35 protein-coding genes (1 of these 35 running past the window's edge) are annotated in these 57,671 nt (G+C 71.9%); 17 read left to right on the forward strand and 18 right to left on the reverse strand.

What is annotated here, in order from left to right; genetic code table 11:
- Both ACFY3J_RS33050 and ACFY3J_RS33055 read left to right on the forward strand, forming a co-directional pair.
- On the forward strand, positions 1-9,867 hold a 9,867-nt coding region (locus ACFY3J_RS33050), incomplete at its 5' end, for a type I polyketide synthase (protein WP_390842367.1).
- A gap of 120 nt (positions 9,868-9,987) precedes the next feature.
- A complete protein-coding gene (locus tag ACFY3J_RS33055; protein WP_384185582.1) occupies positions 9,988-10,749 on the forward strand; it encodes a thioesterase II family protein in 762 nt (253 codons plus the stop codon).
- A 144-nt stretch (positions 10,750-10,893) separates the two neighbouring features.
- Here the strand turns inward: ACFY3J_RS33055 and ACFY3J_RS33060 are convergent, their stop codons facing one another.
- The 8 genes from ACFY3J_RS33060 to ACFY3J_RS33095 form a co-directional block, all read right to left on the reverse strand.
- Entirely contained in the window at positions 10,894-11,808 is a 915-nt protein-coding gene (locus ACFY3J_RS33060; protein ID WP_384185578.1) for an RNA repair domain-containing protein, read from the reverse strand.
- 19 nt (positions 11,809-11,827) lie between these two features.
- A complete protein-coding gene (locus ACFY3J_RS33065) occupies positions 11,828-12,919 on the reverse strand; it encodes an aldose epimerase family protein (protein ID WP_390842368.1) in 1,092 nt (363 codons plus the stop codon).
- Between the two features lie 33 nt (positions 12,920-12,952).
- Positions 12,953-13,969, reverse strand: coding sequence for a LacI family DNA-binding transcriptional regulator (locus tag ACFY3J_RS33070; RefSeq protein WP_390842369.1), 1,017 nt, complete (start codon positions 13,967-13,969; stop codon positions 12,953-12,955).
- Positions 13,970-14,032: 63 nt separating this feature from the next.
- Positions 14,033-15,058 (reverse strand): ABC transporter permease, encoded by a 1,026-nt coding sequence (locus ACFY3J_RS33075; protein ID WP_384185570.1) that lies wholly within the window; start codon positions 15,056-15,058, stop codon positions 14,033-14,035.
- Positions 15,055-16,023 carry an ABC transporter permease gene (locus tag ACFY3J_RS33080; protein ID WP_390842370.1) on the reverse strand — a complete coding sequence of 323 codons (969 nt, stop codon included), beginning with the start codon at positions 16,021-16,023 and terminating at the stop codon, positions 15,055-15,057. The genes ACFY3J_RS33075 and ACFY3J_RS33080 overlap by 4 nt, the downstream gene beginning before the upstream one ends.
- Positions 16,020-17,654 (reverse strand): sugar ABC transporter ATP-binding protein, encoded by a 1,635-nt coding sequence (locus ACFY3J_RS33085; protein WP_384185565.1) that lies wholly within the window; start codon positions 17,652-17,654, stop codon positions 16,020-16,022. The genes ACFY3J_RS33080 and ACFY3J_RS33085 overlap by 4 nt, the downstream gene beginning before the upstream one ends.
- Before the next feature lie 78 nt (positions 17,655-17,732).
- Complete coding sequence (locus tag ACFY3J_RS33090; protein WP_390842371.1) at positions 17,733-18,815, reverse strand: ABC transporter substrate-binding protein; 1,083 nt, start codon at positions 18,813-18,815, stop codon at positions 17,733-17,735.
- 232 nt (positions 18,816-19,047) lie between these two features.
- Complete coding sequence (locus ACFY3J_RS33095) at positions 19,048-22,344, reverse strand: LamG-like jellyroll fold domain-containing protein (RefSeq protein ID WP_390842372.1); 3,297 nt, start codon at positions 22,342-22,344, stop codon at positions 19,048-19,050.
- Between the two features lie 459 nt (positions 22,345-22,803).
- Between ACFY3J_RS33095 and ACFY3J_RS33100 the strand changes: the two genes are divergently transcribed.
- Positions 22,804-25,266, forward strand: a complete 2,463-nt coding sequence (locus tag ACFY3J_RS33100) for a beta-L-arabinofuranosidase domain-containing protein (protein ID WP_390842373.1) — start codon at positions 22,804-22,806, stop codon at positions 25,264-25,266.
- A gap of 167 nt (positions 25,267-25,433) precedes the next feature.
- Here ACFY3J_RS33100 and ACFY3J_RS33105 read toward each other — a convergent pair whose 3' ends face one another.
- The gene (locus ACFY3J_RS33105) at positions 25,434-26,285 is read right to left on the reverse strand and encodes an NmrA/HSCARG family protein (protein ID WP_390842374.1); all 852 of its coding nucleotides are present in this window, start codon (positions 26,283-26,285) and stop codon (positions 25,434-25,436) included.
- Between the two features lie 286 nt (positions 26,286-26,571).
- Here ACFY3J_RS33105 and ACFY3J_RS33110 point away from each other — a divergent pair, with 286 nt between their 5' ends.
- The 7 genes from ACFY3J_RS33110 to ACFY3J_RS33140 all read left to right on the forward strand — a co-directional run bounded on the left by ACFY3J_RS33110 (position 26,572) and on the right by ACFY3J_RS33140 (position 34,338).
- Positions 26,572-27,858 carry a flavin-containing monooxygenase gene (locus ACFY3J_RS33110; protein ID WP_390842375.1) on the forward strand — a complete coding sequence of 429 codons (1,287 nt, stop codon included), beginning with the start codon at positions 26,572-26,574 and terminating at the stop codon, positions 27,856-27,858.
- Positions 27,859-27,868: 10 nt separating this feature from the next.
- On the forward strand, positions 27,869-28,339 hold the full coding sequence (locus ACFY3J_RS33115; protein ID WP_384185549.1) for a RidA family protein: 471 nt from the start codon (positions 27,869-27,871) through the stop codon (positions 28,337-28,339).
- Positions 28,336-29,010: a DUF1028 domain-containing protein gene (locus ACFY3J_RS33120; protein ID WP_384185546.1), complete on the forward strand. Its 675-nt coding sequence runs from the start codon at positions 28,336-28,338 to the stop codon at positions 29,008-29,010. Before ACFY3J_RS33115 ends, ACFY3J_RS33120 begins: the two co-directional genes overlap by 4 nt.
- Positions 29,007-30,155 carry a M20 family metallopeptidase gene (locus tag ACFY3J_RS33125; protein WP_390842376.1) on the forward strand — a complete coding sequence of 383 codons (1,149 nt, stop codon included), beginning with the start codon at positions 29,007-29,009 and terminating at the stop codon, positions 30,153-30,155. The genes ACFY3J_RS33120 and ACFY3J_RS33125 overlap by 4 nt, the downstream gene beginning before the upstream one ends.
- 298 nt (positions 30,156-30,453) lie before the next feature.
- Complete coding sequence (locus ACFY3J_RS33130; protein WP_390842377.1) at positions 30,454-31,896, forward strand: aspartate ammonia-lyase; 1,443 nt, start codon at positions 30,454-30,456, stop codon at positions 31,894-31,896.
- Between the two features lie 57 nt (positions 31,897-31,953).
- Positions 31,954-33,357, forward strand: a complete 1,404-nt coding sequence (locus ACFY3J_RS33135) for an MFS transporter (RefSeq protein ID WP_390842378.1) — start codon at positions 31,954-31,956, stop codon at positions 33,355-33,357.
- Between the two features lie 54 nt (positions 33,358-33,411).
- On the forward strand, positions 33,412-34,338 hold the full coding sequence (locus ACFY3J_RS33140) for a LysR family transcriptional regulator (RefSeq protein WP_384185534.1): 927 nt from the start codon (positions 33,412-33,414) through the stop codon (positions 34,336-34,338).
- Positions 34,339-34,386: 48 nt separating this feature from the next.
- Here ACFY3J_RS33140 and ACFY3J_RS33145 read toward each other — a convergent pair whose 3' ends face one another.
- Entirely contained in the window at positions 34,387-35,004 is a 618-nt protein-coding gene (locus tag ACFY3J_RS33145) for a TetR/AcrR family transcriptional regulator (RefSeq protein ID WP_384185531.1), read from the reverse strand.
- 268 nt (positions 35,005-35,272) lie between these two features.
- Between ACFY3J_RS33145 and ACFY3J_RS33150 the strand changes: the two genes are divergently transcribed.
- From ACFY3J_RS33150 to ACFY3J_RS33160, 3 genes are all read left to right on the forward strand, one after another.
- Positions 35,273-36,745, forward strand: coding sequence for an aldehyde dehydrogenase (locus tag ACFY3J_RS33150; protein ID WP_390842379.1), 1,473 nt, complete (start codon positions 35,273-35,275; stop codon positions 36,743-36,745).
- Positions 36,746-36,815: 70 nt separating this feature from the next.
- Positions 36,816-38,183, forward strand: coding sequence for an aspartate aminotransferase family protein (locus ACFY3J_RS33155; protein WP_384185525.1), 1,368 nt, complete (start codon positions 36,816-36,818; stop codon positions 38,181-38,183).
- A 195-nt stretch (positions 38,184-38,378) separates the two neighbouring features.
- Positions 38,379-39,875 (forward strand): APC family permease, encoded by a 1,497-nt coding sequence (locus tag ACFY3J_RS33160; RefSeq protein WP_384185523.1) that lies wholly within the window; start codon positions 38,379-38,381, stop codon positions 39,873-39,875.
- A gap of 64 nt (positions 39,876-39,939) precedes the next feature.
- Here the strand turns inward: ACFY3J_RS33160 and ACFY3J_RS33165 are convergent, their stop codons facing one another.
- Positions 39,940-40,947: a hypothetical protein gene (locus ACFY3J_RS33165; protein ID WP_390842380.1), complete on the reverse strand. Its 1,008-nt coding sequence runs from the start codon at positions 40,945-40,947 to the stop codon at positions 39,940-39,942.
- Positions 40,948-41,148: 201 nt separating this feature from the next.
- On the reverse strand, positions 41,149-43,362 hold the full coding sequence (locus tag ACFY3J_RS33170; RefSeq protein ID WP_384185518.1) for a discoidin domain-containing protein: 2,214 nt from the start codon (positions 43,360-43,362) through the stop codon (positions 41,149-41,151).
- 395 nt (positions 43,363-43,757) lie between these two features.
- Between ACFY3J_RS33170 and ACFY3J_RS33175 the strand changes: the two genes are divergently transcribed.
- The 3 genes from ACFY3J_RS33175 (at position 43,758) to ACFY3J_RS33185 (ending at position 46,984) form a co-directional block, all read left to right on the forward strand.
- Positions 43,758-44,852, forward strand: coding sequence for a DUF1996 domain-containing protein (locus ACFY3J_RS33175; RefSeq protein WP_390842381.1), 1,095 nt, complete (start codon positions 43,758-43,760; stop codon positions 44,850-44,852).
- 202 nt (positions 44,853-45,054) lie between these two features.
- On the forward strand, positions 45,055-45,660 hold the full coding sequence (locus tag ACFY3J_RS33180) for a class I SAM-dependent methyltransferase (RefSeq protein ID WP_384185512.1): 606 nt from the start codon (positions 45,055-45,057) through the stop codon (positions 45,658-45,660).
- Between the two features lie 103 nt (positions 45,661-45,763).
- Complete coding sequence (locus ACFY3J_RS33185; protein ID WP_384185509.1) at positions 45,764-46,984, forward strand: permease; 1,221 nt, start codon at positions 45,764-45,766, stop codon at positions 46,982-46,984.
- A 17-nt stretch (positions 46,985-47,001) separates the two neighbouring features.
- On the opposite strand, the gene ACFY3J_RS33190 is transcribed toward ACFY3J_RS33185, so the two are convergent.
- The 4 genes from ACFY3J_RS33190 to ACFY3J_RS33205 form a co-directional block, all read right to left on the reverse strand.
- Positions 47,002-48,381, reverse strand: a complete 1,380-nt coding sequence (locus ACFY3J_RS33190) for an NAD(P)/FAD-dependent oxidoreductase (RefSeq protein WP_390842382.1) — start codon at positions 48,379-48,381, stop codon at positions 47,002-47,004.
- A gap of 53 nt (positions 48,382-48,434) precedes the next feature.
- Positions 48,435-49,781, reverse strand: a complete 1,347-nt coding sequence (locus tag ACFY3J_RS33195) for an MFS transporter (RefSeq protein WP_390842383.1) — start codon at positions 49,779-49,781, stop codon at positions 48,435-48,437.
- A gap of 87 nt (positions 49,782-49,868) precedes the next feature.
- Positions 49,869-51,479 (reverse strand): hydantoinase B/oxoprolinase family protein, encoded by a 1,611-nt coding sequence (locus ACFY3J_RS33200; protein ID WP_384185501.1) that lies wholly within the window; start codon positions 51,477-51,479, stop codon positions 49,869-49,871.
- Between the two features lie 3 nt (positions 51,480-51,482).
- Positions 51,483-53,492, reverse strand: coding sequence for a hydantoinase/oxoprolinase family protein (locus ACFY3J_RS33205; RefSeq protein ID WP_384185499.1), 2,010 nt, complete (start codon positions 53,490-53,492; stop codon positions 51,483-51,485).
- A gap of 310 nt (positions 53,493-53,802) precedes the next feature.
- Between ACFY3J_RS33205 and ACFY3J_RS33210 the strand changes: the two genes are divergently transcribed.
- The gene (locus ACFY3J_RS33210; protein ID WP_384185598.1) at positions 53,803-55,500 is read left to right on the forward strand and encodes an ABC transporter substrate-binding protein; all 1,698 of its coding nucleotides are present in this window, start codon (positions 53,803-53,805) and stop codon (positions 55,498-55,500) included.
- A gap of 115 nt (positions 55,501-55,615) precedes the next feature.
- On the opposite strand, the gene ACFY3J_RS33215 is transcribed toward ACFY3J_RS33210, so the two are convergent.
- Together ACFY3J_RS33215 and ACFY3J_RS33220 are read right to left on the reverse strand one after the other, a co-directional pair.
- Complete coding sequence (locus ACFY3J_RS33215) at positions 55,616-56,395, reverse strand: D-Ala-D-Ala carboxypeptidase family metallohydrolase (protein ID WP_390842384.1); 780 nt, start codon at positions 56,393-56,395, stop codon at positions 55,616-55,618.
- 55 nt (positions 56,396-56,450) lie between these two features.
- Positions 56,451-57,671 carry the 3' portion of a GH25 family lysozyme gene (locus ACFY3J_RS33220; RefSeq protein ID WP_390842385.1) on the reverse strand. It continues 93 nt past the right edge of the window, so 1,221 of the gene's 1,314 nt are visible here — the last part of the coding sequence; its start codon lies off the right edge, out of view — the gene reads right to left on this strand; the stop codon is at positions 56,451-56,453.

Consider the following 57,671-nt stretch of genomic DNA (forward strand, 5'->3'; position numbering starts at 1 on the left):
GGTACGGGTACGACGCTGGGTGACCCGATCGAGGCGCAGGCGCTGCTGGCGACCTACGGCCGTGACCGTGACCCGGAGCAGCCGCTGCTGCTGGGGTCGGTGAAGTCCAACATCGGTCACACGCAGGCCGCGGCCGGTGTCGCCGGTGTCATCAAGATGGTCATGGCGATGCGGCACGGTGTGCTGCCGCGCACCCTGCACGTGGACGCCCCGTCCTCGCACGTCGACTGGACCGAAGGCGCGGTGGAACTGCTCACCGAGCAGACCGTGTGGCCGGAGACGGAGCGCGTGCGTCGTGCGGGTGTGTCGTCCTTCGGTATCAGCGGTACGAACGCCCATGTGATCCTGGAGCAGCCGGCGAAGGTGGTTCAGGGCACCGTGGTCGGTGCCTCGACAGCACCGGAGGCGGACGTGGTGGAGCCCGCGGTGGTGCCGTGGGTGCTGTCCGGCAAGACGCCGGAGGCGCTGCGCAGCCAGGCCGCGAAGCTGCTCGCCTCGGTGGAGGCACACCTCGACCGTCCGCTCGTGGACGTCGGTTCCTCCCTCGTCACCGCCCGGTCGCTGTTCGAGCACCGCGCGGTCGTCCTCGCCACCGACGTGGACACCGCGGCCCGCGCCCTGGCGGCCCTCGCGGTGGGCGAGCCCGACCCCGCTGCCGTGTCGGGCCCGGCCCGCACCGGCCGCTCGGCGGCGCTGTTCACGGGTCAGGGTTCCCAGCGGTTGGGGATGGGGCGCGAGCTGTATGGCCGGTTCCCGGTGTTCGCGGAGGCACTGGATGCCGTTCTCGCTGTCCTGGATGGTGAGTTGGGTGGTTCGCTGCGGGAGGTGATGTGGGGCGAGAACGCCGACCTGCTGAACGAGACCGGGTGGACTCAGCCCGCGCTGTTCGCCGTCGAAGTCGCCCTCTACCGCCTCGTCGAATCCTTCGGAGTCACGCCGGACTTCGTGTCCGGCCACTCCATCGGTGAGATCGCGGCCGCGCATGTCGCCGGGGTGTTCACCCTTCAGGACGCCGCCCGCTTGGTGGCTGCCCGCGGCCGTCTGATGCAGGCGCTGCCGGCCGGTGGCGCGATGGTCGCCGTCCAGGCCACCGAGGACGAGATCGCCCCGTACCTCAGCGAGGAAGTGTCGGTCGCCGCCGTCAACGGACCCACGTCGGTGGTCGTCTCGGGCGCCGAGGGTGCCGTACTGGAGGTCGCGGCGCGGTTCGAGTCGGAGGGTCGCAAGGCGACGATGCTGCGGGTGTCGCACGCGTTCCACTCGCCGCTGATGGATCCGATGCTGGACGAGTTCCGGGCGGTGGCCGAGGGACTGTCGTACGCCGCCCCGGTGATCCCGGTGGTGTCGAACCTGACCGGTTCCTTGGCCACGGCTGAGGAGTTGTGCTCACCCGAGTACTGGGTGCGCCACGTCCGTGAGGCGGTCCGCTTCGCCGACGGGGTGGCCACGCTCGAGGCGCAGGGTGTGACCACGTTCCTGGAGCTGGGCCCGGACGGGGTCCTCTCCGCGATGGCCCAGGAGTCGCTGACCGGCGACGAGACCGTCACCATCCCGCTGCTGCGCAAGAACACGGCCGAGGAGGCCACCGCGGTCGCCGCGCTCGCACGCCTGCACACCGGCGGGCTGCGGATCGACTGGTCCGCCCTGTTCGCCGGTACCGGCGCAGGCCGCGCGGAACTGCCGACGTACGCCTTCCAGCACCAGTGGTTCTGGCCCGCCGCCCCGCTCGGCGGCGGCGATGTCCGTGCCGCCGGTCTCGGCTCCGCCGAGCACCCGCTGCTCGGCGCCGCCGTCGAACTCGCCGCAGCCGAGGGCGTGCTGTTCACCGGCCGCCTGGCACTGCACTCTCACCCCTGGCTGGCCGACCACGCCGTCAACGGAACCGTCCTGCTGCCGGGCACGGCCCTGCTGGAGATGGCGGTCCGCGCCGGCGACGAGGTCGGCAGCGACCGGGTCGAGGAACTGACCATCACCGCGCCGCTGGTCCTGCCCGAGCGGGGCGCCGTCCAGGTCCAGGTCGCCGTCGAGGCACCCGACGCCGCCGGCCGCCGCGTCGTGGGCGTGTACGCACGTCCCGAGAGCACCGGCGACACCGCCTGGTCGCAGCACGCCGCCGGTGTGCTGGCCCCCGCCGGCAGCGGTCCGGCCCCCGCCGCCCTCGACACCACCGTGTGGCCGCCCGAGGGCGCCGAGGCCGTCGACGCCGACGGGTGCTACGAGGAGTTCGCCGAGGCCGGATTCGCGTACGGACCCCTCTTCCAGGGGCTGCGCGCGGCCTGGCGCCGTGGCGACGAGTGGTTCGCCGAGGTCGCTCTGCCGGAGGGCACCGAGAACACGACCGCGGGCTTCGGTCTGCACCCGGCCCTGTTCGACTCCGCGCTGCACGCCCTGCTGCTGACCCCGGCCGCCGACGGCGGCACGGCCGGACTGCCGTTCTCCTGGACGGACGTCTCGCTGCACGCCTCCGGCGCCACCGTGCTCCGCGTCCGGCTGACGCCGACCGGCGACCGGACGCTGTCCGTCAGCGCCGTGGACCCGTCCGGAACGCCGGTCGTCTCGGTGGGCTCCCTGGTCACCCGGAGCGTCACCGGACTCGACACCACGGGCACCGACACGCTGCTGCGTGACGCGCTCTTCGGTATCGAGTGGACCCCCGCCCAGGGATCCGAGGCGGCCCCCGCGACCGTCGCGCTCCTGGGCACGGACGGCGACCCGCTCGGGCTCGCCGCCGCGCTCACCGGCGCCGGCACGACCGTGCGGACATTCCCGGACGTCGCCGCCCTGGTGGCCGCGACGGTCGCCGTGGACCGGCCCGTGCCGGACGTGGTCGTCCTCGGCGTCGCCTCGCACGCCGACGAACCGGCCTCCGAGGCGGCACACCGGCTCACCGCCGCCGCGCTGGACACCGTCCAGAGCCGGCTGTCCGACGACCGGCTCGCCGGCGCCCGCCTCGTCCTCGTGACGCGCGGCGTGGTCGACTCCCGGGACGTCGGCGCCGCGGCCGTCCATGGTCTGGTCCGTTCGGCCCAGACCGAGAACCCCGGCGCCCTCGGCCTCGTCGACCTGGACGGGACCCCCGAGTCCGCCGCCGCCCTCGCCGCGGCGCTCGGCTCCGCCGAACCGCAGCTCGCGCTGCGCGCCGGCCGGCCGCACGCCGCCCGGCTCGCCCGGCTGGCCCGTCCCGCCGACACCACCGCGCCCACCGCGTGGCAGGCCGACGGCACGGTCCTGATCACCGGCGGCACCGGAGGCCTCGGCGCCCAGTTCGCCCGGCACCTCGTCGACGCCTACGGGGTCCGCAACCTGCTGCTGGTCAGCAGGCGCGGCGGTGACGCCCCCGGCACCACGGAACTCGTCGCCGAACTCATCGCGCACGGTGCCGATGTGACGGTCGAGGCCTGCGATGTCGCCGACCCGGACGCCGTGGCCGCCCTGTTCGCCGGGATCCCTGCGAAGCACCCGCTCACCGCGGTCGTGCACACGGCGGGCGTCCTCGACGACGGTGTCGTCGGCTCCCTCACCGGGGAGCGGCTCGCCCGGGTGCTGCGCCCGAAGGCGGACGCGGCCTGGAACCTGCACGAGGCCACCCGCGGCGTCGACCTGGACGCGTTCGTCGTGTTCTCGTCCGTGGCGGGCGTCCTCGGCGGCGCGGGACAGGCCAACTACGCGGCCGGCAACGCCTTCCTGGACGCGCTCATGGAGCACCGCCGGGCAGCCGGTCTGCCGGGCCTGTCGCTGGCCTGGGGCCCCTGGAACCAGGCGGGCGGCATGACGGAAACCCTCTCGGACACCGAGGCCGAACGGCTGGCGCGGGCCGGGATGCCGCCCCTCGCCGCCGAGCAGGGCTTCGCCCTCTTCGACGCGGCGCTCGCGACCGACGCCGAGGACACCACCGGCACCGCCCTGGTCGTCCCGGTCCGGCTCGACCTGGCGGCGCTCGCCGCGCAGGGCGAGGTTCCCGCGGTACTCCGCGGTCTCGTCCGGACCCGCACCCGGCGCACGGTCGCGGGCGGAACCGTCACCGCCGACGGGCTCGTGGCACGCCTGACCGCGCTCACGGCCGAGGAACGCCGGGAGGCGCTACTCGACCTGGTCCGCACGCAGGCGGCCCTGGTCCTCGGACACGCCGACGCCGCGTCCGTGGACGCCGCGGCCCAGTTCCGGGACGTCGGCTTCGACTCGCTCACCGCGGTCGAACTCCGTAACCGGCTGAGCACGGCCACCGGACTGCGCCTGACCGCGACGCTGGTCTTCGACTACCCGAACGCGGCCACGCTCGCGAACCATCTGCACGACGAACTCTTCGGCGCCGAGACCGAGTCGGCGCTCCCGGTGAAGCTGATGCCGTCCACGACCGACGACCCGATCGTCATCGTGGGCATGGCCTGCCGTTACCCGGGCGGGGTCGCCTCGCCCGAGGACCTGTGGCGACTGGTCCTCGAAGGCACGGACGCCATCACCGGGTTCCCGGCCAACCGCGGCTGGGACATCGAGTCGGTCTACGACCCGGACCCCGAGCACCTCGGCACGTCGTACACCCGCTCCGGCGGATTCCTGGAGAACGCCGGTGAGTTCGACGCCGACTTCTTCGGGATGAGCCCGCGTGAGGCGCTGGCGACGGACTCGCAGCAGCGCTTGCTGCTGGAGTCGTCGTGGGAGGCGATCGAGCGGGCCGGTATCGACCCGGTCGGCCTGCGGGGCAGTGCGACCGGTGTGTTCGCCGGTGTGATGTACAGCGACTACGGCTCCATCCTCGGTGGCAAGGAGTTCGAGGGTCTCCAGGGCCAGGGCAGCGCGGGCAGCGTGGCCTCCGGCCGTGTGTCGTACACCTTCGGCTTCGAGGGTCCGGCGGTCACGGTCGACACCGCGTGCTCGTCGTCGCTGGTGGCGATGCACCTCGCGGCGCAGGCGCTGCGGGCGGGCGAGTGCTCGCTCGCCCTGGCCGGCGGCGTGACGGTCATCTCCACCCCGGGCACCTTCGTCGAGTTCTCCCGCCAGCGGGGTCTGTCGCCCGACGGCCGGTGCAAGGCGTTCTCGGACTCGGCCGATGGTGTCGGCTGGTCCGAGGGTGTCGGCATGCTGGTGCTTGAGCGGCAGTCCGACGCGATCCGCAACGGCCATCAGATCCTCGCGGTCGTCCGCGGGTCCGCCGTCAACCAGGACGGTGCTTCCAACGGCCTCACCGCTCCCAACGGCCCGTCCCAGCAGCGCGTCATCCGCCAGGCCCTCGCCAGCGGCGGACTCTCCGCCCAGGAGGTCGACGCGGTCGAGGCGCACGGTACGGGTACGACGCTGGGTGACCCGATCGAGGCGCAGGCGCTGCTGGCGACCTACGGCCGTGACCGTGACCCGGAGCAGCCGCTGCTGCTGGGTTCGGTGAAGTCGAACATCGGTCACACGCAGGCGGCGGCCGGTGTCGCGGGTGTCATCAAGATGGTGATGGCGATGCGGCACGGTGTGCTGCCGCGCACCCTGCACGTGGACGCCCCGTCCTCGCACGTCGACTGGACCGAAGGCGCCGTCGAACTGCTCACCGAGCAGACCGCGTGGCCGGCGACGGAGCATGTGCGTCGTGCGGGTGTGTCGTCCTTCGGTATCAGCGGTACGAACGCCCACGTCATCCTGGAGCAGCCGGCGAAGGTGATTCAGGGCACCGTGGTCGGTGCCTCGACAGCACCGGAGGCGGACGTGGTGGAGCCCGCGGTGGTGCCGTGGGTGCTGTCCGGCAAGACGCCGGAGGCGCTGCGCGACCAGGCCGCCCGCCTGCTGGCCGCGGTCACCGAAGAGCCGGCACCGCGCCCGGCCGACGTGGCCCACTCCCTGCTCGTCACCCGCTCGCTGTTCGCCCACCGCGCGGTGGTGCTCGCCGGTGAGCCCGAGGAGACGGTCCGCGCCCTCACCGCCCTGGCGGCGGGCACGACCGATCCGACGGCGGTGTCGGGCACGGTGGCGTCCGGTCGCTCGGCGGCGCTGTTCTCGGGTCAGGGTTCGCAGCGGTTGGGGATGGGGCGTGGGTTGTATGGCCGGTTCCCGGTGTTCGCGGAGGCCCTCGATGCCGTACTGGCGGTGCTGGATGGTGAGTTGGGTGGTTCGCTGCGGGAGGTGATGTGGGGTGAGGACGCCGGTCTGCTGAACGAGACCGGGTGGACTCAGCCCGCGCTGTTCGCCGTCGAGGTGGCGCTGTACCGGCTGGTGGAGTCGTGGGGTGTGAGGCCGGACTTCGTGGCCGGTCATTCCATCGGTGAGATAGCCGCCGCGCATGTGGCCGGGGTGTTCACCCTTCAGGACGCCGCCCGCTTGGTGGCCGCTCGTGGTCGTCTGATGCAGGCGTTGCCGGCCGGTGGCGCGATGGTGGCGGTGCAGGCCACGGAGGACGAGGTCATCCCGTACCTCACCGAGGAAGTGTCGATCGCCGCACTCAACGGACCCACGTCGGTGGTCGTCTCGGGCGTCGAAGGTGCCGTACTGGAGCTGGCTGCGCGGTTCGAGGCGGACGGCCGCAAGACCACCCGGCTGCGGGTGTCCCACGCCTTCCACTCGCCCCTGATGGACCCGATGCTGGACGAGTTCCGGGCGGTGGCCGAGGAGTTGTCCTACGCCGCCCCGGTGATCCCGGTGGTGTCGAACCTGACCGGTTCCTTGGCCACGGCTGAGGAGTTGTGCTCACCCGAGTACTGGGTGCGCCACGTCCGTGAGGCGGTCCGCTTCGCCGACGGGGTGGCCACGCTCGAGGAGCAGGATGTGACCACGTTCCTGGAGCTGGGTCCGGACGGGGTCCTGTCCGCGATGGCCCAGGAGTCGCTGACCGGCGACGAGACCGTCACCATCCCGCTGCTGCGCAAGGACCGTGACGAGGAGATGACCGCCCTGCTGGGCCGGGCCGGGCTGTACACGCGGGGGATCGGGGGAGGCTGGCAGGACCTGCTGGCCGGTACCGGTGCCCGCCGGGTGAACCTGCCCACGTACGCCTTCCAGCACCGGTGGTTCTGGCCGACCGGCCGGGCCGCCGCCACCGGTGAGGTCCGCGCCGCCGGTCTCGGCTCCGCCGAGCACCCGCTGCTGGGCGCCGCCGTCGAACTCGCCGCAGGAAAGGGCGTGTTGTTCACCGGGCGCCTGTCGCTGACCTCGCACCCGTGGCTGGCCGACCACGCCGTCATGGGCACCGTCCTGCTGCCGGGCACGGCCCTGCTGGAGATGGCGGTCCGCGCGGGCGACGAGGTCGGCTGCGACCACGTCGAGGAACTGACCCTCGCCGCGCCGCTGGTCCTGCCCGAGCGGGGCGCGCTCCAGGTGCAGGTCGCCGTCGCCGTCCCGGACGACTCCGGCCGGCGCGTGGTCGGGGTGTACTCGCGCCCCGAAGGCGCCGACGAGTCGGCGTGGGCACAGCACGCGGCCGGTGTCCTGGCGCCCGGCGCCACCGCACCGGACCAGGGCTTCGACACCGAGGTCTGGCCGCCGCGGGATGCCGAACCGCTGGACACCGAGGACTGCTACCGGGCGTTCGCCGAGGCGGGATTCGCGTACGGACCGCTCTTCCAGGGCCTGCGCGCGGTGTGGCGCCGCGGCGATGAGCTCTTCGCCGAAGTCGCGCTGCCCGAGGAAGGCAACGGTGAGGCGGCCGAGTTCGGTCTGCACCCGGCGCTCCTCGACTCCGCGCTGCACGCCACCATGCTGGGCGCCGCCGGCGCCGAGGAGGGCGACGGAGGAGGTGCCCTGCCGTTCTCGTGGGAGGGCGTCGCGCTGCACGCCTCCGGCGCCTCGGCGCTGCGGGTGCGGCTGGCCCCCGCGGGCGACAACGCGCTGTCGGTGAACGCGGTGGATCCGGCCGGTGCGCCGGTGGTCACCGTCGACAGGCTCTTCACCCGCACGGTCACCGGTGACCAGCTGAAGTCCGCCGGTGAGGACCAGAACACGCTGTTCGGCGTCGACTGGATGCCGGTGGCCGACACCGGGGCCGCGCGGCCCACGTCGGTCGCGGTCGTCGGGGCCGACCCGTTCGGCCTGGCCGACGCGCTCACCGGCACCGGTCTCACGGTCGGCACGGCGGCCGACCTCACGGCGCTGCCGGCCTCGTCCGAGGCCGCCGTACCGGACACGGTGCTCGTCCCGGTCGCCGGAGCCCCGGCCGACGAGGCGGACCTGCCCGGTGCGGTCCGGGAGGTCACCGCGCGGGTGCTCGCGCTCCTGCAGCAGTGGCCCGGAGAGGAGGCTCTCGCGGCCTCGCGGCTGGTGTTCGTCACCCGCGGCGCGGTCGCCGTGGACGGCGGCGGGACCATGGACCTCGCGGCCTCCGCGGTCTGGGGCCTGGTGCGGTCGGCGCAGACGGAGAACCCCGGCTGCTTCGGCCTGCTCGACCTCGATCCGGCCGCGGCGGACCCGTCCGCCGGGCTCGTCGAGGCCCTGACGGCCGGCGCCGAGGAGCCGCAGCTCGCACTGCGCGGCGCCGAGGTCGTGGCCGCGCGCCTCGCCCGGTACGGCGCCGCACGGCCGGAGCCCGCCTCCGGCGCCACGGCGCAGGGCACGTCCGGCACCTTCCGGACCACCGGGACCGTCCTGGTCACCGGCGGCACCGGCGGCCTCGGCCGGCTCCTCGCCCGGCACCTGGTGGCCACGCACGGCGTACGGAGCCTGCTCCTCGCCAGCCGCAGCGGTCTCGAGGCGGACGGCGCGAGCAAGCTCGTCGCCGAACTGGAGGAACTGGGCGCCGAGGTCACCGTGCGGGCGTGCGACGTCGCCGACCGGGAGGCCGTGGCCGCCCTGGTCGCGGCGGCACCCCAGGACCGTCCGCTGTCTGCGGTCGTCCACACGGCCGGTGTCCTCGACGACGGTGTGGTCGGCTCGTTGACGCCGGACCGCCTCGCCACGGTGCTGCGGCCCAAGGCGGACGCGGTGTGGCACCTGCACGAGGCGACCCGCGGCCTGGACCTGGACGCGTTCGTCGTCTACTCGTCCGTGGCCGGCGTGTTCGGCGGCGCCGGGCAGGCCAACTACGCGGCGGCCAACACGTTCCTGGACGCCCTGATGGCGCGGCGCCGCGCCGACGGACTGCCCGGCGTGTCCCTCGCGTGGGGCCCGTGGGAGCAGGACAGCGGCATGACGGGCACCCTCTCGGACGTCGAGGCCGACCGCCTGGCGCGTTCCGGGATGCCGCCGCTGACGGTCGAGCAGGGCCACGCCCTGTTCGACGCGGTGGTCGCGGGCGACCGGGCGCTGGCGCTGCCGGTCCGGCTGGACCTCGCCGTACTGCGTGCCCGGGGCGATGTGTCCGCGCTGCTGCGCGGGCTGATCCGGGTGCCCGCGCGGCGGGCCGCGGCCCAGGGCGCGGTGCCGTCCGCGGACACGCTCACCCGGCAGCTCGCCGGGCTGGGCACGCAGGAGCAGGAGGAGGTGCTGCTCAAGCTGGTGCGCGGACAGGCGGCGGCGGTGCTCGGACACCGGGACGGCTCGGCGATCGGCGCGGAGCGTCAGTTCCAGGAACTGGGCTTCGACTCGCTGACCGCGGTCGAGTTCCGGAACCGGCTCAACGCGGCCACCGGTCTGCGGCTGCCCGCCACGCTGCTGTTCGACTACCCGACGACGGCCGATGTCGTCCGGCACCTGCGCGGACGGCTCGTCACCGACGACCAGGCGGGCGCCGGTTCGGTGCTCTCGGCGCTCGACGCGCTGGAGAAGGCGATCGCCGGACTCAGCCTCGACGACGCGGACGAGCACCGTCGGGTGACCGGCCGGATCGAGGTCCTCAGGACCAAGTGGGCCGAGCTGGGCCGTACGGACTCGTCCGGCGACGACTCCTCGAAGGACGACCTGGACGGGGCGTCGGACGAGGACATGTTCGCGCTCCTCGACGACGAACTCGGCCTGAACTGACCCGCCCCGCGGGCCGCCCCCGCGGCCCGCGGGACCCGCCGCGGCTCCGCCCCTACACGCCGACACACGCCGCATGCCACCCCGGCACCATGCCGACGCTCACGAAAGGTCCAAGAAAGCGTGACAACTCGCACATCCACCGAGGAGAGTCTGTGGGCCCGGTGCTTTCACCCGGCCCCGTCCCGCTCCGCCCAGCTCCACTGCTTCCCGCACGCGGGCGGCTCGGCGTCCTTCTACTTCCCCGTGTCCGCCCAACTGTCCTCCGTGGCCGAGGTCTTCGCGGTGCAGTACCCGGGACGACAGGACCGGCGCAAGGAAGTGTCACCCACGGACATCGCCACCCTCGCCGACCAGCTCTACGACGCCCTCGGCCCCGCCCTCAAGGCGCGGCCGACCACGTTCTTCGGGCACAGCATGGGCGCCACCCTGGCCTTCGAGGTGACCCGCCGGCTGGAGGCCGACGGCGGTGAGCTCGTCCGGTTGTTCGCGTCCGGGCGACGTGCGCCGTCGACCGTCCGCGACGAGCGGGTGCACCGCCTGTCCGACGAGGGCATCGTGCGGGAACTGAAACTCCTCGCCGGCACCGACACCGCGCTGCTCGGCGACGAGGAGATCCTGCGCATGATCCTCCCCGCCATCCGCAGCGACTACGAGGCGATCGAGACCTATCGATGCGCCCCGGACGTCACCGTCCGCGCCCCGATCACCGTCCTCACCGGCGACAGCGACCCCAAGACATCGATGGCCGAGGCCGAGGCGTGGCGCGGCCACACCACCGGCGACTTCGACCTCCAGGTCTACCCCGGCGGCCACTTCTACCTGACGGCGGAGGCCCCCGCGGTCATCGCCTCCCTCAGGAAGCACCTCACCGGGCAGGGTTAGCGTCTGCCGTTCCGTCCCTCGTCACGCGACGGGCGACGGGCGGAACGGACGGCCTCCAGAGGTGGGGCGAGGTGCTCTTGCCGGGTCGCGCTCGTCGGCCGGCGCTTGTCACGAGGTGTCGCCCGGGCCTGGCCACAGGTCGCCTCACCTTTCGGTGATCGCGGCGAGCCATGCCGCGTCCTCCGGGCCCGGCGCTTCGGGGCCGGGCGTGCGCAGTCGGCGGAGCTCGCCCGTTCGCAGGGCGACCGTGGCCCGTGGCCGCATCGGTCCGTCGCCCCTGCGGGAGAGCAGGACGAGTTCCCAGACCGTCGCCGTCATGGCGTCGAGCCGGGTGGCGCAGTCGGCGGTGACTCGCCGGGGGTCCCGGGTCCGGCCCAGGGACAGATGGGGGGTGAAGTCCTTGGCGGGCCCACGGCAGCGCGGGAACCGCTGCCGCAGTGCGCGGTGCAGGTCCGCCCACGGTGCCTCGCCGGCTGCCGTCGGGTCGAGCCACACGGTGAAGTACGCCCTGTGCCGGAAGGTGCGCACCCCGTCCAGCCGGGTAGTGAAGACCGGTGTCGCGGCCGTCGCTGCGGCGAGCAGCGGGGCCGCCCGCTCGAAGTCGGACTCCGGTACGAAGCCGTAGAGCACATTGACGTGCGGCGGCCACCGGTGGATCTGCGGATCGTAATCCCGGCGGATGTCCTGGACCGGCGGCCACAGCTCCGCGGGCGGGATCCAGGCCACCGCCGTGCGGGCCGTCGGGAACACGTCGAGGACACCGACGGGCTCGCCGCTGCCGGAGGTCGCGTCGAAGCCCGGGGCCGTCTGCGGGTCCCGCACCCGGCCGGCGCCGGACGCGTCGACGCGGTCCACGCCCGTGGACCGGTCCCAGACCACCTCGCCGTCCGCCTCGATGAACACCACCCGGTGCCAGGGGATGTCGCCCCCCGGCACGAAGGAGGGCAGCGGGACGCGTGCGACGCCGTCCCCACGCAGGCTGATCCCCAGCACGAACCGGGACGGGTCGAACCGGGGGTCCCAGCGGACCCGGTGATAGATCTCGTCGCTGGTTCGCATCACGCCTCCTCTCCCGCCTTCAGATCTTCTCCTCCTCCAGAGTGCCGCCCGGGACGAGGCGGTACTCGGTGCGGCTGGTCAGGACGGAGCCCGGGCGCAGCACCGTGCTCGGGTACTCCGGGTGGTTCGGCGAGTCGGGCAGGTGCTGGGTCTCCAGGCAGACGGCCGCGTATCGCTCGTGGCGGCGGCCCGCAGCGTCCTTGAGCGTGCCGTCGAGCTGGTTGCCGGTGTACACCTGGAGGCCCGGTTCGGTGGTCCAGACCTCCATGGCGCGCCCGCTCCCCGGATCCTCGAGGCGGGCCGCACGCCGCAGGGCCGACCCGTCCGAGGGCGGGCGCAGCACCCAGCAGTGGTCGTAGCCGCCCGCCGCCCGCAGCTGCGGGTCGGGATCGTGCAGGCGGGCGCCGATGGCGTGCGCGCGGGTGAAGTCGAAGGGGGTGCCGGCCGTCGTCGCGCTGGGCCCGTACGGGATGCCTTCGTCGGACAGCGGCAGGTAACGGTCCGCGTCCAGCTGGAGCACGTGGTCGGTCACCGTGCCGGCACCCGACAGGTTGAAGTAGGCGTGGTTGGTGAGGTTGACGACGGTCGGTCGGTCGGTGACGGCCCGGTAGTCCAGCGCCAGCGTTCCCCGGGCGTCGAGGACGTAGGTGGCCGTGACGTCCAGTGCTCCGGGGAAGCCCATGTCGCCGTCGGGGCTGCGCAGCGTGAGGCGTACCCCCGCACGGTCGTCGCCCAGCACGGGCGAGGCTGCCCAGATCCGCCGGTCGAAGCCGTCCGGGCCGCCGTGCAGGGCGTGGCCCCGGTCGTTCACCGGCACCCGGTGCGCCTGGCCGTCCAGGGTGAAGCGGCCGCCGGCGATCCGGTTGGCGTACCGCCCCACCAGGGCTCCCAGGTACGGGCTCGGGCCGGCGTAGTCCTCGGTGCCGGTCAGGGACAGGACGACCGAGCGTGCGACTCCGTTGCGGTCCGGCACCTCCAGGGCGTGCAGGATGCCGCCGTAGGTGAGCACCTCGGCGCGCACGCCGCGGCCGGAGTCGAGGTGCCAGCGTTCCACCGGGGTGCCGTCGGGCGTGGTGCCGAAGGGGGAGCAGCGCAGGGCGGGTCGGGGCATGGAGGTCCTCGGGAAGGGGGGTGGCGGGCCGGTTCAGCGGTGGCGGCCCAGGGTGGACTCGCGTACCACCAGGTCGTGGCCCGGCCGCAGCCGGCGCGGCTCGCCGTCGGCCGAGCCGGTCAGCCGCGAGATGACGCAGCCGACGGCCTGCCGGGCGATGGCCTGCTTGTCGGGGGAGACGGTGGTCAGGGTGATCGCCCCGAAGCGGCCCTCCTCGATGTCGTCGAACCCCACCACCGCGACGTCCTGCGGGACGCGCAGCCCGCGCTCGCCGAGCACCCTCATCGCGCCGATCGCCTGGAGGTCGTTGTAGGCGAAGACCGCGTCGGGCCGCACTCCGCGGTCCAGCAGGGCGGTCATGGCCTGCGCGCCGTCCGCCCGGCCGTAGCCGTCGGTGGGGGCCACCAGCGAGTCGTCGTGCGGCAGCCCGGACGCGGCCAGCTCCTCCCGCCACCCCTGGAGGCGCAGGTGGGCGGGCTGCCGTGCGCTCTCCGCCCGCGCGCCGAGGAAGGCGATCCGCTGCCGCCCCATCCCCACCAGGTGGCGGACCGCGCTGCGCGCCGCGGCCACGTTGTCGATCGCGATGTGGTCGTAGGGGGCGTCGTACTCCCGCTCGCCGAGCAGCACCAGCGGCGATGTGTCGGTGCGGCCGCGCAGGTCCTGGTTCTCCAACTCGATCGGGGAGAGGATCAAACCGTCGATCACATGGGTCCGGAACCCCTGGCAGACGAGCATCTCCTTCTCCCGCATGCCGGCGGTGTGGTCGAGGAGCACGGTGTAGTGGTGGCGGGCCGCGGCGTCGATGACCGCGCTGGCCAGTTCGGCGAAGTACGGGTTGCCGAGTTCGGGTACGGCCAGCGCGATGATCCCGGTGCGGCCCTTGCGCAGGTGGCGCGCGGTGAGGTTGGGGCGGTAGCCGAGTTCGTCGATCGCCTGTTGCACCCGGGCCCGCATGGCCGGGGTGACGTGCGGATAGTCGTTGACGACGTTCGAGACGGTCTTGATGGACACTCCCGCTCGCAGCGCGACGTCTTTGAGGCTGACGCCCACAGCGTTCCCTCCTTGTCGGGCCGGGCGCAGGACTGCGACGGTCCTGCGGCACGGCGTCTGTCATCAGGTGCGGCGTGCCCGCGCTAGGTACCGCTGGGCCACGACCACCACGATGAGGAAGCCGCCGCTGACCACGGACTGGTAGGACGAATTGAGCGAGCCTATCTGGTTGATCAGATTCTGGATGGCCGCGAGCAGCAGCACTCCCCAGAGGGTGCCGCTCACCGAGCCGGCGCCGCCGATCAGCAGGGTTCCGCCGATGACCACCGCGGCGATGGCGTCCAGCTCCATGCCCACGCCGATGATCGTCACTCCGGAGGAGAGCCGGGCGGCGTTGAGTGCGCCGGCGAACCCGGCGAGCAGCCCGCTGAGCAGGTAGACCAGGACCCGGGTGCGGGCCACCGGCAGCCCCATCAGGGTCGCGGCGTCGGCGCTGCCGCCCACCGCGAACAGCGACTGGCCGAACGAGGTGCGCTGCAACACCGCCCCGCCCGCGGCGAACAGGGCCAGCGCGACGATCACCGGATACCCGAAGCCGCCCACCGTCCCCTGGCCGAGTTCGGCGAAGGCCGAGCCCCGCGGCACCAGGTAGGTGGTGGCGCCCTCGTGGGTGAGGGCGAGCAGCAGGCCGCGGGCCCCCAGCAGGGTGGCCAGGGTGACGATGAAGGGGGCCATGCCGGCCCGTGCGATCAGCAGCCCGTTGAGTGTGCCGATCGCCCCGCAGACGGTCAGCGGCAGCAGCAGCGCGGCCCAGAGACCGTACTGCGAGGCCCAGGCGGCCAGTACGCCGCCGAGCGCGAACACCGAACCGACCGAGAGGTCGATGCCGCCGGTGATGATCACCAGCGTCATGCCCAGGGCGACGACGGCGATGAAGGACGCCTGTACGGCGATGTTCTGGGCGTTGTCGAGTGTGCCGAAGGACGGGAAGACGAACGAGGAGACGAGGACGACCGCCACCAGGACGGCGAGGGCGCCGTGTCGTTGCAGGAGCGTCGTGATCCGCTCCTGGCCGGAGGTGGGGGAGGGGGACGCCGCCGTCGGACGGAAGGCGGCCGACAGCTGCCGGGGGGTGGTGAGTGACTTCATCGGGACCTGCGCTCCCGGGCGACGTAGACGGCGACGAGGATGATGGCGGCCTGGGCGATCTGCGCGGTGGAGTCCGGCAGATCGTGCTTGACCAGGGTGGCCCGCAGCAGCTGCATCAGCAGTGCGCCGGTGACGGTGCCCAGCACCCGTACCGAGCCGCCGGTCAGCGGCGTGCCGCCGACCACCACCGCGGTGATCGCGGACAGCTCCATGAGGTTGCCGAGCGCGGAGGGGTCACTGGCGGTGAGCCGGGCGGTGGCCAGCACGCCGGCGAGCGCCGCGAGGACGCCGCACAGCACGTAGACGCCGATCAGGACCCGCTTGACCGGCAGTCCGGCGAGTCCGGCGGCGGCCCGGTTGCCGCCCACCGCGACCAGTTGCCGGCCGAAGGTGGTGCGGTGCACGACGCCGGCCACCGCCAGCGCCAGGACGCCCGCGGTCAGTACCACCACGGGGATGCCCAGCACCTCCCCGCTGCCCAGCGCCAGCAGGTCCGGGTTGACGATCTGCTTGAGCTGCCCGTCGGCCATCACCAGGGCCAGCCCCCGGCCTCCGACGAACAGGGCGAGGGTGGCCACGATGGGTTGCAGGCCCACCACCGCGACCAGGGTGCCGTTGACCGCGCCCACGACGACCCCGGCCACCAGCGCCACGAGCAGCGCCGGAACCAGACCGTAGCCGAGATAGAGCGGCAGCAGGGCGGCGGCCAGCGCCATCGTGGACCCCACCGACAGATCCACGCCCTCGGTGCCGATGACCAGCGCCATGCCGAGCGCCACGATGACGACCGGGGAGACCTGCACCAGCTGGGTCCGCAGGTTGGCGACGGTCAGGAAGTGGTCGGTGAACGCGGCGTTGAAGGCGAGCAGCACCGACACCGCGGTGTAGACGCCGTACTTCTGGAACCAGGCCGGTGCGGCGAGCCGCACCGCGCTCCGTCCCAGTGCCGGCGACAGCTGGGTCATTCCTGCTCCTTGTCCGTGTGCGGCGCTGAGTGCGGCGGTGTGTGCGGCGCCTCGGCAGCGGGCTCGGGGGTGTGCGCGGCCAGCATGTCCAGCAGTTCGGGCTCGCTGACCAGGTCGCCGGCCAGCTCACCTGCCACCGCGCCGCCGCGCAGCACCACCAGCCGGTCCGCCCCCTCCACCAGCTCCTCGACATCGGAGGAGATCAGCAGCACCGCCAGCCCCTCCTGCGCCAGTTCGTCGATGAGGGCCTGCACCTCGGCCTTGGCCCCGACGTCGATCCCGCGGGTGGGCTCGTCCAGCAGCAGCACTTTGGGCTCCAGACAGAGCCAGCGTGCCAGCAGCACCTTCTGCTGATTGCCGCCGGAGAGCTCCTCGACCTTCTGCTCGGGGCCGGCCGCCTTGATCCGCAGCCGCTTCATGAAGATCTCGACGATGCGGTCCTGCTGCCTGCGGGAGACGACACCGGCACGGGAGAGGCGGGGCATGGCGGCCAGGACGATGTTCTCCCGCACCGACAGGCCCGGCACGATCCCCTCGGCCTTGCGGTCCTCGGAGAGCAGGCTGATGCCGGCCCGGATCGCCGCGGCGGGAGAGAGGCGGCGCAGCTCTCTGCCCGCCACCGAGACCGTGCCGGAGTCCAGCGGCAGCGCACCGACCAGGGCCTTCGCTGTCTCGGTACGTCCGGAACCCAGCAGTCCGCCCAGGCCCAGAACCTCCCCCGGACGCAGTTCCAGTGACACCTCGTCGAGCAGGTGACGGCGGCTCAGCTTCTCAGCGGTGAGCACCGGTTCACGGGCGGCGTCGTGAGCGGCGCCGAAGCCGGTGACGCCGTGCCGGCGGACCTCGGCGACCTCCCGGCCGAGCATCATCGAGACCAACTGCATCCGGTCCAGATCCGCGAGGGCGCCGGTGTGCACCAGCCGCCCGTCGCGGAGCACGGTGACCCGGTCGCAGATGCGGTACAGCTCGTCCATCCGGTGGCTGACGTAGAGGATGGCGATGTCCCGGCTGTGCAGCTCCTCGATGACCCGGAAGAGCGTCTCCACCTCGCGCGGCTCCAGCGCGGAGGTCGGCTCGTCCATCACCACCACCCGGGCCCGCACCGAGACGGCCCGGGCCAGTGCCACCATCTGCTGGGTGCCCACGCCCAGGGTGTTCAGGGGGCGGCGCACATCGGCCGTGACCCCGAAGCCGGCCAGCAACTCGGCCGCCTCCCGGTGCATCCGGGGGAAGTCGATCAGGCGCAGGCGGTTCTTGGGCTCGCGGCCCAGGAAGATGTTCCGCGCCACGCTCATCATCGGGACGAGGTTGACCTCCTGGTAGATGGTCGAGACGCCGGCCTGCTGCGCCTCGTGCGGCCGGGCGAACGAGACCGGCCGCCCACCCAGGCGCAGCTCCCCGGTGTCGGGGCGGTGCACGCCGGTGAGCACCTTGATCAGCGTGGACTTGCCGGCGCCGTTCTCGCCGACCAGGGCGTGGATCTCACCGCGGCGCAGCGTCAGGGAGACGTCGTCGAGCGCCACCACGCCGGCGAAGCGTTTGCCGACGCCGACGGCCTCCAGCACCGTCGGTGGCGCGGCGCCGTCCGCGTCCGGATGCGGTGCGGCGACAGCCGCTTCGGGGGGTGCCATGGGGTCAGGCCTTCCGTCGGTCGGTCAGCGGGGAGCGGGCCGCCCGGTCAGGGGCGGCCCGGGTGGCCCGAGGGCGTGTCAGTAGGCTCCGGACAGGGAGTCCTTGGCGTTGGACGCGTCGTAGGCGCGGTCGGAGATGATCACGTTCTCCGGGATGGACTCGCCGGCGAAGAACTTCTGCGCGGTTTCGAAGGCCAGCGGGCCGAACCGGGGGTTGGACTCGATCACCCCGTTGTACTGGCCGTCGGCCAGGGCCTGCACCGCGTTGCGGGTGCCGTCGATGGAGATGACCTTGACGTCCTTGCCGGGCTTCTTGCCGGCTCCCTTGAGGGCGGTGACGGCGCCCAGGCCCATCTCGTCGTTCTCCGCGTACACGGCGGTGATGTCCGGCTTGGACTGGATCAGCTGCTCCATCACCTGCTGGCCCTTGTCGCGGGCGAACTCACCGGTCTGCTGGGCCACGATCTCCAGGCCCGGGGCCTTGGCCTTGAGTTGGTCGACGAAGCCCTTGGTGCGGTCGGTGGTGACGTTGTTCCCGGACGAGCCCAGCAGGATCGCGACCTTCCCCTTGCCGCCGGTCACCTGGATCATCGCGTCCGCGGCCCGCTTGCCCTGCTCGACGAAGTCCGAGCCGAGGAAGGCCACATAGTCCTTGCAGGCGGTGGCGTTGAGCTTGCGGTCGACGGTGATCACGGGCACATGCTTGGCCGCGGCGGCCTGGAGCGCCGGTTCCAGGCCGTCGGAGTTCAGCGGCGCCACGATCAGCAGTTGCGCGCCCTGAGCCAGCATGTCCTTGATGTCGCTGATCTGCTTGGACAGTTGGGACTGGGCGTTGGTGGTGAGCAGCTTCTTGACGCCCAGCTTGGCGGCCTCGTCCTTGATGGACTGGGTCTCGGCGATCCGGAAGGGGTTGGCCTCCTTCTCGGACTGCGAGAAGCCGACGACCGCGTTCTTCAGGTCGATCCTGGTGGCGCCGTAGGCCTCCAGGGTGCAGCCCGACCCCGAGGAGTCGGCGGACGGCGACTGCACCACCTGGGCGCCCTGGCTGGTGTCGGAGGAGGCCGTGCCGCCGCCCTCCTCCTTGGAGCAGCCGGCGGCGAGGGCCGCGGCGGCAGCGAGGCAGACGGCGGCCACGAGACGGGATCTGCGAGGGCTGGTCATGGTCGTTGCACTCCTTGCGTGGTGGGGCGACTGCTGTGTCACGGCGAGGTCGACGACGTCGTCCGGATCGCCGAAGGGGCACCGAAGGGGCCGCAGGGTGGGAATGCGGCGTCGCACACGTTCTCGGCAGGGGCAGGGGCAGGGGCAGGGGCAGGGGGCAGGTCAGGCCAGGTCGGGGGCAGCGGGCGGGGCCGGGAGGCCCCCGTGGTGGACCGGGGGCCTCCCGCCCTCGTCACCGCCTGGGTGTGGCGGGTTCGTGGGCTGCCAGCGAGGCCACCTCGGCCCCGCTCAGGGCACGGTCGTAGGCGTGGACGTCGGCGATCGCACCGGTCCAGTGGTCGACCGGGCCGCCGTTGTACTTGCCGCGGCCGATCACCAGGTTTCCGGTGGGCACCTCCCCGTTGCAGGCGCGGGTGGAGCCCGCCTCGGTGCCGTCCACGTAGATCCGCAGCGCCCCGTCCCGGTGGCTGTAGCTGCCGACCAGGTGGTACCACTTGCCGGCCTGCGGCTCACCGATGCTGTTCGCAAGCGCCCGAGCGCCGGAGAAGCTGAACGCGAACCGCTTGTCGGCCTGTGAGTACTGGAGGTAGAAGACGCTGCTCTTGTCGCCGTCGACGGACACCGCGGTGCTGAAGTGGCCCTTGTCGTCCAGCCGGACCCAGGCGGCCACCGAGTAGTCGCCCTTCTCGGTGTCCAGGACGGGCGCGCCGGCGTCGACGTAACCGGTCGTGCCGTCCAGTTGCAGCGCGCCGCCGTTCGGCCCGGAGGTCCAGGTCGCGCCGCCCTTGAGGGTGCCGTCGTGTCCGCCGGCGACGTCCGTGGCCACCGTGCCGGTCTGCTGGTGCAGCGGCCACCAGGACACTCCGGCCGGTCCCGGGGTGCCCGGCGGGACGTTCACCCCGCCCGCGGCGGAGCCCGCCGCGATGACCTGCTGGTTGATCTCCCGCACCGGGCCGGGGAGCACCTTGACCACCTTGCGGTCGTAGGTGAGCAGGCCGTTGAGCTCGCCCTCCACGTCCGTGACCTGGGTGTAGACCGAGCCGGAGAGCCCGCAGGAGGCGCGCTGGATCAGCTTCCTGGTGTTCTCCACGTATGCCTTGGTCAGCTCCTCGGTGCTGGTGGCGGCGTCACCGTAGTCCTGACCGCCGGCGGTCCCCAGGATGTGACCCGGAACGACGTACGAGTAGCCGCCGTGCTCCCCGTCGACGGACGCCCGGGTGGCGTCGGGGGCGGGGTTCGCCGGGCCGTGGTAGTCGTGGAAGTCGATGATGTCACCTCGACCTGAATCACCCTTGGAGGCACAGCAGTTGACTCCGGAGTGGGCATCCACGAGACGGGACGGGTCCTGCTTCTTGACCGCGTCCGCGAGCTCACCGGTGGCGGCCTTGCTCCATTCGCCCCAGCCCTCGTTCATCATGGTCCACATGACGATCGACGGGCTGCTGATGTGCTGGTCGACGATCGTGTGCACCTGGTCGACGAAGGTCTGGGTCTCCGGTGTGCCCGCCGCCGCCGTCATACGGCTCGGCATGTCCTGCCACACCATCAGACCGAGCCGGTCGGCCCAGTAGTACCAGCGGGCCGGCTCCACCTTGATGTGCTTGCGCACCGCGTTGAAGCCGAGCTTCTTGTGCTCCACCAGGTCGTACTTCAGGGCCTCGTCGGTCGGCGCGGTGTACAGGCCGTCCGGCCAGAACCCCTGGTCCAGGGTGGCCATCACGAAGGTGGGTTTCCCGTTGAGCACGATCTTGTTGACGCCGCCGACCGGGGCGACCTCGATCGACCGCATGCCGAAGTAGGAGCCGACCTCGTCCTTTCCGGCACGTCCGCCGTCCAGGGTCACCTTGAGGTTGTACAGGTACGGGTCGTCCGGGCTCCACAGGTGCGGCTTGCTGATCGGGATGCGCAGGGCGGTACCGGGCCGGCCGGTGACCGATCCCACGGCCTTGTTGCCGGCGTAGGCGGTGGCGGTGACCTTCGCCGTCGGGGCGGTCCCGGCGGCGGGGCGCACGGTGACGGAGAGCGAGTTGTCCGCCAGGTCCGGGGTGAGCACCAGCGAGTCGACGCTCGCCGCGGCGACGGGCTCCATCCAGACGGTCTGCCAGATGCCTGAGGTCGGGGTGTACCAGATGCCGCTCGGGTCGGTGGACTGCTTGCCGAGCGCGTACTTGTCGTTCGTGGTGTCCTTGACCTTCACCAGCAGGGTCTGCTGCCCGCGTCCGGAGAGCGCGTCGGTGACGTCGGCGCCGAACTCCTCGTAGCCGCCCAGGTGGTGGGCGACCTGCCTGCCGTTGACGTAGACCCAGGCTTCGTGGTCCACCGCGCCGAAGTTCAGCCGCAGCCGGTTGCCCGATCCCACCTTCCAGCCGTTCGGCACGGTGAAGGTGCGCTGGTACAGCGACCAGTCGTGGTGTTCGGCGACGCCGGACAGGGCCGACTCCATCGGATACGGCACCAGGATCTTCCCGGTGAGCTTGCCGGTGGGCAGCGCGGCGTCCTGCTCGGTGGCCTGGAACTGCCAGGTGCCGTTGAGGTTCTGCCAGTTCTTGCGGGTCAGCTGCGGCCGCGGGTACTCGGGCAGGGCGTTGTCGGTGGAGACGTCCTTGGCCCACTTGGTGGCGAAGTACCAGGTGGAGTTGTTCTGCGCCACCACGGAGAAGGGCCCGAGTCCGCCGTCGGCGGTGGTGATGCCGCCCTTGCCGTCGTAGCTGATCCGCACGTCGGCGTTGAGGGAGACAGGAGTGTCGTCCTTGCCCGGGGTGACCAGGAGCCTGGAGGCGTTCTTGGGGTCCCTGGCCACGGTGGGGGACCAGAGGGTGCCTCCGGAGACCACCGCGAGATGCTTGGCCGCGTCGGCCGGAACGGCCTTCACGGCGGAGGGCAGTTCGATCGTGGCGGTCCGTCCGGTCGTGGCGACGGTGCCCTTGGCGTCGGCGGGGGAGAAGCCGGCCGGCAGGCGCAGCGCCGAGTCGGGGATCGGCTGCCGGGAGAAGCCCGGCCCCGACCACTCGGTGTGCAGGTAGGCGCCGCCGTTGCCCTGGTTGTAGTCGACCGCGAGGTCGTGCGGACCGGCCGTCAGGGTGATCGCCTCGGAGGTGGTCTGGACGTCCCAGTCGGTGGTCCAGTGGTCGATCACGCCGGCCCCGTCGAGGGACATCCGGAAACCGTTGTCGCCCTTGATGTAGAAGGTGTAGACGCCGTCCGCGGGCACCTGGAGCCGGCCCGTCCAGCGCACCGCGACGTTGTCCGTGGTCCCGGCGTAGGCGCGCAGCGTGGGCAGCAGGTCGTCGACGTAGAGGGAGTTGTCGATCCGGGTGCCGGTGTACGACGCGAAGTCCAGCGCCGTGGTGCTGGACATCCGGTAGTAGTCACCTCGCAGGCCGAGATCGGCGGCCTCGGCGGAGGGAGGGGACGCCGCAGCGGGTGCGGCACTCACCTGGGCCGGGACCAGCAACGCGGCTCCCAGCAGCAGTGGCAGCAACGCAGCGAGTCGGCCGAGGAAGGGTATTCGGAGTCTGCCTGGGCTCATGCTCACCCTTTCCGTAACGGAAATTGTCCACGCCTGAACCTGCGCCGAAGGAGACGCTCGCGCCGCGCGGCACAGCGGGAAGCGCAGCGGAAGCGTCTTGTATAACGTTGGAAAAGTCGGCGCGGGAGCATGAAAGCAGGGCCCTCACAACCCTGTCCAGACCCCGAACCCCAACCGATGCGAACCGGCACGGCCGCGACTGGAAGACCTCCAAGTCAGCGGCGAGCACGGGCCGTTCAAGGTCTGGACACGACTGCTCGCACATGCTGTCATTCCTGTCGGCGGCAGTCTCTCCAACGTTATAAGGCGCGCTGGCGCCGCGTCCGCACAGCGCCGCCGACCGGTCCGCACGCGCGGCCGTCACCCGCCACCACGACCGCCGCCTGCCGGCGGCCTCCTTGGTCTCCTCGTCGTCCCACCGCCCTGTCCCACCTTTGACAGTCAAGGAAGGACGTCCGCATGGAACGTCGCGCGTTCCTCAACCGCTCACTGGCCGTCGTCGGTGGCGCCGCGCTGGCCGGAACGGCGGGTCTGCCCGCGCAGGCAGCCGCGCCCCGGCCGCCGGTGCGCCTGGTCGGCCCCGTCCGTGCCCTCAGCCGCTACCCGGTCAACCGGGCCCCGTTGCGACAGGAGCCCTTTCTGCGGCTTCCCCCGGGCAGCGTCACCCCCAAGGGCTGGCTGCGCGAACAGCTCGACCTCCAGCTCAACGGCCTCAACGGGCGCCTGCCGGAGATCTCCGAGTACCTGTCCCCGGCCACCAGCGGCTGGGCCGTGCCCGACAGGGACGGCTGGGAGGAACTGCCTTACTGGCTGCGCGGCTTCGGCGACCTCGGCTACGTCACCGGCGACGCCAGGACCCTGGAGCTGACCCGCGCCTGGATCGACCGCATCCTGGCCACCCGGCAGCCGGACGGCTTCTTCGGCCCGTCCGCACTGCGCACGGCGCTCAACGGCGGCCCGGACTTCTGGCCGTACATGCCGGTGCTGGACGCGCTGCGCACCTGGCACGAGTACAGCGGCGACGACCGGGTCGTCCCGGCGCTGCGAGGGTGGCTGAAGTACCTCGACACGCAGCCGGCCGCACTGTTCGGACGGGGCTGGGGCTCCGCCCGCTGCGGCGACACCATCGACACGGCCTACTGGCTGTACAACCGCACCGGCGACTCCTGGCTGCTGGACCTGGTGCACAAGATCCACGCCAACAGCGCCGACTACACCACCGCGATACCCACCTGGCACAACGTCAACCTGGCCCAGGGGTTCCGCGAACCGGCCCAGTACGGCGTTCTGGCAGGCGGCCCGTCCTTCCGCGACGCCACCTACCGCGTCTACGACACCGTGATGCGCCGGTACGGGCAGTTCCCCGGCGGCGGCTTCGCCGGGGACGAGAACGCCCGCAGCGGCTACCACGATCCCCGCCAGGGCTTCGAGACCTGCGGCATCGTCGAGTTCATGCACAGCCATCAGCTGCTCACCCGCATCACCGGCGACGCGGTGTGGGCCGACCGCTGCGAGGAGCTGGCGCTGAACATGCTGCCGGCCGCGCTCGACCCGCTGCAGCAGGGCATCCATTACGCGACCTCCGCCAACGGCATCCAGCTCGACAACGTCCCCAAGTCACATGGCCAGTTCGACAACCGCTTCGCCATGCAGGCGTACATGCCCGGCATCCACCAGTACCGCTGCTGCCCGCACAACTACGGCATGGGCTGGCCCTACTACGCCGAGGAACTCTGGCTGGCCAGCGCCGACGGCGGCCTGTGCGCTTCGCTGTACGCGGAGTCCTCGGTGCGCGCCGACGTCGCCGACGGCACCACGGTCACCATCGCCGAACGCACCGACTACCCGTTCGGCGAGACCGTCACCTTCACCCTGTCCACACCCCGGACGGTGCGCTTCCCGCTCTACCTGCGCGTGCCGGGCTGGTGCCAGGCCCCCTCGGTGCTGGTGAACGACCGCCCCGCGCAGGCCCGCGGCAGCGGCGGGTACCTGGTCCTTGACCGCCCCTGGCGGCACCGCGACACCGTGGAACTGCGCCTGCCCATGCGCACCACCGTGCGCACCTGGGGCGCGAACCGCGACTCGGTCTCCGTCGACCACGGTCCGCTGACCTACTCCCTCCGGATCGAGGAGGAGTGGACGCGGTTCGCCGGCACCGCGGACTGGCCCGAGTACGAGGTGCGTCCGGCCTCGCCGTGGAACTACGCCCTGGTACTGGACGAGAAGGACCCCGCCCGCTCCTTCACCCTGGAGCGCACCCGCGCCCACGCCGCCAACCCGTTCACGCACACCGGCACCCCCGTCCGTATGAAGGCCAAGGCGCGCCGTGTCCCCGCCTGGCAGGCCGACGACCAGGACGTGGCGGCGCCGCTCCAGCAGAGCCCCGTGCGCACCACCGAGCCGGTCGAGCACATCACGCTGATCCCGTCCGCCGCCGCGCGGCTGCGTGTCACCGCCTTTCCCACGGCGGGATCGGGGCGGCGGGCGAGCGAATGGGTCGCCTGCACCGCGTCCTTCAGCGGCGTGGACAGCCCCCAGGCCCTGATCATCAACGCCACGGCCGGGCCCGTGGACTCCTTCGACCAGTCCATACCCCGCTTCACCTGGTGGGACCGGACCGGCACGGAGGAGTGGGTGCGGTACGAGTACGCCGAGCCGGTCCGCACGAGCGGGGTGTCGGTGTACTGGTACGACGACACCGGCCACGGCGCCTGCCGGGTACCGCAGTCCTGGCAGCTGGAGTACCGGTCACCCGCGGGTGTCTGGCAGCCGGTGAGCGGCGCCTCGGCGTACGGCACGGCCACCGACACGTTCAACCACGTGTCCTACGAGCCGGTGACCGTCACCGCCCTGCGCCTGCGCGTGCGCCTGCGGCCCGGCGTCTCCGGTGGCGTACTGGCCTGGCGGGTCCGGCTTTCGTGAGGCCTCGGCCCGGGCGCCAGCCGGACTGCCCTCTCCGCGGGCGGCTGTCTCCCTGAACGTTCATGCGGTCACGAAGTGTTCGCGGCTTTCCGGCGGTCCTCGCCGGTCACGGCCTGATGGCCACGCTCCGCAAGACCTGACGCGGCTGGATCAGCAAACGGGACGCTTCAGCGGGCCCTCGCGAACGTGCCCTGCGCCCAGTCGGCGAAGCCGCTCCAGGGGACCTCCGGGTGAGCGGCGTGGAGTGCGGGGATGTCGACGCGGTAGCCGGGTCCGTTCAGGAACGTCCACATCGCGTGCATGTCCGGGTTGGCGACCGCCGTCAAAGGCACTTGCTCATGGCGGACCTCCCGTCCCAGTGCCGCGCCGAGCGCGGCCGCCATCTGCGTGGGCGTGGGCGCGTCGCTTGCCAGCTCGATGCGCTGCCCGGCGTAGCGGGCGGGGTCGAGCAGCACTTCCGCCGCGAACGCTCCGAGGTCGGGGCGGGCAAGCTGCTGCAACGGCCGGTCGGACGGCAGCGGCAGGTCGAGAACGCCGCTGAGGACGCGCTCCACTCCGCCGAGAGCGTTGTCGAAGAAATACGTCGGCCCCAGGATCGTATGAGGCACGTCGCCGGCGGCCAGTTCGGCTTCGATGCGTGCCTTGCTCTCGAAGTGCGGCACCCCGCTTTCCTGGTCGGCACCGGCGACCGAGCTGAACACGAGATGCGGCACGCCCGCCTCCCCGGCGGCAGCCAGGATGGCCCGTCCCTGGTCCACCTCCGCCTCGACGCCGGCCTCGAAGGGGGTGGTGAACGCGAAGACGCCCGCCACCCCGCTCATCGCGGCGGCGAGCGACCCGCGATCGTTCAAGGATCCCGCCATCACTTCGACACCCCGGTCGGCCAGTTCCCGCGCCGCTGTCCGCGCGGGGTCGCGCACCAGCGCGCGGACCCGGGCCCGGCGGCCCAGCAGGGCGTCGACAACAGCCCTGCCCTGTCCTCCGGTTGCCGCAAGTACCAAGACCGGCTCTTCGACCATCGAGGAGTTCCCTTCCGTGTGGGCGGACGCGGCAACGGATCACCGGCGCCGCCCCCCAAGGTAACCATCCGCCTCGCCCGACACGCCCAGCGTCACGCCCCTTGATGCACCTGCGTCGGCGCAGCGCTCGCGGGGGCCGGCCACCACTGGCGTCCGAATCCAAAAATCAGATCACTCAAACCGGAAACATCTGTTCGACAGTTTTCCGGGGGCGTCCCAGGATGTCTCGTGCGGTAGCACAGTCAACGCGACACCGGGATGGACTACCGCCTGAGTGGAGGCTGAAATGCCGAGTGAAGAGACCGAAGTAGTCGTGGTCGGGGCGGGCCAGGCGGGCGTCGCGATGAGCGAGCACCTGGGAGCCCACGGCGTACCGCACGTCGTCCTGGAGCGGCACCGGATCGCCGAGCGGTGGCGTTCCGAGCGGTGGGACTCCCTGGTCGCCAACGGGCCCGCGTGGCACGACCGGTTCCCGGGGCTGGAGTTCTCCGACGTCGGCCCCGACGCCTTCGCCTCGAAGGAGCAGGTCGCGGACTACTTCGTCACGTACGCCGAGAAGATCGGTGCCCCGATCCGGTGCGGTGTCGAGGTGACCTCGGTGCGCAAGCACGCCGGCCGGCCCGGCTTCCGGGTCGAAACGTCGGAGGGCTCCATCGACACGCGCTTCGTCGTGGCCGCGACCGGACCGTTCCAGCGGCCCGTGATCCCGCCCATCGTCCCGGACGGCGCCGTCCCCGCGCAGATCCACTCCAGCGGGTACCGCAATCCGGAGCAACTGCCCGAGGGTGCGGTCCTCGTGGTCGGGGCCGGCTCCTCGGGGGTCCAGATCGCCGACGAACTGCGCCGGTCCGGTCGCCGGGTCTTCCTCTCCGTCGGTCCGCACGACCGTCCTCCCCGCGAGTACCGCGGACGTGACTTCTGCTGGTGGCTCGGTGTGCTCGGGATCTGGGACGCGCAGACCCCTCCCCGGGGTGCCGAACACGTCACCATCGCCGTCAGCGGCGCCCGCGGCGGCCACACCGTGGACTTCCGCGCCCTGGCCGGCACCGGAATCGAGCTCGTCGGCCTGACCGCGTCCTACGACGACGGCGTGCTGCGCTTCGCGCCGGATCTCGCCGCGAACATCGCGCTCGGCGACGACAAGTACCTCGCGTTCCTGCGGGCGGCCGACGCGTACGTCGAGCGCAACGGGCTCGACCTCCCCGAGGAGCCGGAGGCCCACGTCCTCGGGCCGGACCCGGACTGCGTCACCAGTCCCCTTCTGGAACTCGACCTGGCCGGGGCCGGCGTCACCTCGATCGTCTGGGCGACGGGCTTCGCCACCGACTACGGCTGGCTCGAGGTCGACGCGTTCGACGAGAACGGCCGGCCGGACCAGCGGCGAGGAGTGTCCTGCGAGCCCGGCGTCTACTTCCTGGGCCTGCCCTGGCTGTCCCGCCGCGGGTCGAGCTTCATCTGGGGTGTGTGGCACGACGCCAGATATGTCGCCGACCACATCACGACCCAGCGCGGCTACCTCGCGTACGGCACCACCGACCGGCCCGGCGCCACGCCGGCGACCCTGACGAACTGAGGAGCAGACGATGACCTCCACGAGCGAGGGCAGCCAGGCACGGGCCCCGATCGTCGCCGGCGGGCACACCCGGATCCGGCCGTTCAACACGCGCGACACCTATCCCGAGCAGAACCTCGACAACGACCTCTGCCAGGCCGTCGTCGCCGGCGACACGGTGTACGTCCGGGGCCAGATCGGCCAGAACCTCGACACCAGCGAGTCCGTGGGCATCGGTGACGCCGAGGCCCAGGCCGAGCAGGCGATGGCCAACATCAAGATGCTGCTCGAAGAAGCGGGCAGCCGGATGGAGCATCTGGTCAAGCTGACCATCTACCTGATCGACCCGCGCTACCGCGAGGCGGTGTACCGCACCGTGGGCCGCTGGACCAAGGGCGTGCACCCCATCTCCACCGGCCTGGTGGTCTCCGCCCTGGCCCGCCCGGAGTGGCTGTGCGAGATCGACGCGGTCGCCGTGATCCCCGAGGAGGCGCGGGCATGACCTTCTCCCTGGTGGTACGCGACGGTGAGCGGTTCGGCATCGTGGCCAGCTCGTCGAGTCCGGCGGTCGCCGCCCGGGTCGTCCATCTGCGGCCCGGGGTCGGCGCGGCGGCCTCGCAGAACGTCACCGACCCCACGCTCGGCACGAGCCTGCTGGACGGGCTCGCCGACCACGGCGACGCGGAGCGCGCCCTGGCCGACGTCACCGGCGCGGCGCGGAACGCGAAGTCCATCGAGTACCGGCAGTTGACCGTGCTGGGCCGCTCCGGTGCCGGGTTCGCCCACAGTGGCTCGCGGACCCTCGGCAAGCACGCCTCGGCCACCGCGGACGGCGCGGTGGCGGCCGGCAACATGCTGTCCGGCGCGCACATCCCCGGCGTTCTCCTCGACGCCTACGCCACGGCCACCGGGGAGCTCGAGGAGCGTCTGCTCACCGCCCTGAAGGCCGCCGTCGCGGCCGGCGGCGAGGAGGGGCCGGTGTACTCCGCGGGCCTGGCGGTCGTCGCGGACGTGGACTGGCGGGTGACCGACCTGCGGGTGGACTGGGCGGAGGATCCCGTGGACCGGCTCGGCGAACTCCTCGACGTCTGGCTGCCGCAGCGGGACGACTACGTGCGGCGCGGACTCGACCCCGCCGCCGCTCCTTCCTACGGCGTCCCGGGCGACCTGTGACGGGCGCGCTGAAGGAGGCGGCCCGGCAGGCGGTCGACCGCCGGGCCGAGGAGCTGATCGGCCTCTCCGAGCGGCTGCACGCCGACCCGGAGACCGCCTGGGAGGAACACCGGGCCGCCGCCGCCGTACCGGAACTGCTGGACCGCGCCGGATTCGACGTCACCTCGTCCTACCTGGGTCTGGAGACGGCGTTCCTCGCCCGGTTCGGCAGCGGGCCCGTCCGGATCGCGCTGTGCGCCGAGTACGACGCGCTGCCGGGCCTCGGCCACGCCTGCGGGCACAACCTCATCGCCGCGAGTTCGGTGGGGGCCGCGCTCGGCCTGGCAGCCGTCGCCGACGACGCCGGCCTCACCGTCGAGGTCTACGGCACCCCGGCCGAGGAAGGCGGCGGCGGCAAGATCGAGATGCTCGACCGGGGCGCCTTCGCCGGAGTGGACCTCGCGATGATGGTGCACCCCGCGCCGGTCGACGTCGCCGAGGCCCGCCCGTTCGCGGTCAGCCACTCCAGGATCTCCTACACCGGGAAGTCCGCGCACGCCGCGGCCTATCCGGAGGCCGGGGTCAACGCGGCCGACGCCTTCACCGTGGCCCAGGTCGCGATCGGTCTGCTGCGCCAGCAACTGCCGGCCTCGGCCAGGGTGCACGGTGTGGTGACCCACGCCGGGGACGCCCCGAACGCCATCCCGGAGCGGTCGAACGGCCGTTGGTACGTAAGGGCGGAGACACTCGCCGAACTGGCCGAGCTGGAGCCGCGGGTCATGCGGGCCTTCGAGGCCGGTGCCCTCGCCACCGGCTGCGAGCTGGAGATCGAGCCGGAGAGCAAGCCGTACGCGGAGTTCCGTACGGACGACACCGCCCTCGGGCACTACCGTGCGAACGCCCTCGCCCTGGGCCGGGAGTTCGCGCCGCCCGGCCAGGCCGCGCGGATGAACCGCGCCTCCACCGACATGGGCAACGTCTCGCAGGTGGTGCCGGCCATTCACCCCTACATCGGCATCGGATCCCTGCCCGCCACCAACCACCAGCACGAGTTCGCCGCGTACTGCGTGGGCGCGGCGGCGCGGCGGGCCCTGCTCGACGGGGCGATCGCACTGGCCTGGACCGGCGTGGACCGAAGCGTCCCGACCGGGGGAGCGGCGGCGTGACGTGGGCGGCCGACGCCATGGCCGCGCGGCCGGCTCGCGCGCCGTGGAAGCACCCGGGAGACGCTCTGCCCGGGGCCGGTCCGGCAGTGGTCATCCTCGGACGGTCCGACGGGGTCCACCATGGCCGCCGGCGGCTGCCCGCGGCCATTCGGCGCCGCGCCGACACCCTCGGCGTGGCGGCCGGCGCGGTGGCCTTCGCCCGCCGGCCGCTCGGCCCGCTCGCCCCGGACCGCCTTCCCGCGACGCCCGGCGTGCCGTTCACCGGCCCCCTCGATCCCCGACGACCCGGAGGACACCGATGCCCCCGACCCCAGGCCCCCGGCACACCGGCGCGGCGGCCACCCGGTACCGGACGGAGCACGACATGCTCGGCGACGTCGACGTGCCGGCGGACGCCTACTACGGCGCGCAGACCGTCCGAGCGGTGGCCAACTTCCCCCTCACCGGGGAGACCCTTGCCGCCCGGCCGCACCTGATCCGCGCCCTGGCGGCGGTGAAGCACGCCGCGGCCCGCGCCAACGCCGAGGTCGGCGCGCTGGACGGCGCACTCGCGTCGGCGATCACGGACGCCTGCGCCGAGATCGGTGACGGCGCGCTGCGGGACCAGTTCGTGGTCGACCTCATCCAGGGCGGCGCGGGCACGTCGACCAACATGAACGCCAACGAGGTGATCGCCAACCGCGCACTGGAACTGCTCGGACGCTCCCGCGGGGAGTACGCGGTCCTGCACCCCCTCGACCACGTCAACCTCGGGCAGAGCACCAACGACGTCTATCCGACCGCGGTGAAGCTGGCGCTGGACGCGCACATCGCCGAACTGCTCGCCGCCCTGGCCGGCCTGCGCGAGGCCTTCGAGACCAAGGCCGCCGAGTTCGCCGACGTACTGAAGATGGGCCGCACCCAGCTCCAGGACGCCGTACCCATGACGCTGGGCCAGGAGTTCGGGGCGTTCGCCGCCACCCTCGCCGAGGACGAACTGCGGCTCGCCGAGGCCAGGTTGCTGCTGCACGAACTCAACCTCGGCGGCACGGCGATCGGGACCGGGCTCAACGCCCGCCCGGGCTACCGGGAGCGCGCGATGGAGCATCTGCGCCGGCTGACGGGTATCCCGACGCTCGTGTCCTCGCCCGACCTCATCGAGGCCACCCAGGACGTCGGTGTCTTCGTCCAGCTGTCCGGCGTGCTCAAGCGCATCGCCGTGAAACTGTCCAAGATCTGCAACGACCTGCGTCTGCTGTCCTCCGGACCGCAGGCCGGGTTCGGCGAGATCAACCTCCCCGCACGGCAGGCCGGATCGTCCATCATGCCCGGCAAGGTCAATCCGGTGATCCCCGAGGCGGTCAACCAGATCGCGTTCGAGGTCATCGGCAACGACGTGACCGTCACCCTCGCCGCCGAGGGCGGGCAGCTCCAGCTCAACGCCTTCGAACCGGTCATCCACCGGAGCCTGAGCGCCGGCCTCGACCACCTTACGGCGGGCATCGGAGTCCTCACCGAACACTGCGTACGGGGCATCACCGCCAACCGGAACCGGCTCGCGGAGACAGTCGCGGCCTCCACCGGACTGGTCACCGCGCTCAGCCCCGCACTCGGCTACGAGACCGCCTGCGCCCTCGCGCTCGAGGCGCACCACACCGGCAGACCCGCACTCGACCTCGTACGCGAGCGCGAGCTGCTGACCGAGGCGGAACTGCGCGAACTCACCAGCCCCGCCTCCCTCACCGGCCTGCCCGCGCTCTGAGGGCACGGGCACCCGCACTACTCCCGGCTCGTCACCCATCCCCACAAGGAGGCGCGTATGCGCACCTGTAACAGCGGCGCCACGACGACCGAAGCCGTGGTGGCCACCGACGCGGTCGCACTGCGCAGGAGCGTCGCCGCGGGAGCCGTCGGCGTGTTCGTGCACTGGTTCGACTGGGCTGCCTACGCCTATCTCGCCGGTACCGTCGCGACCGTGTTCTTCCCGGCCGAGAACAGCACGACCGGGCTGCTCGCCGTGTTCGGCGTGTTCGCCGTGTCGTTCGGCATCCGGCCGGTCGGTGCCCTGGTGTTCGGACCGCTCGGCGACCGGATCGGCCGCAAGCGCACCCTGTCGCTGGTCATCTTCATGATGTCCGGCGCGACCCTGACGATCGGTCTGCTGCCCGGCTACGCGTCGATCGGGGTCGCCGCCCCGGTGCTCCTGGTGCTCCTGCGGCTGATCCAGGGCTTCGCCGCGGGCGGCGAGTTCGGCAGCGCGGCGAGCTTCCTCGCCGAGAGCGCGCCCCGGCGCCGTCGCGGATTCGGGGTGAGCTGGCTGGAGGTCGGCTCCCTGCTGGGCTTTCTCGCCGGCTCGTTCGCGTTCCTGCTGCTGTCCACGGGACTCGACGACGGCCAGCTGACCTCCTGGGGCTGGCGCGTCCCCTTCCTCGTCTCCGCGCCGCTGGGCGTCATCGGCTTCATCATCCGCAACAAGATCGAGGACACCCCCGAGTACCGGATGCTCGAAGCCAACGACTCCGTCCCACGCAGCCCCGCGCGGGAGCTGATGCGCTCCCACAAGCGGCAACTGCTCCAGGCCGCAGGCCTGATGGCGGCCATGCACGTCCCCTTCTACGCGGTGCTGACCTACCTCGTCACCTACGAGACCGACCACTTGGGCCACTCGGCCGACAGCGCCGCACTGCTGTCCACGGTGATCTCGCTGCTGGGGCTGGTGCTCGTGCCGCTGTTCGGCCTGCTGTCCGACCGGGTGGGACGCAAACCGGTGTTCGTCGGGGCGACGGCGGCCCTGCTGGTCGTCTCCACCCCGGCCTTCCTCCTGATGCGGACCGGGCTCGCCGGGACCTGGATCGCCGGTCTGCTGCTCGGCGTGATCCTGGCGGCCATCCTCGGCACGTACGCGGTGTGGTCGGCGGAGACCTTCCCCACCCGCACGCGTCAGAGCGGCCTGTCCATCGCCTACAACGTGACCGCCGCGCTGTTCGCCGGCACCGTGCCGTACCTGATGACCGTGCTCATCTCCGTGACCGGCAGCACCCTGGTGCCCGGCCCGTACCTGATGGTGTTCGCCGTCGCCGGTCTCGTGGCCGCCCTGTCCCTGCGGGAGACCGCCGGTTCCGCCCTGCTGCGCCCGGAGGACATGCCCGAGGACATGCCCGAGAACGTGCCCGAGAACGTGCCCGAGGACGTGCCCGAAGCGGCGGCCGCCGAGGTGCGCTAGGCGGTGCCGCATAAGGTCGACTGCGACACGGATCGGCCGGCGCAAGGGTCACGTATGACGGCACCAGTGGGTTTCACGCTCGTCCAGCTCCGCTATTTCCTCGTCGCCGCCGAACGCGGTTCGATGACGGAGGCGTCGGCGGAGCTGCACATCGCGCAGTCCGCCGTGTCCACGGCCATCCACAACCTGGAGCGCGACCTCCAGGCGCAGCTGTTCATCCGCCGGCGGGGCCGGGGGCTGACCCTCACACCCGCCGGGGAGAGGCTCCAGCAGCAGGCGCGGGATCTGCTGGCCCGCGCCCGCGAGGTCGAGCGGGAGGCCCGGGGAGAGGGCGAGACCATCTCCGGGCCGGTGGCCGTCGGATGTTTCGTGACCCTGGCCCCCTACTACCTGCCCCACCTGTTCAGCGAGTGCACCAGACGGTATCCGGGCATCGAGATCGACGTGCTGGAGGCGGAGACGGACCAGCTCGTCCACGCCCTGGCGGCGGGACGCATCGACTTCGCCCTCACCTACCACCTCGGTCTGTCCGCCGAGCCGGACCTGCGCAGCGAGACGATCGCCCGCGCCCCCGCCTATGTCATCGTCCCGGCCGATCACCCGCTGGCCGGCCAGGGCAGTGTGGAGCTGGCCGAACTGTCCACGGAACCGCTCGTCCTGCTGGACCTTCCCCACAGCCGCGACTACTTCCGCTCGCTGGTGGCCGCCACCGGCACCGCGCCCGACGTCCGCTACCGCACCCAGAGCTACGAGACCGTGCGCTCCCTGGTGGCCCGGGGACTCGGCTACTCCGTGCTCAACCAGCGCCCGGCGACCAGTCAGACCTACGGCGGCGGCGAGATCGCGGAACTCCAGCTCCGGGACGCCTCCCCGCTCGAAGTCAGGATCGCCTCCCTGGAGGGCGTGACCCAGACCGCCCGCGCCCGAGCGGTGATGGACCTGCTGCGGGAGATCGCCGCCGCCCGGTCCACCGAGGCCTGAGCCGGCAGCCGCTCACCGGGGACGGACCCGGGCGGTGCCCGCCGAGCCCTACAGACCGGCGCAGCCCGTCACCGCCCTGGCATGGGCCAGAATCAGCTCACGGGCCCTGTCGGGCCGCAGAGCCGCGTTGCGGCTGACGATGTGCAGACCGTAGCCGTCCTCCATGGCCACCAGCCCGTGCGCCAGATCGTGCGCGGGCGCGGCGAGGGAGAACGCACCCGTCGCGGCGCCGACCTCGAGGGCGGTCGTGTAGAGAGCGACCTCCCGGGCGAAGAGGGAGGTCATCAGCTCGGCGTGGCCCGGGCTGCGGCCGGCGCGCCGGTGCAGTTCGTACAGCAGCCCGTGGACCGGATCGTCCGTCATGCTCGGCAGACCGCTGTGCAGCAGGGCCCGCAGCCGTGCCGCCGGATCATCGGCGGGTGCCTCGTCGTAGGCCCGCTGCCGCGAGGACAGGTAGCTCTCGACCGCGCCCCGGTGCACCTCCAGTACGAGGTCGTCGAGCTCGGGGTAGTAGTACAGGACCGAGCCCTGGGAGACGCCCGCCGCGTCCGCGATGTCCTTGATGCGCAGGCCCTCAAGCCCGCGCTCCGCGATGGCCCGTCCCGCGGCGGAGACGAGGGCCTGCCTGCGTGCCGTCTGGTTGCGTGGTCTACCGGCTTTCCCCATGGTGGCCAATTCTCTGATACCCGGCTCAGTCTTCGCAAGAACTTTCAGCCGAAAGCATTGACGGCCGGTTCACCTATTGTTTGAATCTCGACTCAAAGAAACCGGCGCAGGCACGCGCTGCCGAGCCGCCCGCCCCGTCGCGCCCGCCGTTTCCGGACGGCCTCCTCGAAAGGGGCCGGGCCACACCCGATCGAGACGGCCCGGGCCACACCCGGTCCGAACGGGCACCGGTTCGCCCACGTCCCACGACGCAATCGAAGGCCACAGCATGCAGACGTACGCCCACTGGCGGCAGCGCGCCGCCGACCTCACGCCACGCACGCGCCTGTTCATCGACGGAGCGTGGAGCGACCCCGCCGACGACCGGTGGGTCCCGACCGTGAACCCCGCGACCGGCAAGACCACCGCCCAAGTGGCGGCCGGCTCGGCCGCCGACGTCGACCGGGCCGTGACCGCGGCCCGCACCTCCTTCGAGGACGGCCGCTGGTCGCGTACCGCACCCGCCGAGCGCAAGCGGGTCCTGCTCGCCCTCGCCCGCCTCATCGAGGAGAACAGCGAGGAACTCGCCCTCTGCGACACCCTCGACATGGGCAAGCCCATCGCGGAGTCCCACGGCACCGACGTGCCCGGCGCGGCCGGCGTCTTCGCCTGGTACGCCGAGGCCGTCGACAAGCTCTACGACGAGGTCGCCCCGGCCCCGCCCGGCAGCCTCGCCCTGGTGCGCCGCGCCCCGCTGGGCGTCGTGGGCGCGGTGGTGCCCTGGAACTTCCCCCTCGACATCGCGAGTTGGAAGCTGGCGCCCGCCCTGGCCGCGGGCAACAGCGTCGTATTGAAGCCCGCCGAGCAGTCCCCGCTGTCGGCACTGCTGCTGGCCGAACTCGCCTCGCGGGCCGGCCTTCCCGGCGGCGTACTGAACGTCGTGCCCGGCCCGGGGGAGACGACCGGGCGTGCTCTCGGTCTCCACCCGGACGTGGACACCCTGGTCTTCACCGGCTCCACCGCCGTGGCCAGGCGGTTCCTCGCCTACTCGGCCGAGTCGAACATGAAGCAGGTGTGGCCCGAGGCAGGCGGCAAGAGCCCCAACGTGGTCTTCGCCGACGCCGACCTGGAGGCCGCCGCGGAACGTGCCGCCTGGGGTTTCGTCTACAACTCGGGCCAGGTGTGCTCCGCCAACACCCGTCTGCTGGTCGAGGCCTCCGTCGCCGAGGAGTTCACGGCCAGGGTCGCCGAACACGCCCGCGGCTGGCTGCCGGGCGACCCGCTCGACCCCGCGACCCGTCTCGGCCCGCTCGTCGACGAGGCCCAGGCGGAACGCGTCCTCGAAGCCCTGCGGTCATCGGGCGGCACGCTCGTGTGCGGCGGCACGCGGCCCGACCGCGACGGCGCCTACCTCGACCCCACCGTCGTCACCGGCCTCGGACCCGACGCCCCGCTCGTCCGGGAGGAACTGTTCGGCCCCGTGCTGACCGTGCTGCCCTTCCACGACGAGGACGAGGCGGTCCGCCTCGCCAACGACTCCGCCTACGGACTGGCCGCGTCCGTGTGGACCCGGGACCTCGGCCGGGCCCACCGCGTCGCCGACGCCCTCCAGGCGGGCACCGTCTCGGTCAACACCGTCGACGCGCTCAGCCCGTTCACCCCCTTCGGCGGGTTCAAGCAGTCCGGCCACGGCCGTGACCTCTCCCTGCACTCCTTCGACAAGTACACCGGCCTGAAGACGACCTGGATCGCCTACGGCTGACCGCGCCGGCGACACCTGGCCTCCCGGCCACCACACCCACCACCGGCACCGAACAAAGGACGCATCCCTCATGACCCGCAACGCCGCGGACCTCGTCCAGCTGGACCGAGCGCACATCATCCACCCCTACCTGCCGGGCACCGCCACCGAGCGCGTCGTCATGACCTCCGGCTCCGGCTGCCGCCTCACCGACACCGAGGGCCGTGACTACCTCGACGCCACCGGCGGACTCTGGCTCGCCCAGGTCGGCCACGGCCGCACGGACCTGGCCGACGTCGCCCACGAGCAGATGAAGAAGCTGGAGTACTTCACCAGCTTCTGGGAGTTCTCCAACGAGCGCGCGATCGAACTCGCCGCACGCCTCGCCTCCATCGCCCCCGACCCCCTGAACCACGTCTACTTCACCTCGGGCGGCTCCGAGGGCAACGAGGCGGCCATCAAGATGGCCCGCTACTACCACCATCGGCGCGGGGAGAGCGGCCGGACCTGGATCCTGGCGCGCAGCAAGGCCTACCACGGCATCGGCTACGGCGGCGGCTCGGCCACCGGCTTCCCCGTCTACCACGAGGGCTTCGCCCCGATGATGCCGCACGTCTCCCACCTCACGCCCCCGTGGCCGTACCGCTCCGAGCTCTACGGCGACCAGCCGCTGAGCCCCGAGCAGGTCACCGACTTCCTCATCCGCGAACTGGAGGAACGCATCGCGGAGATCGGCCCGCGGAACATCGCCGCGATGATCGGCGAACCCATCATGGGCGTCGGCGGCATGCTCGTCCCGCCGGCCGACTACTGGCCCCGGGTGCGCGAGGTCCTCGACCGGCACGGCATCCTGCTGATCTTCGACGAGGTGGTCACCGCCTACGGCCGCGTCGGCGAGTGGTTCGCCGCCCAGTACTTCGGCGTCACCCCGGACATCATCGTCACCGCCAAGGGCATCACCTCCGGCTACGTCCCGCTCGGCGCCCTCCTGGTCGGCGACCACGTCGCCGAGGTCCTGCTGCGCGACCACGGCTTCCCCATGGGCTACACCTACAACGGGCATCCCGTCGCCACCGCGGTCGCCACCGCCAACCTCGACATCATCGAGAAGGAGGGCCTGCTCGCCCGCGCGACGAGTCTTGGCGCCTTCCTCCACGGCGAACTCAAGGCCCAGCTGGGGGAGTTGCCGATCGTCGGCGAAATCCGCTCGGTCGGCATGATGCTCGCCGTCGAACTCGTCCAGGACCGCGCCACCCGCGCGCCCCTGCCCCTCGACCCGGACCGGATGCCCCACGACGTGATCCGCCGAGAGACCGGCGTGATCGTGCGCGACTCCGCACACAGCCTGGTGCTGTCCCCGCCGCTCGTCATGACCGAGGCCGAGGCCAAGGAAGCGGCCTCGGCGCTGCGCGGCGTCCTGGAGCGCACCGAGCCCACCGGCGAGATCCGCGCCGCCTGACGCCCTCGGGGGAGGCCCGGCCGCGACCGGGCCTCCCAGGCCCTGTCGTCGAACTCCTGAGGCCCGCCCTCCGGGCGGACGACCGGAGTTCGACGACAGGACCTCGCCCAGCAGCACCCGACACGGACCCCACGCCGTCACGGCGCCCCGTACGCGCCCCCTCGCAGTTACTCCTCTCCCTCCTAGGAACTGCCCGTGTCCTCCAACCTCCCGACGACCGGACCACGCACGTCCCAGCCGGCGACCGGCGCCCTGCAACGCAGTCTCAAGCGCTTCGACATCACCGCCATGGCCATCGCCGCGGTCATCTCCTTCGACACCGTCGGGCAGATCGCCACCGGCGGCGGCGAGGCCGCCACCTGGACGGCGGTCATGGCTCTCCTCTTCCTCGTTCCCTACGCCCTGCTGTTCGCCGAGACCGGCGCCGCGTTCCCCCAGGAAGGTGGCCCGTACGTATGGGTCAAGCTCGCCCTGGGCCGTCCGGCGGCCGCGCTCACGACCCTGTTCTACTGGGTCACCAACCCCGTCTGGCTGGGCGGTTCACTGGTCTTCCTCGCCGCGAAGACCTGGGACGGCTTCGTCTTCCACCTGGGCTCGGGAACGGTGGCCGACTACACCTTCAAGCTGCTGTTCGTCTGGATCGCCATTCTCACGGCCGTCGTCTCCCTGCGCCGCGGCAAATGGATCACCACCGCGGGCGCGGCGGCGAAGGTCCTGGCCCTCACCGTGTTCACCCTCACGGCCGTGCTCTACGGTGCGCGGCACGGCTTCCAGGGCCTGACCGACACCCGCTTCACCCCGACGACCGCCGGCTTCCTCGCCCTGGTGCCGATCCTGCTGTTCGCCTACGTCGGCTTCGAAGCACCCAACGCCGCCGGTGAGGAGATGCACAACCCCCAGCGCGACGTGCCCGCCGCACTCGGACGCTCCGCGACTGTCGCGGCCGCCTGCTATCTGCTGCCGGTGCTCGCCCTCCTGGCCGTCGTACCCAAGCAGCAGGTCACCGGCATCGGCGGCTTCATGGAGGGCGCCCGCCTCGTCTTCGGCGTCTACGGCGGAGCGGCCGGCCCCCTGCTGAAGCTCACCGCCGTCATGTTCGTCTTCGCTCTGCTCACCCAGGGCAGCGCCTGGATGATCGTCAGCGACCGCATGCAGGCCATGGCAGCCGCCGACGGGGGCTTCTTCACCCGCGCCCTCGGCGCCTTCCACCCGCGGCTCGGTACGCCGGTGCGCACCAATCTGCTCTCGGGAGCCGTGGCCACGGTGTTCATGCTCGCCGCCATGCGGCTCGCGAACGGCGACGCGGCCGACGTGTTCGCGGTGGTGCTCACCGTCGCGGTCACCACCCTGCTGCTGTCCTACCTGGTCGTCATTCCCGCACTGGTCCTGTTGCGGATCCGTCGGCCGGACGTCCCGCGGCCCTACAGCGTCCCCTTCGGCAGCCGCGGCTTCATGCTCTGCGCGGCGCTCGTCTACGCCTGGATCCTGATCGGGTCGTGGTCGGCGCTCTTCCCCGGAGTCCTGGAACACCTCTTCGGCATCGACTACGTCTTCCACGACGTCTGGGGTGTCTCGCGTGCCTCGTTCGAGGCCTTCACCCTCGGCACCGTCGCCGTACTGCTGGTCGTCGGGGTCGTCGGTGTGGTGGTGGCCCGCCGCGAGGACGCCGTGGCGGGCACGGCCGGTTCGTAGCCACGTGCGCGGGCTCAGCGCGGGATCGACTCGTCGAAGACGGTCACCGACCACTGCCGGGTGTTCAGGTCCTGCTTCCAGGCCAGCCGCGGCAGTCCGTCGGTCGCCACGGTGTGGAAGTCCCTGCGCCGATGCGGAACTCGGTCGTCTTCACCTCGCCGTCCTTGGCCCAGACGAGCTCCGGCACCCAGACGCAGTCGGCGCTCCGGGTCGACACGGTCAGGGCGATGCTCAGGGTCCGGCCGCCGGTGATCTCCTGCGGGAGGGAGGGCCCTTCCGAGTAGCGCACGGTCGCGAAGTCCGCGTTCCCATCGAGGTCGGCGGCGGCCTTCACGTTGGTCGGAGAGGTGCCGCACCCCCCGCTGTCCAGGCCGACCAGCGTGGCCCGGTCGGGCGAGGGGGCCGGGGCGCGCCGGAGCACCTTGATCCGTAGCTCCTTGACGAGCAGCGGCCGGGTGTCGGGCGGCTGGACGTCGATGACGAGGTGGGTGTTGCCGGGGTCTCCCGCCGTGTCGTCGATGACGGCGGGGTCGGGGGAGCCGTCCGCCAGTGCGGGCGGTCCGGTGAACGCGCCGGACGGCCTGTTCACCACGTAGGCCTGCCAGGGGCAGGTGTAGGAGTCCCGGAGGGAGTTGATGCCCTGCTCCTCGGCCTCGGACTGGTCCGCCGGCCGTCCCGCCGCCGGGGACGGCGACGGGGACGCGGGTTCCGATGGGGAGGCGGCGGGGGAGGCCGGTGCCGGGGAGCCCTCCGACGGGGTGGCGGGGTCCGCCGGCGTCGGCCGTTCGGAGACGGCGGCCCTCGGGGACCGGGAGCCGGTCACGTACAGGTCCGGCTTGTCGTCCTTGAACTGGTCGCCGATCCAGCCGAAGCCGTTGGTGACGGCCAGGACGACGACCGCGACCAGCACCGGCGCGATGATCGCGGTGGCGGTGAAGTTGCCGTCGCCCAGAGGGAGATAGCGGCGCCACCGGGCAACTCGGCGCGGGGGAGCGGAGGGCGATCCGCCGGGCGGATCCGGCTCCGGGGCGGGGTCTGGGGTTTCCGGCGGCTGTGGCACGTTCTCCGGCATACGCAACTCCCGGACCGCGCGGGGCGATCGGCGTGGCGGGACAGGCGGTCGACACCAGAATGTCCGTTCCAGGCACCCTTGCACCTGGATTTGCCGACTTCCCCGGAAATTCAACCCGGTTCCTGCTGAAGCGAGCGGCGAGCCACCGGTGGGTGACTCGCCGCACGCTTTCGCCGGTTCGAACCGGTCATCCGTCCCCGGTCAGGGGAACTGGACCACCTTGGACGGCACCGTGCTCGTTCCCGAGGTGGGCGCGCCCGTGTTGTTGACGACGTGGGCGTACTGCCCCTGGCCACCCAGGGAGATCACCAGGATGTCGTGCAGCTTGACGCCGGACTTGACCGGTACCTGGAACCCGTGTGCCTGGACGATCGACGGGTCGGCCGTGAAGTTGCAGTAGCTGCCCAGCCCCCAGGCCTCGTGCGTGTTGACCGTGTCGGCGACCTTGTAGGCCGCGTAGCCGACGATGCCGTCGTGGGTGATGGCGGCGGCGTTCGGGACGTCGTAGGCCTTTTCGTTCTGGAAGAAGATCGTCCGGCCGCGCTCTCCGTTCCAGTACACGTCGTACTTGTTGTAGTGCTCGACGAACAGGCCCGTGGCGAGGACGTCGTTGCCGTTGACCCACAAGCCGTAGTCGGCCCGGTTGGTGTTCCAGCCGACGCCGCTGCCGTGGTCGGCGCGCCACAGCCAGGTGTGGTCGATGACGACGTTGTTGCTGTTGACGACGACCGAGTTGGTCGCGAGGCCGGGGCCCGCGCCGCCGATGCGGACGAACACGTCCTGCACCGTGGTCGGGTTGGCGGAGTGGTCGGCGGAGGAGCCGGGCTGGCCGACCCGCAGGAGGGTGTCCGAGTTGACGGTGCCCGCGTCGATCAGGAATCCGGCGAGCCGGACGCCGTCGACGTCGGCGACGTGCATCGCGTCGACGCCGTTGTCGGGCACGAGGGTGGCAAGGCCCAGTCCGAGCACCACGGTGTTCGCGCGGGTGACGTCGATGGTCCGGTCGAGGTGGTAGACGCCGGGCGTGAACAGGAGGTTGAGGCCCTGGGACAGTGCCTGGTTGATGGTGGCGGCGGTGGCGCCCGGCTTGACGACGTAGAACTGGTCGAGCGGCAGGGAGGTGCCCGCGTTGGCCGGCCAGGACACACCGCGGGCGTTGGTCCGCTTGGCGGGTACGAAGACCTTGTAGGTGCTGCCGTCGAGGTAGAGGAACGGCTTCTCGCGCGAGATCGGCGTGGTGTCGAGCGTGGTGTACGAGCCGGTCGCGAAGTCGGTCGCCGGCGCGCCCTGCACTCCGGTGAACGTCATGTTCCACACGCCGTTGGTCCAGCCGCCCACCGAGCTGTCGCGGGTGTACCACTGCTGCTGGGAGTACGGGCCGACGGTGCCGTCGATCTTCGAGTCGGCGATGTACCCGCCGGAGGCCCAGCCGTATCCGTTCGGGGCGAGGTTGAGGCCGCCCTGGACGTGGATGCGGCGGAACGGCGCCGCCTGGGCGACGGCCCAGCGGTCGGTGCCGTTCACCGGGTTGATGGCGAGGTTCTCCGCCGAACGCCAGAAGTTCTGGGTGGCGTTGCCGTTGAACCAGCCCGCGTCGACGGTGATGTCACCGTTGATCCGGGTGTCGTCGGGGTTGAGGCCCAGCCCGGAGATGGAGGTGTAGAAGCCGATCTGGGCGTTGATCCCGTTGTAGGTGCCCGGCTTGAGCAGGAACTGGTAACGGCCGGAGCCGAACTGGTTGGACTCCTGCTGGGCGAAGACCTGGTCGAACTTCTGCTGGAGGTTGGGGGTGGAGGGGTCGACGACGATGACGTTCGGCCCCAGGTCGCCGCCGCCCTGGACGGGCGGGGTGCCGCCGCCGGACGAATCGGTGTGGACGGCGACCTCCCAGAGCGAGTAGCCGTAGCCGGTCGAGCGGACCGTTCCGTAGACGCGCAGGTAGCGGCCCGAGCCGCTGACGTCGTAGGAGGCGGTGCCGCCGGTCGCGCCGGTGACGCTCTTCAGCGTGGTCCAGCTCTGGCCGTTGGCGGAGGCCTGGATCTGGAACTCCTTGGCGTAGGCGGTCTCCCAGGTCAGGTCCACCTTGCACAGGTTCTGGACCGAGCCGAGGTCGACCTGCACCCACTGCGGGTCCGAGAAGGCGCTGGACCAGCGGGTGCCCGGGTCTCCGTCGAAGGCGGCGGAGGCCGGGGTGCCCGCGTTCTCGGTGGAGGAGGCCGACGCTGGCCTGCCCAGGGCGGCGTTGCCGGTGCCGCAGGCGGCCGCGGCGCCGGCGCTCTGGCCGGACGGCGACGCGGCGGTCCTGCCCTGGGACAGCGGAGTCCCGGCCGCCGCGGCGACCGGCGACTGGGTGGCGGGAAGGGCGATGAGCGCTGCCGTTGCGGCGAGCGCGACACCCAAGGATCTGAGTCTCATACGGGTCCCTGCGGATGCGATGGACGAGTGTTCGCGAGGAGAGCGGGGCGGCGTACAAGGCGTGCGCAAGCTCAACTACACGCCCACGCTGCTTAGTTCACATCTTGATTTAACTGATGAGACCGAGGGGTGGGCAAGCCCCCGGACACGGGAAACTTTTCAAGCGTTGACGACACCCGTGCCCACCAGGGCGGAGGCGGCGTTCAGGAAGTAAGGCCGGCGGGACAGTGCTGATCCTTCTGTGGCATGCCTTGACACCTGCGCGTCAAGGCCTCAACACTCCCAGGGCAGGAGAGCGCTTCCTCACCGCCGACGTGTGTGACACGCCGTCAGGCAGGTGCCCGCTCGCCCTTCTTCACCCCCCACTTCTCACCCCCTGAGTTCAGGAGGTCTCCATGCCACGGAGATCGAAAGCCCTGTCAGGAACGCTGATCGCCGGAGCGCTGCTGGTGAGCTCGCTCGGCGTGGCCGGCGTCGCCACCAGCGCCGGGCCGCCCACGCCCGGCAGTGCGGCGGCGGAGTCCTTCGCGGCCGGCCACTCCGGGCACGTCATGGCCGCGTCGACCGCCTTCTCGGCCGAGGACCCGAACGGTGACGGCTACATCCCGGCGAACCCGCCGGCCACCGGCGTCACCCCGTCCGCCGAGAACCCGCCCCATCGCTACTTCCACGAGTTCCAGGCCAACTGCTCGTTCACCCACACCAGGCCCGACGACCCCATCGTCTATCCGCAGCAGCCGGGCAAGTCGCACGACCACACGTTCATGGGCAACACCACGACCGACGCGAACAGCACCACCGCGTCCCTGGCCGCGGGCGGCACCACCTGCAAGGCGCCCGGCGACCGGTCGGGCTACTGGGTGCCGACCCTCTACAACGGCGACCGGGCGGTGCTGCCGGTCGGCCCGCAGACGATCTACTACAAGGCGGGCGTCACCGACTACACCAGCGTGCGGTCCTTTCCCAAGGGACTGCGCTTCGTGGTGGGCAACCCGTTGCAGAGCGCCCAGGAGTTCCGCAACAGCCCCGGCTTCGTGGAGGGCTGGGAGTGCGGCGACAGCTACTTCAACGTCGACTTCCCCGCCAACTGCCCCAACAGGCCCGACGTGCAACTCAACATCCGCTTCCAGGCGCCGAGTTGCTGGGACGGCAAGTATCTCGACACCCCCGACCACCGCAGCCACATGGCCTATCCGGTGGTCAAGCCCGGCACGAACGACAACATCTGCCCGGCCGACCACCCGGTCGCGCTGCCGATGATCGAGTTCAAGATGGCGTTCCCGGTGAACGGCGACATGTCCCGGGTGAGGCTGTCGAGCGGGGCCGCCTGGTCCTTCCACTACGACTTCTTCAACGCCTGGGACGAGCCCACGCTGGCGGCCATGGTCGGCCACTGCATCGTCGGCGGTCTCCAGTGCGACGCACGCGGCTACGACGAGACGCACCCCGAGGCGGGAGCCGCGCTGAACGGGGACTACCGGCTTCCCTGAACCGCACCCTGAACGGCACCACTCCTCGAAGCAGGGTGGCCCGGCCGGACACGCCCCACCACGGCCGGGCCACCCGACCCCCCACACCCGGGAGGCCGTCACGGCGCCGCCGCCCCGCCGCCGGGGGCAGCTGCTGCCGCCCACTCGGCGGCGCCAGGGTGCGCGGGCGGGCGTGGCACACGGTCGACCTATAGTGGGCCCCATGAGCCGTTGGAGGGAACTGACCGGGGAGACGTCCGGTGAGGACTACGCCGCGCGGTTCGCGGCGCTGGCCCGGAGTGGCAAGGACGTGCACGGTGAGGCGCGGTTCTGCGCCGCTCTCGTACCTGCCGGGGCGCGGATGCTGGACGCCGGGTGCGGTACCGGACGGGTCATGATCCGGCTCGCGGAGCTGGGGTACGACTGCGTCGGGGTGGATCTCGACGCGTCGATGCTGGCGGTGGCGCGCAAGCAGGCGCCGGAGCTGCCCTGGTTCCAGGCCGATCTGGCCGCGTTCGAGCCGGCCCCGCTCGGCATCGCGGCGGACTTCGAACTCGTGGTCGCCGCGGGCAACATCTTCCCGCTGCTCGCCGCCGGCACCGAGGCCGCCGTGGTCGAGCGCCTGACCGCCGCCCTGCGCCCGGGTGGACTGCTGGTCGCCGGCTTCGGCCTGGACGAAGCCCACCTGCCCGTGCCGCCCGGCATCACGCTGGCCGAGTACGACGACTGCTGTGCCGCGGCCGGCCTCACCTTCGTCGACCGCTTCGCCACCTGGGACGCCGACCCGTACGACGGCGGCGGCTATGCCGTCAGCGTTCACCGCCGTTGACGCTTCGGCGACGAGGGCTTCGTAGTCCGGCCCCCGCCGTCCTGACCCCGGCGGCGGGCGTGTCCCTCGGCCGTGTGCGGGGCTTGCGGGGAAGGCTGCACAGATGCACGCCGTACTGCACGCACTGTCGATCACCGGATCCATGACCTGGGAGATCACCTGGGCCCTGATCCTGGGCTTCGCCCTGTCCGCGGTCGTCCAGGCCGTGGTCCGCAAGTCCACCGTCGTCGCACTGCTCGGCGACGACCGTCCCCGCACCCTCGCCGTCGCCGCCGGACTGGGCGTGGCGTCCTCGTCCTGCTCCTACGCCGCCGTGGCGCTGGCCCGCTCCCTGTTCCGCAAGGGCGCCGACTTCACCGCGGCGATGGCTTTCGAGATCGCCTCCACCAACCTCGTCGTCGAGCTCGGCGTCATCCTCGCGCTGCTGATGGGCTGGCAGTTCACCGCCGCCGAGTTCGTCGGCGGCCCCGTCATGATCGTCCTGCTGGCCGTCCTCTTCCGGCTGCTCCTGCGCGAGAGGCTGCTGGGCCAGGCCCGCGAACAGGCGGAACGGGGCCTGGCCGGGTCGATGGAGGGCCACGCGGCGATGGACATGTCCGTGCGGCGCGAAGGCTCCTTCACCCGGCGTCTGGCCTCCCGCGAGGGCTTCACCGCCGTCAGTCACGTCTTCGTCATGGAATGGGCGGCGATTCTACGCGACCTGGTGGTCGGCCTGCTGATCGCCGGTGCCGTCGCCGCCTGGGTCCCGGACTCGTTCTGGCGCACCTTCTTCTTCGACGGCCACCCGCTCGCCGCCAAGCTGTGGGGTCCCGTCATCGGTCCGCTGGTGGCGATCGCCTCGTTCGTGTGCTCGATCGGCAACGTGCCGCTGGCGGTGGTGCTGTGGAAGGGAGGGATCAGCTTCGGCGGCGTGGTGGCGTTCATCTTCGCCGACCTGCTGATCCTGCCGATCCTCAACATCTACCGGAAGTACTACGGCGCCCGGATGGCCGCCTTCCTGCTGGGAACCTTCTATCTCGCGATGGTCGTCGCCGGTTACGTCGTGGAATTCGTCTTCGGCGGCCTCGGCCTGATCCCCGACCAGGCCGACGCGAGGCTGCCCACGGAAGGCATCGGATGGAACTACACCACCTGGCTCAACATCGCCTTCCTCCTCCTCGCCGCGCTGCTTCTGGTGCGGTTCTGGCGGACCGGCGGGCTGTCCATGCTGCGCATGATGGGCGGCTCACCGCACACCGGCCACGACCGTCCCGCCCACACGCGGCACGGGGCGCACGAGCGGCAAGCCGGCGACCAGTGGCCCTTCCACGACGGACAGCGCTGACGGGAGGGCGGGGCCTGTCAGCGGCCCGAGATCGCGTCGGCGACCCTGGCCAGAGGAGAGGTGCGCCGCCGGTGGCTGTCCGCTTCCTGGCGGTCCGCGGCGCGGTAGGCCGCGTACATTCCGTGCACTCCGATCCAGCGGGCGGGTTCCGGTTCCCAGCGGCGTGAACTGCGGCCGGTCCAGGGCAGCCGGGTCCGCTCGGTCTCCTCACCGAGAACCAGGTCGGTGAGCGTACGGGCCGCGAGGTGCGACGCCGTCACACCCTGGCCCACGTACCCGCCCGCGCAGCCGATGCCGGTGGACGGGTCGAGCCGGACCGCGGGACACCAGTCGCGGGGTACGGCGAGCACACCGGACCAGGCATGCGCGACGGGGACGTCGGCCGCTGCCGGAAACAGCGCGATCAGGGTCGCCGCCAGCGAGTCGATCGTCCTGGTGCTGGTCGCGCCGTTCGCGTCGACCCGGGAACCGAACCGGTAAGGCACTCCCCGGCCGCCCAAGGCGATACGGCCGTCGGCGGTGCGCTGTCCGTACAGGTAGGCGTGGGTCTGGTCGCTGAACAGCTCCTGACCCGCCCAGCCGATCCGCTGCCAGGCGGCCTCCGGCAGCGGCTCGGTGACGAGCATCGAGGAGTTCATCGGCAACCAGGTGCGCTTCTCGCCGGGCAGTTCGGAGGTGAAGCCCTCCGTGCAGCGCAGCACATGCCGGGCGCGCACCGCGCCGAACGGGGTGGTCGCCACGCCGGGGGCGATCGCCGTGACCGGTGTCGACTCGTACAGGCGTACCCCGAGCCGGACGACGGTTTCGGCGAGGCCCGTCACCAGCCGGGCGGGGTGGATGCGGGCGCAGTGCGGGTTGAAGGCGGCGCCGAGGCCGCCGGCGACCTCGACCCGCTTGTTCAACTCCGAGGCCGACAGCAGCACTTCGTCGGTGTTTCCCCATTCCCTGTCGTACGCGACGGAGGCACGCAACCGGTCCAGTTGGGCTGGTGCGTGGGCGACCCGCAGATAGCCGCTCTTCACCGCGTCCGCCTCGATGCCCTCGCGCTCCAGCGTCGCGAGCACGACGTCGACCTCCCGGTTCATCAGGGCCTGGAACCGCAGCACGGCGTCCTTGCCACGCTCCTTGGCGAACCGGGCGGGCGAGCCGGGGATCTTGCCGGACAGCCAGCCACCGTTGCGTCCGGAGGCCCCGAAGCCCGCGAACTCCCGCTCCAGGACGATCACGTCCCAGTCGGGCCTGGCCTTCTTGATGTGGTAGGCGGTCCACAGCCCGGTGTAACCGGCGCCGACGATGCAGACGTCGGCGCCGGCCGGGCCGGAGAGCGGGGTGCGTCGTGCAGGGAAGCCGGTCTGGCGGAACCAGAACGACACCTGGCCGTTGGCGGGGGTGGGCATGAGGAGGCTCCGGGGGATGCGATCGCGGAAGCGGTGGACGGAGGGTGGGGTTCTCAGGGGACGGAGACGGACGCCCCGGTCCGTGGCACCCCGTGCTGTGGGTCGTTCTCGGAGCGGCGTGGCAGGGCCAGACATGCCGCGGTCATCCCCAGGGCGACGACCGCGGTGAGGACGGCCACTGGTGTCGTGGAGCCGCTGCGGTCGAGCAGGTAGGTGGAGACGCTGGGGGCGATGCCGCCGATGGAACCGGCGATGCCGTAGGTGAGGGAGGCGCCCGTGTACCGGACCTCGGGGCGGAACAGCAGGGAGACCTCGGTGGCGAGGACTCCGTAGCCCGCTCCGACAAAGGCCATGCTGACTGCGACACCGACGTACAGGAGCGTCGCGTTCCGGGTGCCCACGAGGGCGAAGGCGGGCCACGCCCAGACCAGCAGACCCACGGCGGAGGTCGCCGCGATCTTCCGTGCGCTGAAGCGGGGTGCCAGGAAGGCGCCGACGAGGACGAAGACTCCCTCGCTGATCGCTGCCACCAGGTTGGCGGGCAGAGTGATGGAGGTGCTCATCCCGAGCGTCCCGGTGGCGTAGACGAGCGTGAACGTGGTGAGCAGGTAGTAGGTGACGAAGACGCCGGCGAACGCGCCGACACCGACGAGGACCCGCTTCCAGTCCTGGCGCAGCACCGCGACCACGGGGATGCGCCGTGCGGGCTCCGGGGACTTGCGGGCCGCCGTGAAGTCGGGCGACTCGTGGATCTTCGTGCGGATCGCCAGACCGATGGGGATGAGCAGGACCGAGGCGAGGAAGGGCACGCGCCAGCCCCAGCTGTGCAGCCAGGCGTCGGAGCCCGCGGTGACGGCCAGGAAGACGAGGGTGGCGAGGATCAGGCCGAGCGGAGAGCCGAGTTGGGCGAAGGCGCCGAAGAGGGTCTTGCGGCGGGGCGCGGCGTGCTCTATGCCGATCAGGGCGGCGCCGCCCCACTCGCCGCCGACGGCCATGCCCTGCATGATGCGCAGGAGCAGCAGCAGGAGGGGAGCGGTGACACCGATGGCCTCGTACGACGGCAGCAGACCGACCGCGACGGTCGCGCCGCCCATCAGCAGCAGCGTGAGGACGAGGGTGCGTTTGCGTCCCGCGCGGTCGCCGAGATGACCGAAGAGCACGGCACCGAGGGGACGGGCGAGGAAGCCGGCTCCGAAGGTGGCCAGCGAGAGCAACGTCCCGACCAGCGGCGGGAGTTCAGGGAAGAACACGTGGTTGAAGACGAGCGCGGACGCGGTGCCGTAGATGAAGAAGTCGTACCACTCGATCGTGGTCCCGATGATCTGGGCGGACGCGAGCCGTGTCGAGGAGAGGGCAGGCGCGGATCTGGGGGCGGGGACCGGGGTGGTGCCTTGACGCATGGAGTGCTCCTGACGAGGAGGAGGGACAGGCAGCGGAGGTGAAGGCGTGGGTGCGGGGCCGGCGGCCGGGTCGTCGCCGCGGCGGTTTCAGTCGGAGGGACGCTCGGCCGCGTCTGACGGCGATCCATGTCCGCCTCCGCCACCGGTGACGACGGTGACGCGGTCGCCGGCCCGGAGCATGTCGTGGAAGACCACGGGGAGTCGTTCGACGGAGCCGTCGGCGCGGGTGACGGTGAAGGAGCCCGGCCGACCTCCGCCCCCGCCGTCCAGGCCGGGCGCGCCGGCGCGGTGCCGGTCGGCGTACCCGGCGATGTCGACGCCGTCGGCGACGGCCTCGTAGGTGCGCCGGATGCCCAGGCCGCCGCGCTGCGCGCCGGTGCCGCCGGAGTCGTCGTGGAGCGCGTACTCGACGACCCGGAAGTGCGAGTAGTCGGACTCCAGGGCTTCCACGGGCGCGTTCGCGCAGTTGGAGATCGGGTTGTCGAGGGCGTCGGCGCCGTCGTGCGCGGCGCAGGCCCCCCAGCCGCCGCCGAGGATCTCCAGGACGACCTGGTAGGTGCCGGTGCCGCGGTCGAGGTGGCTGACGGTGAAGGCCGTCGTGGTGTCGAATCCGGTCGCGGCGGACCGTTCGGGGACCTGCCGTCCCAGGGCCTGGACGACCGCGTTGAAGACGCGGCTGGCGGGGGTGAGGCGGCTGCGGACGGCGGCGGGGGGGCGCGGGTTCAGGATGCTGCCGAACGGCGCGTGCACGGTGATGGGCCGGTTGCAGCCCTCGTTGAAGGGGATGTCGGGCTCGTCGAGCAGGCAGCGCACGGCGCTGATGGCCGAGGAGACGGTGGAGGCGAGGGGGCAGTTGACGTTGCCCTCGACCTGATCGCCGGTGCCGGTGAAATCGAGGTGGAGTTCCTCGCCGGCCACGGTGATCCGGACGCGGATCTCCACCGTTCCGGCATCCCACGGTGTGGCGTCGAGGGTCTGTACGGATTCGTAGACGCCGTCGGGGATGCGGCCGAGCGCGGCCCGGGTGCGCCGCTCCGCGTAGTCCTTGAGGTCGTGCATGGCCGCGAGGCAGTCGGCGGTGCCGAACCGGGCGGCGGCCTCCTTGAGGCGGTTGGCGGCGGTGCGGTTGGCGGCGAACTGAGCGTTGAGATCGCCGACGACGAGGTCGGGCACACGGACGTTGGCCCGCACCATCTCCTCGACGAAGCCACCGCGTCCCCAGTCGCGTGAGACGGAGAAGCGGCTGAGGGGTAGCCTCAGGCCCTCCTGATAGACCTCGGTCGCGGTGGCGTTGAGGCCGGGGCTGCCGCCGCCGATGTCGACGTGGTGGGCGACGCTCGCGGCGAACGCCACCAGCCGCCCGTCGGCGAAGACGGGGGTGAACAGGTAGATGTCCTGGAGGTGCTGGCCGCCGTTGAACGGGTCGTTCATCAGCAGCGCGTCGTCCTCGGTGAGCGTGGCCAGGTCGACGGCGTCGGCCAGGCCCCGGATCGCGAACGAGATGCCCGCGGTCATGATCGGGATGCATTCGGCCTGGTCGATGACCTCTCCGCGAGCGTCGGTGAGCGCCACCGAGTAGTCGCGAGCCTCCCGGACGATCGACGAGAACGCCGCCCGGCGCAGGTCGGTGGCCATCTCACGGGTGATGGAGGAGAACGCGGCCTGGATCAGGCCGAGACGGGACGCGTCAAGGGGCATGGGTCAGCTCCTGGTGAGGACGAGGTTGGTGGCCGCGTCGACGGTGGCGCTCCAGCCGCTGGGCACGTACGTCGTGGAGGACTCGTCGGTGATCACGGCGGGTCCGGCCAGTTCGGTGCCGACGGGCAGTGCGGTCCGCGGCATGGTCACGGCGGGGCGGGGCCTGCCGTTCTCCAGGACGATGCCCTCCTGGTGCGGGTCGCCGGGGCGGTGTTCGACGGTGGGGAGTGCCATCGTGGGGCGCGGCCGGCTGATGCTCAGCCGGAGGGTCACGACCTGGACGGGGGCGGTGGGGTCCGCGTGTCCGAAGCGCTGGGCGTGCAGCGCGTGGAAGGCCGCGACGAGCCGCTCGACGAGGTCCGCTTCCGCCGGGGCGGGCAACGGTACCGACAGCTCGAAGCCCTGTCCCGCGTAGCGCATGTCGACGGTCCAGGTGTCGAGCGCGGTGCCGGCGTCGACGCCCTGACCGGCCAGTTCACGGTGTGCCTCGCCGGTGACGGAGGACATGACCTCCCGCAGGCCTGTGTCGTCCAGGGTGTCCGCGGCGACGAGGACGGTGCGGGCGAACTCGCGGCGGAAACCGGACGCCAGCAGCCCGTAGGCGGAGGCGAGCCCCGAGTGGGGGGCGATCACCACGCGCCGCATGCCCAGTTCGTCGGCGACGCCCGCCGCGTGCACCGGGCCGGCGCCGCCGTAGGCGAGCAGCGTCAGCCCGCGCGGATCCTGACCGCGTTCCACGGAGGCGACCCGGATGGCTCCGGCCATGGCGACGTTGGCCAGTTGGTGAGCCGACCAGGCGGCCTCGCCGACCGTGCCGCCGAGCCGGGCGGCGAGCGGCCCGAACACGGATTCGGCGGCGGCCAGGTCGAGCGGGAAGCGGCCGGCCAGCCGCGGGTGCGGCCCGAGCAGCCCGAGGACGGCGTTGGCGTCGGTGACAGTGGGCGCCTGCCCGCCGCGTCCGTAGCAGGCGGGTCCCGGGCTGGCTCCCGCGCTGCGCGGGCCGACGGTGAGCAGGCCACCGCTGTCGACCCCGACGATGCTGCCGCCGCCCGCGCCGACGGTGGTGATGTCGACCATGGGCACCCGCACCGGCAGCCCGTCTACGGAGACTTCCGGCGTGAGCTGCGGGCTTCCGCCCACGACGAGGGCGACGTCCGTGCTGGTGCCGCCCATGTCCATGGTGACGACGTCGCCGAGTCCGGCGGATTCGGCGACGGCCACAGCAGCGCTGACCCCGGCGGCGGGCCCGGACAGGAGCATGGTCACGGGCCGGGCGGTGACCACGGGTACCGGCACGGCGCCGCCGTTGGACTGCATCACCTGAAGCCCCGCGATACCGCGTCGGGCGGCCTCGTCGGCGAGCCGGGACAGGTACCCGGCGACCGCGGGCCGGACGAAGGCGTCGATCACGGTGGTGCTGGTGCGCTCGTACTCGCGGAACTCGCGGGCGACTTCGCAGGACAGGGACACCGGGAGCCCGGGCGCGAGCGAGGCGATCAGCTCGGCCACCCGTCGCTCGTGCACGGGATTGCCGTACGAGTGCAGCAGGCACACCGCGACCGCGGTGACGTCCTGGGCGAGCAGTTCCTTCACCGAGCGCAGCACGCTCTCCTCGTCCAGCGCGTGAGAGATCGCTCCCGACGCCGTGACCCGCTCGTCGACCTCCTGGACCAGCTCGCGCGGCACCAGCGGCGCGGGCTTGACGTAGCGCAGGTCGTACATCCGGTCGCGGTCCTGGCGCTGGAGCGTGAGCAGGTCCCGGAAGCCCCGCGTGACAAGGAGCCCCAGGCGCGGGCCGCGGCGTTCGAGGAGGGCGTTGGTCGCCACCGTGCTGCCGTGCAGCAGTGTCGAGCCCTCGCGCAGCCCGGCCGGCAGCCCGTCGATCGCCTCGATCACCGCGCGCGACGGGTCCTGCGGTGTGGAGAAGACCTTCGAGGTCGCCCGCAGCGTACCGTCGTCATCGAGGACGACCAGGTCGGTGAAGGTGCCACCACATTCGACACCGATACGCATGAGACCCCTTTCGCTGACTCCCTGTGACGGCCCGATATCGATTCCGGCCTTGAAATGTGACGTTGCCATGGCCGACGATGCGCCGTAATACGTCGTTCTCCCCATGGACGTGGTGGCAAGTCGGTGCTGGTCAGCCCCGGTGGGGAAGGGGTGGAGCCGTCGGGACGAGGGAGGTGCAGGCATGGTGCTTGACCGGGCGGGGCAGCCCGGTGGAGTGGCCGAAAGCGGGCGATGTGCGGGTCCCGGTGTGGCCCGGTTCGACGCGTCCGGCGGCTATGAACGCCTTGATGTGCACGGATGCGACCTCGTGATGCATCCACGGGTGAGGCGCTGGGTGGAGCTGATGCCCGCCCTCCGCAGGCCGGCCGTCTCCTTCGTGTGGATCACCGAGGACGGCGTGTGGGCCCATGTCGATCTGGCGGTGCCGCCGACCGCCGAAGGGCAGCAGGTCACCGTGACGGCGGCGGTACGGACCGGCGAGCCGCCGTACGGCCTGACCGCGCGTGAACTCGACGTCCTCACGCTGCTCGCGGGCGGACTCACGAACACGTCCGTCGGGCACTACCTGGGCACCAGCCCGCGCACGGTCGGCAAGCAGGTGGAGGCGCTTCTGGACAAACTGGGCCAGCCGAGCCGCAGCGCGGCAGCCGCGTTCGCCGTGGACAGCGGGCTCATCCGGCTTCCGGTGCCCGGCGGCTGCTCGGAGCTGTCCGCGTTGGGCGCGGGCATGCTCGACGCGCTCGCGCGCGGCGGTACCAGGCCGCCCCGGTTCGCGGGCGCTCCGCGCCGCGGTTCCCGGATCTTCGCCCCCCGTCCCCTGACCGTGGGCCTCATGGCCCCGCTGCTCGGCGCCTACGGCGCCGACGGGGAGGAACTACGCAGGGGCGCCGAACTCGCCGTCACCGAACTGAACGCGCGCGGTGGGGTGGCGGGACGACCCCTGGAACTGGTGACCTTCCCCTTGGACAACCAGGACGCCACCTCGGTCGATGCGGCGTTCCGGGCGGCGGGCGCCGCTGAACCGGTCGCGCTGGTCGGCTCGTACCTCCTGGTCGACGAGCGCAACAGCTACGAGCGCGCCGCCGAGTACGGCATCCCCTACCTCAACGTCGGCAGCAGCGATCTCCAGGCCTCCTGGGTGCACGCCGAGCCGTCCGTCTTCGGCAACGTCTTCCAGGCCGGCCCTCGGCGCAGCAACTACGTGCGCGGCTTCCTGCGGTTCGCCTCGCACGCGCGCGCGGCCGGGTTGTGGCGGCCGCCGCACCGCACCATGGGAGTGGTCGAACCGGAGGATGCGGACAGCGAGATCCTGCCGGCCGGGGGCGCCGATCTGGTGGAGGCGGCGGGCTGGCGAGTGGAGTTCCGCATCAGGACCAGGCCACCGTACGACGACTGGTCCGAGGTCCTGCGTCAGCTGCGTCGCGTCTCCCCGGCGGCACTGCTGCTGGGCAACCATCCGCCGACGGCGACGGCCGCGTTCCAACGCGCCTTCGTCCGGGACCCGTCACCCACCCTCATCTACAACGTGTACACGCCGTCCGTTCCCGCGTACGTCAGCGCGGCGGGCGAGGCCGCCGAGGGCGTGGTCTGGGCCAGCGTCACCGGACGATACGGCGACGCCCGGGGGGCCGCCTTCGCCCGGAACTACGCGCGGCTGCACGGGGGCGTGCCGGGTCACGGCCTGGCAGGCGCGGGCTACGACCAGGTGCAGGTCCTGGCCCGGGCCTGGAGCACGGTGACTCGTCCGGGCAGTTCGGCCGAGACGGTCGCCGCACTGCGCAGCGTCGTGCACCGCGGAGTCAACGGCGCCTATTTCCTCGGGGCGCCGGGTCAGACGAACGCGGCCTACCCCGACGAGAACCCGGATCCGTCGCTTGCCCAGGCGCCGCTGGTCTACCAGGTGCAGGACGGTATCAGCCGAGCGGTCCATCCGGCGCCGTACGCGGAGGCGGTGTTCCGGCTGCCACCGTGGCTGGCCGGGGAGCCTTGCGGCCGGACAGTCCACTGACCGGCCTCGGTGGCCTCGGCGACGATCACGCCACGCAGGGCAAGCCGGGGGGACCTGGACGGGCCCGTCCGTGCCGTGACGGCGCGGACGGGCCCGGTGTGCCGGAGCGGGCGGGTCACGCCACGCCGCTCTCCCACCACCAGGAGCCGGAGCCGTACGAGGGGTACTGGACGCGGCTGTCGCAGTGCTGCCACGAGTTCGTGTACGCCTCGAGGCCCGAGAAGCCGCAGGTCTCGGCGATCCGGTAGGTCTGCAGGGTGCTGTGGCCGGAGACGACGATGTCGGCGGCGACGCCGTAGAGGTGCATGCTGTTGGACGCGCCGCCCGAGGCGGCGTTGTGCGCGATGCTCCGGAAGCCGGAGTTGATCGTGATCGCGCTGTTGCCGGCCTTCTTGCGGACCGCCTCCAGCTTGTACATCAGCCGGCGGACGTTCTCCTTGACCGTCGCGGAGCCGACCTTGCCGTTGTTGAAGCCGGAGCCGTCCTTGGAGTAGAACTCGATGAAGTCGAAGTGGGCGGTCGATCCGTCGCCGGCCTCCAGGCTGTTGAGCACGCTCTGGGTCTGCGGGCCGGCGATGCCGTCCGCGCCCAGGCCGTAGGCGGACTGGAAGCGCTGGACGGCGGCGGCCGTGGCCGGGCCGAAGGAGCCGTCCCAGGCGACGTAGGTCTGGGAGGCACTGCTGGCGGCCCAGCCGCCGACGCGGATCTGGAGCTCCACCACGTCGGAGCCGGAGGCGCCCTGCTGGAGGGTACGGCTCCAGCCGTAGGCCGAGGCCGTGCCGGCCGTGGCGACGCCGGTGACCGCCGCCACGCCGAGCGCGGCCGTCACGCCTGCGGCGCTCCGGAACAGGGCGCGGCGGTCGATGCTTCGGTGGGGGTGTCGTGCCGGGTTCATGGAAGTCTCCTCCTTTGGTGACTACGGGTGGCTACTGGTGACGACGCCCCGAAGGTCAAGCGACCAGGGCCTGCCAGGTGTTGGCACCGACGATGCCGTCCACGGCGAGGCCGTGCGCGGACTGGAAGGAACGCACCGCGGTGTCGGTCCCCGGCCCGAACGCGCCGTCGACCGTCAACGAAGCGCCGTGAGACTTGAGTTGGCTCTGCACCGCCTGGACCGCGGCTCCCGACGAACCCTGCCGTACGGTGACGATGAGGGCCTGCCAGGTGGCGGGTCCGACGACGCCGTCCACGCCGAGGCCGTGCGCGGACTGGAAGGAACGCACCGCGGAGTCGGTCCCCGGCCCGAACGCCCCGTCCACCGGCAACGCGGAACCGTGCGCGTTGAGCAGGTACTGGACGGTCTTGACCCGCTCACCGGAGGCCCCCTGCTTCACCGTGGGCCAACTGGCCGTCGGCGGAGGGTTGTAGCCGCCTCCCTTGGCGAAGGCCTGGAGGTCGGTGAGGGTGCCGTTGAAGGTGTCCTGGTCGCCGGGGAAGGTTCCGGAGTCGGCGTACTGCCAGATCGTCTGGGCCGACCAGCCGGCGGGCAGCGTGCCGGGGCTGCCGGCGTAACGGGCGATCCACAGCGGGTTGGTGGCCCCGAAACTGCTGTTGTTGCCGGTGCAGGTGGTCCACCAGTCGGTGGTGGTGTAGATCGTCGGGTAGCGCCCGACCTTGGCGCGCACCTGATTGCTGAAGTCCCGGATCCAGGAGACCATCGCGCTCTGGCTCAGCCCGTAGCAGGTGGCCCCGTAGGGGTTGTACTCGATGTCCAGGGCGGGCGGCAGCGTCCTGCCGTCGGCGGTCCAGCCGCCGCCGTGACCGACGAACCAGTCCGCCTGCGCGGCACCGCTCGAATTGCCGGGCAGCGCGAAGTGGTAGGCACCGCGGATCAGTCCGGCGTTGAACGCGCCGTTGTACTGCTGGGAGAAGTACGGGCTGGTGTAGGTGGTGCCTTCGGTGGCCTTGACGTAGGCGAAGGCGGCGCCCTTGTTCTTGACGGACGTCCAGTCGACGTTGCCCTGGTAGCCGCTGACGTCGAGTCCCGCCGGACCCGTGCTGACGGCGAGCGGGGCGGCGGCCGACACAGATCCCGCGCCCAGGCGCTGGAGTCCGGATCCGGCGTGGTCCTGGTCCGGGTGCGTCATGCGCACCGGGGTCCCGGTGGCGGTCCCGGGGTCGCCGGCGGCCGTCGCCGGGGCGGTACCGGGCAGGATCAGCAGGGTCAGGGC

Origin of the sequence: Streptomyces sp. NPDC001231, from assembly GCF_042896885.1 — a bacterium.
Classification (GTDB): Bacteria; Actinomycetota; Actinomycetes; order Streptomycetales; family Streptomycetaceae; genus Streptomyces.

Bases quoted from the DNA above. Each gene is read 5' to 3' on its own strand.
- ACFY3J_RS33060 (WP_384185578.1), bottom strand. From the start codon at position 11,808: ATGCGAACCAGCGACGAGATCTATCACCGGGTCCGCTGGGACCCCCGG.
- ACFY3J_RS33065 (WP_390842368.1), bottom strand. From the start codon at position 12,919: ATGCCCCGACCCGCCCTGCGCTGCTCCCCCTTCGGCACCACGCCCGAC.
- ACFY3J_RS33075 (WP_384185570.1), bottom strand. From the start codon at position 15,058: ATGAAGTCACTCACCACCCCCCGGCAGCTGTCGGCCGCCTTCCGTCCG.
- ACFY3J_RS33080 (WP_390842370.1), bottom strand. From the start codon at position 16,023: ATGACCCAGCTGTCGCCGGCACTGGGACGGAGCGCGGTGCGGCTCGCC.
- ACFY3J_RS33085 (WP_384185565.1), bottom strand. From the start codon at position 17,654: ATGGCACCCCCCGAAGCGGCTGTCGCCGCACCGCATCCGGACGCGGAC.
- ACFY3J_RS33090 (WP_390842371.1), bottom strand. From the start codon at position 18,815: ATGACCAGCCCTCGCAGATCCCGTCTCGTGGCCGCCGTCTGCCTCGCT.
- ACFY3J_RS33095 (WP_390842372.1), bottom strand. From the start codon at position 22,344: ATGAGCCCAGGCAGACTCCGAATACCCTTCCTCGGCCGACTCGCTGCG.
- ACFY3J_RS33100 (WP_390842373.1), top strand. From the start codon at position 22,804: ATGGAACGTCGCGCGTTCCTCAACCGCTCACTGGCCGTCGTCGGTGGC.
- ACFY3J_RS33105 (WP_390842374.1), bottom strand. From the start codon at position 26,285: ATGGTCGAAGAGCCGGTCTTGGTACTTGCGGCAACCGGAGGACAGGGC.
- ACFY3J_RS33110 (WP_390842375.1), top strand. From the start codon at position 26,572: ATGCCGAGTGAAGAGACCGAAGTAGTCGTGGTCGGGGCGGGCCAGGCG.
- ACFY3J_RS33115 (WP_384185549.1), top strand. From the start codon at position 27,869: ATGACCTCCACGAGCGAGGGCAGCCAGGCACGGGCCCCGATCGTCGCC.
- ACFY3J_RS33120 (WP_384185546.1), top strand. From the start codon at position 28,336: ATGACCTTCTCCCTGGTGGTACGCGACGGTGAGCGGTTCGGCATCGTG.
- ACFY3J_RS33130 (WP_390842377.1), top strand. From the start codon at position 30,454: ATGCCCCCGACCCCAGGCCCCCGGCACACCGGCGCGGCGGCCACCCGG.
- ACFY3J_RS33135 (WP_390842378.1), top strand. From the start codon at position 31,954: ATGCGCACCTGTAACAGCGGCGCCACGACGACCGAAGCCGTGGTGGCC.
- ACFY3J_RS33140 (WP_384185534.1), top strand. From the start codon at position 33,412: ATGACGGCACCAGTGGGTTTCACGCTCGTCCAGCTCCGCTATTTCCTC.
- ACFY3J_RS33145 (WP_384185531.1), bottom strand. From the start codon at position 35,004: ATGGGGAAAGCCGGTAGACCACGCAACCAGACGGCACGCAGGCAGGCC.
- ACFY3J_RS33150 (WP_390842379.1), top strand. From the start codon at position 35,273: ATGCAGACGTACGCCCACTGGCGGCAGCGCGCCGCCGACCTCACGCCA.
- ACFY3J_RS33155 (WP_384185525.1), top strand. From the start codon at position 36,816: ATGACCCGCAACGCCGCGGACCTCGTCCAGCTGGACCGAGCGCACATC.
- ACFY3J_RS33165 (WP_390842380.1), bottom strand. From the start codon at position 40,947: ATGCCGGAGAACGTGCCACAGCCGCCGGAAACCCCAGACCCCGCCCCG.
- ACFY3J_RS33170 (WP_384185518.1), bottom strand. From the start codon at position 43,362: ATGAGACTCAGATCCTTGGGTGTCGCGCTCGCCGCAACGGCAGCGCTC.
- ACFY3J_RS33175 (WP_390842381.1), top strand. From the start codon at position 43,758: ATGCCACGGAGATCGAAAGCCCTGTCAGGAACGCTGATCGCCGGAGCG.
- ACFY3J_RS33180 (WP_384185512.1), top strand. From the start codon at position 45,055: ATGAGCCGTTGGAGGGAACTGACCGGGGAGACGTCCGGTGAGGACTAC.
- ACFY3J_RS33185 (WP_384185509.1), top strand. From the start codon at position 45,764: ATGCACGCCGTACTGCACGCACTGTCGATCACCGGATCCATGACCTGG.
- ACFY3J_RS33190 (WP_390842382.1), bottom strand. From the start codon at position 48,381: ATGCCCACCCCCGCCAACGGCCAGGTGTCGTTCTGGTTCCGCCAGACC.
- ACFY3J_RS33195 (WP_390842383.1), bottom strand. From the start codon at position 49,781: ATGCGTCAAGGCACCACCCCGGTCCCCGCCCCCAGATCCGCGCCTGCC.
- ACFY3J_RS33200 (WP_384185501.1), bottom strand. From the start codon at position 51,479: ATGCCCCTTGACGCGTCCCGTCTCGGCCTGATCCAGGCCGCGTTCTCC.
- ACFY3J_RS33205 (WP_384185499.1), bottom strand. From the start codon at position 53,492: ATGCGTATCGGTGTCGAATGTGGTGGCACCTTCACCGACCTGGTCGTC.
- ACFY3J_RS33210 (WP_384185598.1), top strand. From the start codon at position 53,803: ATGCATCCACGGGTGAGGCGCTGGGTGGAGCTGATGCCCGCCCTCCGC.
- ACFY3J_RS33215 (WP_390842384.1), bottom strand. From the start codon at position 56,395: ATGAACCCGGCACGACACCCCCACCGAAGCATCGACCGCCGCGCCCTG.